The sequence below is a fragment of the Meiothermus cerbereus genome (genome assembly GCF_051297115.1).
In the GTDB taxonomy this organism is placed as follows: domain Bacteria; phylum Deinococcota; class Deinococci; order Deinococcales; family Thermaceae; genus Meiothermus; species Meiothermus cerbereus_A.
Genome location: NZ_JBEVAL010000017.1, coordinates 1 through 46,835 on the forward strand (window position 1 = coordinate 1; position 46,835 = coordinate 46,835).

Annotated in this window: 35 protein-coding genes; 20 read left to right on the forward strand and 15 right to left on the reverse strand. The window is 60.1% G+C overall.

What is annotated here, in order from left to right:
• Positions 1-210: 210 nt before the first annotated feature.
• From ABWU19_RS05285 to ABWU19_RS05295, 3 genes are all read right to left on the reverse strand, one after another.
• On the reverse strand, positions 211-786 hold the full coding sequence (locus ABWU19_RS05285) for a hypothetical protein (protein ID WP_435900720.1): 576 nt from the start codon (positions 784-786) through the stop codon (positions 211-213).
• On the reverse strand, positions 669-1,331 hold the full coding sequence (locus tag ABWU19_RS05290) for a transposase family protein (protein WP_435900721.1): 663 nt from the start codon (positions 1,329-1,331) through the stop codon (positions 669-671). Before ABWU19_RS05290 ends, ABWU19_RS05285 begins: the two co-directional genes overlap by 118 nt.
• Before the next feature lie 146 nt (positions 1,332-1,477).
• On the reverse strand, positions 1,478-5,974 hold the full coding sequence (locus tag ABWU19_RS05295) for a glutamate synthase-related protein (protein ID WP_435900722.1): 4,497 nt from the start codon (positions 5,972-5,974) through the stop codon (positions 1,478-1,480).
• Between the two features lie 391 nt (positions 5,975-6,365).
• Between ABWU19_RS05295 and ABWU19_RS05300 the strand changes: the two genes are divergently transcribed.
• Together ABWU19_RS05300 and ABWU19_RS05305 are read left to right on the forward strand one after the other, a co-directional pair.
• Positions 6,366-6,638, forward strand: a complete 273-nt coding sequence (locus tag ABWU19_RS05300; RefSeq protein ID WP_027876681.1) for a stage V sporulation protein S — start codon at positions 6,366-6,368, stop codon at positions 6,636-6,638.
• 133 nt (positions 6,639-6,771) lie between these two features.
• The gene (locus tag ABWU19_RS05305) at positions 6,772-7,449 is read left to right on the forward strand and encodes a zinc metallopeptidase (protein ID WP_435900723.1); all 678 of its coding nucleotides are present in this window, start codon (positions 6,772-6,774) and stop codon (positions 7,447-7,449) included.
• 68 nt (positions 7,450-7,517) lie between these two features.
• Here ABWU19_RS05305 and cysS read toward each other — a convergent pair whose 3' ends face one another.
• Positions 7,518-8,963 (reverse strand): cysteine--tRNA ligase, encoded by a 1,446-nt coding sequence (cysS, locus tag ABWU19_RS05310; protein WP_435900724.1) that lies wholly within the window; start codon positions 8,961-8,963, stop codon positions 7,518-7,520.
• Positions 8,964-9,203: 240 nt separating this feature from the next.
• A complete protein-coding gene (locus tag ABWU19_RS05315) occupies positions 9,204-9,641 on the reverse strand; it encodes a type II toxin-antitoxin system RatA family toxin (RefSeq protein WP_435900725.1) in 438 nt (145 codons plus the stop codon).
• A 72-nt stretch (positions 9,642-9,713) separates the two neighbouring features.
• Here ABWU19_RS05315 and ABWU19_RS05320 point away from each other — a divergent pair, with 72 nt between their 5' ends.
• The gene (locus tag ABWU19_RS05320; RefSeq protein WP_435900726.1) at positions 9,714-10,946 is read left to right on the forward strand and encodes an aminopeptidase; all 1,233 of its coding nucleotides are present in this window, start codon (positions 9,714-9,716) and stop codon (positions 10,944-10,946) included.
• 87 nt (positions 10,947-11,033) lie between these two features.
• Positions 11,034-14,855, forward strand: coding sequence for an alpha-amylase family glycosyl hydrolase (locus ABWU19_RS05325; RefSeq protein WP_435900727.1), 3,822 nt, complete (start codon positions 11,034-11,036; stop codon positions 14,853-14,855).
• An 8-nt stretch (positions 14,856-14,863) separates the two neighbouring features.
• Here ABWU19_RS05325 and ABWU19_RS05330 read toward each other — a convergent pair whose 3' ends face one another.
• From ABWU19_RS05330 to tkt, 3 genes are all read right to left on the reverse strand, one after another.
• Positions 14,864-15,778, reverse strand: coding sequence for a quinate 5-dehydrogenase (locus ABWU19_RS05330; RefSeq protein ID WP_435900728.1), 915 nt, complete (start codon positions 15,776-15,778; stop codon positions 14,864-14,866).
• A gap of 173 nt (positions 15,779-15,951) precedes the next feature.
• The gene (locus tag ABWU19_RS05335; protein ID WP_435900729.1) at positions 15,952-16,143 is read right to left on the reverse strand and encodes a hypothetical protein; all 192 of its coding nucleotides are present in this window, start codon (positions 16,141-16,143) and stop codon (positions 15,952-15,954) included.
• A complete protein-coding gene (gene tkt, locus ABWU19_RS05340) occupies positions 16,144-18,105 on the reverse strand; it encodes a transketolase (RefSeq protein ID WP_435900730.1) in 1,962 nt (653 codons plus the stop codon).
• A 250-nt stretch (positions 18,106-18,355) separates the two neighbouring features.
• Between tkt and ABWU19_RS05345 the strand changes: the two genes are divergently transcribed.
• The 7 genes from ABWU19_RS05345 (at position 18,356) to ABWU19_RS05375 (ending at position 26,654) form a co-directional block, all read left to right on the forward strand.
• Positions 18,356-18,469 (forward strand): cytochrome c oxidase subunit 2A, encoded by a 114-nt coding sequence (locus ABWU19_RS05345; RefSeq protein ID WP_435900731.1) that lies wholly within the window; start codon positions 18,356-18,358, stop codon positions 18,467-18,469.
• 3 nt (positions 18,470-18,472) lie between these two features.
• Positions 18,473-18,955: a cytochrome c oxidase subunit II gene (locus tag ABWU19_RS05350; RefSeq protein WP_435900732.1), complete on the forward strand. Its 483-nt coding sequence runs from the start codon at positions 18,473-18,475 to the stop codon at positions 18,953-18,955.
• Between the two features lie 12 nt (positions 18,956-18,967).
• On the forward strand, positions 18,968-20,650 hold the full coding sequence (locus ABWU19_RS05355; protein WP_435900733.1) for a cbb3-type cytochrome c oxidase subunit I: 1,683 nt from the start codon (positions 18,968-18,970) through the stop codon (positions 20,648-20,650).
• An 86-nt stretch (positions 20,651-20,736) separates the two neighbouring features.
• Positions 20,737-21,894 carry an MFS transporter gene (locus tag ABWU19_RS05360; RefSeq protein WP_435900734.1) on the forward strand — a complete coding sequence of 386 codons (1,158 nt, stop codon included), beginning with the start codon at positions 20,737-20,739 and terminating at the stop codon, positions 21,892-21,894.
• A gap of 70 nt (positions 21,895-21,964) precedes the next feature.
• Entirely contained in the window at positions 21,965-22,234 is a 270-nt protein-coding gene (rpsO, locus tag ABWU19_RS05365; protein WP_435900735.1) for a 30S ribosomal protein S15, read from the forward strand.
• Positions 22,235-22,666: 432 nt separating this feature from the next.
• Positions 22,667-24,811, forward strand: coding sequence for a polyribonucleotide nucleotidyltransferase (pnp, locus tag ABWU19_RS05370; protein ID WP_435900736.1), 2,145 nt, complete (start codon positions 22,667-22,669; stop codon positions 24,809-24,811).
• 112 nt (positions 24,812-24,923) lie between these two features.
• The gene (locus tag ABWU19_RS05375) at positions 24,924-26,654 is read left to right on the forward strand and encodes a ribonuclease J (RefSeq protein ID WP_333659024.1); all 1,731 of its coding nucleotides are present in this window, start codon (positions 24,924-24,926) and stop codon (positions 26,652-26,654) included.
• Positions 26,655-26,696: 42 nt separating this feature from the next.
• Here ABWU19_RS05375 and ABWU19_RS05380 read toward each other — a convergent pair whose 3' ends face one another.
• Positions 26,697-27,509, reverse strand: coding sequence for a shikimate dehydrogenase (locus ABWU19_RS05380; protein WP_435900737.1), 813 nt, complete (start codon positions 27,507-27,509; stop codon positions 26,697-26,699).
• 222 nt (positions 27,510-27,731) lie between these two features.
• On the opposite strand from ABWU19_RS05380, the gene ABWU19_RS05385 reads away from it, so the two are divergent.
• From ABWU19_RS05385 to cdd, 8 genes are all read left to right on the forward strand, one after another.
• Positions 27,732-29,006, forward strand: a complete 1,275-nt coding sequence (locus tag ABWU19_RS05385; protein ID WP_435900738.1) for an NfeD family protein — start codon at positions 27,732-27,734, stop codon at positions 29,004-29,006.
• A gap of 206 nt (positions 29,007-29,212) precedes the next feature.
• Entirely contained in the window at positions 29,213-30,211 is a 999-nt protein-coding gene (gene floA / locus ABWU19_RS05390) for a flotillin-like protein FloA (protein ID WP_435900739.1), read from the forward strand.
• A 297-nt stretch (positions 30,212-30,508) separates the two neighbouring features.
• The gene (locus tag ABWU19_RS05395) at positions 30,509-31,039 is read left to right on the forward strand and encodes a hypothetical protein (RefSeq protein WP_435900740.1); all 531 of its coding nucleotides are present in this window, start codon (positions 30,509-30,511) and stop codon (positions 31,037-31,039) included.
• Positions 31,009-31,986 carry a PhoH family protein gene (locus tag ABWU19_RS05400; protein ID WP_435900741.1) on the forward strand — a complete coding sequence of 326 codons (978 nt, stop codon included), beginning with the start codon at positions 31,009-31,011 and terminating at the stop codon, positions 31,984-31,986. The genes ABWU19_RS05395 and ABWU19_RS05400 overlap by 31 nt, the downstream gene beginning before the upstream one ends.
• 9 nt (positions 31,987-31,995) lie before the next feature.
• Positions 31,996-32,421, forward strand: a complete 426-nt coding sequence (gene ybeY, locus ABWU19_RS05405) for an rRNA maturation RNase YbeY (protein WP_435900742.1) — start codon at positions 31,996-31,998, stop codon at positions 32,419-32,421.
• Between the two features lie 4 nt (positions 32,422-32,425).
• Complete coding sequence (locus ABWU19_RS05410; protein WP_435900743.1) at positions 32,426-32,830, forward strand: diacylglycerol kinase; 405 nt, start codon at positions 32,426-32,428, stop codon at positions 32,828-32,830.
• 105 nt (positions 32,831-32,935) lie between these two features.
• Positions 32,936-34,312: a hemolysin family protein gene (locus ABWU19_RS05415; RefSeq protein WP_435900744.1), complete on the forward strand. Its 1,377-nt coding sequence runs from the start codon at positions 32,936-32,938 to the stop codon at positions 34,310-34,312.
• A 24-nt stretch (positions 34,313-34,336) separates the two neighbouring features.
• Positions 34,337-34,753 carry a cytidine deaminase gene (cdd, locus tag ABWU19_RS05420; RefSeq protein WP_435900745.1) on the forward strand — a complete coding sequence of 139 codons (417 nt, stop codon included), beginning with the start codon at positions 34,337-34,339 and terminating at the stop codon, positions 34,751-34,753.
• A 41-nt stretch (positions 34,754-34,794) separates the two neighbouring features.
• Here the strand turns inward: cdd and ABWU19_RS05425 are convergent, their stop codons facing one another.
• The 5 genes from ABWU19_RS05425 to ABWU19_RS05445 form a co-directional block, all read right to left on the reverse strand.
• Positions 34,795-35,499 carry an endo alpha-1,4 polygalactosaminidase gene (locus ABWU19_RS05425; RefSeq protein ID WP_435900746.1) on the reverse strand — a complete coding sequence of 235 codons (705 nt, stop codon included), beginning with the start codon at positions 35,497-35,499 and terminating at the stop codon, positions 34,795-34,797.
• Between the two features lies 1 nt (position 35,500).
• Complete coding sequence (locus ABWU19_RS05430; protein WP_435900747.1) at positions 35,501-36,931, reverse strand: hypothetical protein; 1,431 nt, start codon at positions 36,929-36,931, stop codon at positions 35,501-35,503.
• A gap of 334 nt (positions 36,932-37,265) precedes the next feature.
• Positions 37,266-38,756: a GT4 family glycosyltransferase PelF gene (gene pelF / locus ABWU19_RS05435; RefSeq protein WP_435900748.1), complete on the reverse strand. Its 1,491-nt coding sequence runs from the start codon at positions 38,754-38,756 to the stop codon at positions 37,266-37,268.
• Between the two features lie 32 nt (positions 38,757-38,788).
• Positions 38,789-41,083, reverse strand: a complete 2,295-nt coding sequence (locus ABWU19_RS05440; RefSeq protein ID WP_435900749.1) for a hypothetical protein — start codon at positions 41,081-41,083, stop codon at positions 38,789-38,791.
• Between the two features lie 341 nt (positions 41,084-41,424).
• A complete protein-coding gene (locus tag ABWU19_RS05445; protein WP_435900750.1) occupies positions 41,425-42,237 on the reverse strand; it encodes an endo alpha-1,4 polygalactosaminidase in 813 nt (270 codons plus the stop codon).
• A gap of 271 nt (positions 42,238-42,508) precedes the next feature.
• On the opposite strand from ABWU19_RS05445, the gene ABWU19_RS05450 reads away from it, so the two are divergent.
• Positions 42,509-44,803 carry a COG1470 family protein gene (locus ABWU19_RS05450; protein ID WP_435900751.1) on the forward strand — a complete coding sequence of 765 codons (2,295 nt, stop codon included), beginning with the start codon at positions 42,509-42,511 and terminating at the stop codon, positions 44,801-44,803.
• A gap of 155 nt (positions 44,804-44,958) precedes the next feature.
• Here ABWU19_RS05450 and ABWU19_RS05455 read toward each other — a convergent pair whose 3' ends face one another.
• Positions 44,959-46,737, reverse strand: coding sequence for a chromosome condensation regulator RCC1 (locus ABWU19_RS05455; RefSeq protein WP_435900752.1), 1,779 nt, complete (start codon positions 46,735-46,737; stop codon positions 44,959-44,961).
• Positions 46,738-46,835 lie beyond the last annotated feature (98 nt).

The following is a 46,835-nucleotide window of genomic DNA, read 5'->3' on the forward strand; positions in this document are numbered from 1 at the left end:
TGGTTTCCACCCCAAAATCCTAAAGTCAAGGTAGAGGGGTGCGGAATGTGGGATAAGTGTCTCCATAAGCGAAATGCAAGATGCCGTACCGAAAGTTCGCTTTAGGAATTGCGCCAAGTATGCATTGACTCATTCCGCTGGTTTTGCCAATCTGCCCTGGCGCAACTTAAATGCTCTTCATAGTCTTTGAGCCAGTCACCTAGGCTTTTATCACGATCCGGACAAAAAGCGATATAGGTCGTGCGTGTTTGCGGAGAAGTGTCGGGTGGAGCGGAGTGCGGGGCGGTGGTTGAGGTGAAGGAGGTTTAGGACAACATCCCTGAGATACATCATCCCGGCAGCCCCCTTGCGGGTTCGGCAGGCGTCCTCGCCGAACACGGTGTCGCGCTTGTGGTGGAGGCGGTTCTCGACCTCCCAGTGACCGCGCCAGAGGGCGTAGAAAGCGCTCCAGGAGATGGCGTAGTCGGTCTCCTCGCTGACCTCGCCGGTGGACTTGTGGGTGATGTGGCGGTGCATTCGGAGGGCGTGGGTAGAGGCCGCGAAGCCTGAGAGGCTCTGGGGCATGGGGGCCAGGCTCAGCGTCCAGATCCAAAGCTGGCCGCTCCTGACCTCGTGGTGCAGGTACTGGTCGGCGGGGCCGGGGGGGTATTCGGCGAAGGCCCACTCGATCAGGTGTTTGAGGTCTTTCTGGTTGTCCTTGACCGCGAAGAGGTAGCCCCCTTTTGCTCCACGGCCTTCTGGGCCAAGGCCTTGCTCGTCAGCCCGGCATCGCCGGTTATCAGCCAATCCACCCCCAACTCCTCCATCCGTGCCAGTCGCACCAGCAGCCCTTCTGCGGCCTGGGCCTCGGTGGTCGTGACCGTGGTGCCGCCCAGACTCAGCCCCAGCCCCTGCACCAGGGCCGACAGGAACACCAGGGCCTCCTCCCCCTTCCGCCCCCGCCTCGTCCCCCGCAGGTGCTTGCCGTCGGCAGCCACGGCCAGGGTCTCCTCCCGGCCCACCGCCCTCAGCACATCCCTCCCCCAAGCCAGCATCGCCGCGCTCATAGCCTCCAGCTCCGCCTCCAGGAACCAGAAGAAGCGGTACACCGTAGCCTGGGCGGGCAGTTTTCGCTCCCCGTAGCGATTGCGTATCTTCAAAGTGTTTAGCAAATACTTCTGCTCGTCCTCGATCCACTGCGCTATCGCCAGGATGTTCGTGCGCCCGCTCCCCAAGGCCATCAGGCTCATCAGCATCAAGTCCTCCCACTCGTGCTCCGTCTTCAGGTACTCCCTCGGGTCGGGTATCTCCGCCAGGTACGGCAGCGGGCTGGGTATCTGTACCGTGTTCATAGCCTCTTATGATAAAAGCCTACCAGTCACCAACATTACTACTGCGTCCTGTGCAGGGTGCGATAGTGTATGTGGCAGTCCTCTCTGCGCCGGCACAGCTCGAGGTGGAGCGGCTTTGGGGCCACCCCACCTCGCCATCGGATTGCCTACTCGGTACTAACTTCCTGCACCACTTGCTGGTTGATGGGCAGCACCATGCGGAAGTGGGACGCTGGGTCGGCCAGCAGCCGCAGCAGCCGCTCGGCCTTGTCCTCCCGCTCGGCAGCCCGCAGGGCATCAAGGTAGGCGCTCATCAGTTCGCGCACATCGGCAATGCCCCGCTCGTCCAGCTTTTGGATGGCCACTTTGGCCCCCTTGGCCAGCCGCCGGTGCATGGCTTCTTCGTTCAGGCCCATCTCGGGCCAGTAGCGCAGATAGACCCGCCCCCCGGTCATTCCAGAACAGATCCAGGGGCCCGGATCGCCCAGCACCACCGCACGCCCACGGGTCATGTACTCGAAGGCAAAGCCCTTGGCCTGGGCGCGGGCCGCGATGTTGCCGAGTTCGTCTTGTACAGGACGGTCGGGCTCCCCGGCCAGCACCACGTCGGCCCCCGAAAGGCGGATGCAGAAACGGCTGTCGGCCTGCCCTTCCACAATCAACAAGCCCCCAATGGCCCCATAAGCGAACGACTTTCCTACCGAACCGTCCACATACTGGCCAAAGGGGTTGCGGCCCTTGAGGATTGCCACCTTGCCGCCATAGGCGTTCTTGGCGATGCCATCCTGTGCACCACCCTCCACCACGATATCCAGCCCCTCAACATTGAAAGCAGCCACTCCGTTGCCGGCCACACTCCCCGCATCGAAGCGGATTTCTACCCTGGCATCCCAGCCCTTGCCGTACAGACGGCGGCGGGCAATTTCGCCGGCCAGGTGTGTTCCCAAAGCCCGGTCGGTCGAGCCTACCGGCCCCTCCTGGAACAACAGCTCCCGTCCGCCTTCGGCATAGGCCTGGGTAATCACCTCGGTAATCGAGCGGGTGAGCTGGTTCAGGGGTTTGCGCAGCACATGGGCCGAGCGTTCGCCCAGCCACTCCGGGGCCGAGACTGGTTCAAAGAAGTAGCCAAGATCCAGCTCGTCGGTGTGGCCTTCTTGCACCAGCAGATCGCTGCGGCCCACCAGCTCACGCAGGCTTCCAGCCCCCAGCGCGGCGACCAGGCGACGCAACTCCTGGCCCTTGGCCCCAAAAAAGGTGGTCAGCTGCTCCACCGCCCGCTCGAGCTCTTGGGGTACAAAGCGCTTGAGCCCGTGGGCCTGGGCTTGCTCGGTGGTCTCGATCTGGGTAGCGATGCCCACATGGCAGGTGTCCATCTGGCACTGGCGGCAGATGGTACAGCCAATCGCCACCATGGCCATGGTCGCCATGCCCACCCGGTCTGCGCCCAGGAGCACCATCCGCAGGGTGTCGTAGGCGGTTTTGAGACCCCCATCGGCCCATATTTCGACCTTGTCGCGCATGCCAGCCCGCACCAGGGCCCGGTGGGCTCGTCGCACGCCAATTTCCACCGGCAAACCGGCGTATTTGAGGGCATGCCAGCGGGCCGCCCCCGTACCCCCCTCGAAACCTGAGAGGGCAATCACGTCGGCACCGGCCTTGGCAATGCCCACCGCGATGGTGCCAATACCGGGGATCACCGGCACCTTGACCGAGACCTTGGCCTTGGGGTTGACGGTCTTGAGTTCCTCGATGAGCTGCGCCAGGTCTTCGATGGAGTAGAGGTCGTGGTTGTTGGAGGGGCTGATCAGGTCTACCCCCGGAACGGCGTTGCGGGCTGCCGCCACTTTGGCGGTAACTTTTTTGCCCGGCAGGTGGCCCCCTTCGCCCGGTTTGGCCCCCTGGCCGATTTTAATTTCGATGAAGCCCGCCGAGTTGAGCATGTAGGCATGCGCCCCAAAGCGGCCCGAGGCCACCTGCTGGCCGCGCCAGTGGGTATATTTACCCAGCATATCGGGGATTTCACCCCCCTCACCGTTAATGCAAACCATGTTGAGCTTCTTAGCCGCCTCGATGTAAGCCCGGAAGCTGGCCTCACCCTGGGAGCCAAAGCTCATGGCCGTAATCACAAAAGGCAGGGAGTGTCCCCCCACGCTCAGGTCTACTTCTTCGGGGTTGACCTCGGATTTGTTGGGGAACTTGACCCCCAGAAGCTGCCGGGCTGCCACCGGCGATTCGTGCTCGAGCCCCCTTACCTTCTCCTGGAAGTGTTCATAAGGGGACTGGCCCGAGGAAACATCCATAGCCGCCTTAAAAATGCGGGAGTTAAAGCGGAAGTCCTTGGCTGGAGGAACTTTCTCGGCGTTGAGCAGGTTGAGCCGCTCCAGAAGGGTTCGCTCGAGCTCCAGCAAGCCGTAGCCAGCCTTTTCGGAACCCAGGAAGTTGCGGATGCCAAAATGTTCAGCCAGCTCGGGTTTGAGGCCAATGGCACTGAAGATACGCCCATAGCCGCGCAGCTCGTGGATGCCCATGGTAGAGATAACCTTCTCCAGGCCCTTCTTGAGGCCCTCGAGCAGGTTCTGCAGGCCCAGGGTACCCTTGCTGGCCTGGGCCTTGTGTTGCATCAGCCAGGGGGCTATTGCATCGGCTCCCAGCCCCAGGCAGACCGCCAGGTCGTGCAGGTTGCGTACCCCGCCGGAGTGCACCAGCATCGAGGTGCGGCGGCGCAGGGAAATTCCTTCCTCGTCGCGGGCCTCTTCCAGGGCCTTGCCAATAGCCGCCAGGGCCAGGTAAACATCTAGCCAGACGCCCCCCTCGAATGCACCCCGATCCGAGAGCACCAGCAGTTCGGCGCCCCCCCGAACCGCCGCAACAGCCGCCTCTTGCAAGCGCCGCAGCCCCGCAGCAATACCCTCTTCAACCGAAAACTGCAATGGCAGCACAGCATGCTTGAAGCGGCGCAGGGCTTCCTCATAGGTCAGGGTGCCATGCCCCTGGACAATGGTCAGGGTGGCAGGCGAGGTTTCCTCGAGCAGAATCGGCACCACCAGCTCTTCCACGTGGCCTGCCCCTCGCCCATCCGGCAAAGGCCGTCGGCCCAGAATGCTGCGGGTGGAAAAATGCTCGATTTCACGTTCGCGGTCGATGGCCGGGTTGGTTACCACCGCCACGGTCTCTTTAAAAAACTCCGAGAGGTTGGGTTTTTCCGGGTTCAGGGCCGCAATCGGGCCATCGTAGCCCAGCGAGCCAATGGGCTCGTTGCCGCTTTCTGCAAGGGCCTCGAGGTAGCCCGCATCCCAGCGATCCCAACCGTAGGCCCGCTCGAGGTTCAAGGAAGGCGGCGCAGGCTTGTCTTCCACCTGGGCCTCGCTGCCTCCGGCCACCGGGGGAAGCCCGTGGTAGCGGGGCCCGGCCAGGTGAGCCGCATAGCCCTCGAGGTTGTGGGTCTTGGTCAGGATGCGCTCGAGCACCTGTCGCTGGTGGCGGTCGAAGGGGAAAAGGCGTGTCCCTTCGGGGGTCAGGCGAAGATACATCTTTTCGCCGGGCGCAAAGGGGCGCGGTTCAGAAACGAACTCCTCCACCGTAAAGACCCCACGCTCCGAGCTAAAAACGTATTCCGAGTCGGTCTCGACAAACCACAAAGGACGCAGCCCCATGGCATCGGTGCCGAATACAGCCTCTTCGCGGTGGCGCGTCACCAGGGCGGCAGGCCCCTGGGCCAGTGGACCGAAGCGCTGGCGCAGGTTCATGTAGAGGTCTTGCAGGGCCGGGGAATAATTTTTAATCTCGCCCAGAATAGGCGGAAAAGCCACGTCCATAGCCTCGGAGAGGGAAAGACCAAATCGGTACAGCAGTCCCTCCAAAATCCGGTTCAGGTCTTGCGAATCAGAGCCACCCGTGAGCGGTATGCCCAAAAAGCGGCCTTCACGCCGCAGGCGCTCAATAGTGTTGATTTCACCGTTATGTCCCAGCAAGCCAAAGGGCTGTACCGCCTCGAAGGTGGACATGGTGTTGGTGGAGTAGCGGTTGTGGCCCAGGGTAATGGTGGATTTGTACTCCGCCCGCGACAGCTCGGGAAAATAGCGCTTGAGAATTTCGGCGGAACCCCGCACCTTATAGACCACAGTGGCCGTCGAAAGCGAAACCACGTGTACCGGAAAGCGTTGCTCGAGCAGCAAGCCCAGCTCCCACAGGGGCCCATCACCATCGGTGGATAGGCCGGCCACCTGGTAGAACAGCGGCTCAGTGCGCTTTCCCACCGGCCCCAGCACGCGGCTGTTGGTCTCTCCTTTTCGCTCCAAAAGCAGCTTGATGCCCCGCCTGGAACCCTCTACCCTGAACAGGTCAAATAGCTCCTGAATGCGAGTGCCTTCGCTTTTAGGTATAAAAAGGTGCCCCACAAAGAAACGGGGGTTTTGTGCCAGGTTGCTATCGAGGCCAGCTTCGTACAGGTAGCCCGCCCAAAGCTCGCGCGGGAGGTCGGTCTGAATGCCTGTGCCATCGCCTTCCCCCCGAATCAAACCTGCCCGGTGCGCCATTCTGTAGAGGCTTTCGATGGTACGCTGCACATTGGCATGACTTGGGCGCGCACTCTTTTCGGCAATTGCGATAATTCCGCAAGCGTCGCGTCCATTTGGTATACCAGGGTATGCCTCACTAAATCTCATTTATCAGACCTCCGGGGTTGAACTTGATGTAGGGGGGAACCTTCGCATAAGTTTGCGAAGATTTGAAGCAGTATACGAACCACCCTGGCCCCAGTCAATACAACCTGCCCGTGCAAAACTCGCGCAATTCGCAGTACAGGACAAAAATACCCAAGGCCTCACCCGTGGGCATTGGGCGGTTTGCAGCCGGTCTAGAATAATCCTTCAACAACGCATTTTATTGACACTGCCTTGCCTTTACTCCTACAATGCAGAAAGGAGCGTTGCACCTGGTGGTACGCCCAAACCCCATGAGGGCAAAAGTGGGGCCGAGCATGGAGCACATCAAGCAGCCTTCGTATATTTAAGTGTCCTCTTCGCTAACCCTGTGGACGGTGTACTAGGAGGTTTTGTGGAAACGCTGCGTGTATCCAGCAAGTCACGTCCCAACTCTGTAGCAGGCGCTATCGCCGCGCTGCTGCGCTCCCAGAGCGAGGTCGAGGTGCAGGCCATCGGCCCCGAGGCAGTCAACCAGGCCGTCAAGGCCATCGCGATTGCCAGGGGTTACATCGCCCCAGACAACCTGGACCTGGTAGTAAAGCCCGCCTTTGTGAAGCTCGAGCTCGAGAGCGAAGAGCGCACCGCGCTTCGCTTCACCGTGCGCAGCCAACCCCTGCAACCATAGCCCTAAGCGGTTTACCCTGGCCTTCAAGCCAAAGATTGGGCCGCGGGGGGAGCTGTTGATGCTTCGCAGGCCCTGGTGACCCAAGACTCAGAGCGCTCATATACAGTTTGCTACCTTATACGTGTAGGAGGAGATGATGACGATAACGTTCATTCTGATGATTGCAGTTTTTGTGGCCACGCTGTTTATACAGTTCTGGCTGCAGCGGACCTATGCCCGCTACAGCCGGGTAGCCAACAGCCGGGGTGTCACGGGTGAGCAGGTGGCCCGGGCGATTCTGGATGCCTACGGCTTGCACAACGTGCGGGTAGAAATGACACCGGGCGCCCTGACCGACCACTACGACCCCATTGCCAAGGCTGTGCGCCTATCCGAGCCCAACTTCCACTCCCCCTCGGCAGCCGCCCTGGCGGTAGCGGCCCACGAGGTGGGTCATGCCCTTCAGGATGCCAAAGGCTATGCCTGGCTGCGGGTGCGGCACAGCATCCTGCCGGTAGCCAACCTGGGCAGCATGTGGGGACCCTGGATTTTCCTTATTGGGATGTTCATGGGCGCCGCTGGCCTGATGAACATTGGCATCTGGCTCTTCGCCGCCGCCGCACTGTTCCAGCTGGTAACCTTGCCGGTAGAGTTCGACGCTTCGAACCGTGCATTGAGCATCCTCAAGAAGATGAACTTTCTGGATAACCGCGAAATTGGCGGGGCTCGAGCGGTTCTGACTGCCGCCGCCATGACCTACGTGGCCGCACTGGCCAACTCCCTGGCTACCATCCTGCACTACGTAGCCATCATGAACTCGCAGCGCGAGTAAGCGCTGTGAAACCAGCTAAAGGCCCCGCTTAGCGGGGCCTTGTGTTTGGCATGAATATGAAGAACACCCTATACGCTCACCTTCCACTTGGGGCCTTCACGGGTGTCCTCGACCACGACCCCCAGCTCGATTAGGCGGTCGCGGATCCGATCCGACAGGGCAAAATTGCGGTTTTTGCGTGCCTCCTCGCGAATCTCCAGCAGCAGTGAAACCAGGCCCTCGAGCAAGGCCCCACCAAGCTGGTTTTCCAGCACCCGCGCCGGGAAAAGCCCTAGCACACCTTCTCCTAGCTCGGCAAAAACCCGTTCGGCCTCGAGCAAGCTCTCCCGACCGGGCCGTTCGGCCAGGGCTTTGTTGAGGTCGGTGACAAAGTTGAAGAACGCAGCAATGGCCTGGGCCGTGTTCAAGTCGTCGTCCAGGGCTTCGGCAAAGGTCTGTCGCAGCGTTGTGGCAGCCCGCTCCAGCCCGGTGTGCCGACCAGAGGGTGCATGGTGAAGCAGGCGGCGTATTTCACGGTAGGCGTTTAGCAGGCGAAGGTAGCCGTTTTTGGCCGCCTCGAGGCCCTCGTCGGTAAAGTCCAGCACACTACGGTAGTGACTGCCAAGCAAGTAAAAGCGGATGTACATGGGCTCATACCTGGCCCGTAGCTCGGCCAGGGTGATGAGGTTGCCGGTGCTTTTGGACATTTTCTGACCATTGAGCAGCACGTGGTAGTGGTGCATCCAGTAGCGGGCAAAGGTGTGTCCGGCGGCCTCGGCCTGGGCAATTTCGGCCTCGTGGTGGGGAAACTGCAGATCCACCCCGCCCGCATGGATGTCGAAGCCGTCGCCCAGGTATTTGAGGCTCATGGCCGAGCACTCAATGTGCCAGCCGGGGAATCCCACCCCCCAGGGCGAGTTCCAGCGCATGATGTGCTCCGGTTCGGCCCGCTTCCACAGGGCAAAGTCGCGGGGGTCTTCTTTCTCTTCGCGCACCTCGACCCTTGCCCCCGCTTCCTGGTCTTCAATATCGCGGTTGGAGAGCTTGCCAAACTCGGGCCAGCTTCTGACCCGAAAGTAAACCGAGCCATTCGCCACATAGGCATGCCCCCGCTTTAGCAAAGCTTCTGTCAGCTCGATTTGCTCGGGAATGTGCCCGGCAGCCCGGGGGGTAATATCGGGGCGCAGAACGTTCAGGGCCTGCAACTCATCGAAGTAGCTCCACATGTATTTTTCGGCTATTTCCATGGGCTCTAAGCGCTCGAGCCTGGCCCGCCGCAGAATCTTGTCTTCACCTTCATCGGCATCGTCGGTAAGGTGGCCCACATCGGTAATGTTGGACACAAAACGCACCCGGTAACCCTGGTGCCGCAACCAGCGTCGCAACACGTCATAGACGATGGGGCCGCGGGCATGCCCCAGGTGGGGGTCGGAGTAAACCGTAGGGCCGCAAACGTAGATTCCAACGTATCCGGGCGTGGCCGGAACGAAAGTCTGTTTGGCCCTGGCCATGGTGTTATAAATTTGCAGTGGCATACTAAGGCTCCGCTGAAGATGGGTGAGTGAGTTGGGAGGGAAAAACCCCAGCTCGGTTGGTTATTGCTTACCAGGCCAACCGCGTCTGGCTCTTTTGGCTCCACGGTCTAGGCATCGAGGTCTCCTGTTAAAGCAGTGCTATGAAAAAAGCCGGGATGGAGGCTCGAAGCACACCACAACCCCGGCGACAAGACACCCTTAACATCGTGGAGCAAAGCTCATAAGCTAGATTATATCACTTCAAGCCGCAGCGCAGCGTTCCTTTAGGCCGCGCAATAGGTCGTCGATGTTTTCCTGCATGAGCTTCTTGACCAGTTTTTGCAGCAAGCCGCCAAAGATGGGGATGTTGAGTTCGTACTCGAGCTTCAGCACGGCCCGGGTGCCTTCGCCTTCGGGCAGGAAGGTCCAGGAACCCCGGTAGACATCGAAATCGCCCTCTTTGCTGTCGAACTCGTTGCGCAGCTCGTCATCGAACCAGCGCTCGTCCTCGATCCAGTGCACTTTTTTGCCCATCGCAACCGCCACAAAGCGGGTACGCGAGGTGGTTCCGTGGTCTTCCAGGACCTCGAGGGTTTCCACATCCTTGAGGTAGGGTTTGAGGCCGGCCAGGTCTCGCGCAGCGGCGTAGACCTCTTTGGGGGGCTTGGGAATGTACAGTTCGGAGATCACTTCTGGCATAGCGCTAGTTTACAGCCTCGGCAGGCCAGATCACCCTGCTGAAATACCGCCCTGGTAGGATAGGCTTTGGGCATGTCGACTTTTGAAGAAAAGCTCCGGCGCTTCGCCGAGGTAGCCATCAAGGTTGGGGTGGGTTTACAACCAGGCCAGAAGCTGTTTGTGAATGCCAATGTCGAGGCCCTGCCGCTCACCCGTCTGGTGGTGGAGGAAGCCTATAAGGCGGGCTCGAGGCTGGTGGTCACCCAGCTATATGACGAACAGCTCAACCTGGCCCGCTACCGCCATGCCCCACGGGACTCCTTTGAGGAGTACGCCGCCTTTATGGTGGAGGCCCGGCTCAAGGCCCTGGACGAAGGCTACGCCTGGCTCAGTATTCTGGCCGACGATCCAGAGCTTTTGCAGGGGCAAGACCCCGAACTAATCCGTCAAGCCAGCCAAACAGCCGCGCGCTACAGCAAGCCGTTCTCACAGCGCATTAGCGGGTTTGCCACCAACTGGTGCATCATCGGAGCGGCCTCCCCGCGCTGGGCCCAGATGGTCTTTCCCCATCTTCCCCCGGAGCAGCAGATGGCGCATTTGTGGGAGGCCATTTTCCGGGTCAGCCGGGTAGACCACAAGGACCCTGTGGCAGCCTGGACAAACCATATCGAAAACCTCGAGCGCCGGGTACAACACCTCAACGCCAGGCGCTACGCCGCCCTGCACTTCCGGGGTCCCGGTACAGACCTTCGGGTGGGGCTGGCCGACGGGCACCTCTGGGCAGGCGGGGCGGGCCGGGCACAAAACGGAGCCCGCTGTGTGCCCAACCTGCCCACCGAAGAGGTATTTACCACCCCCCACCGCGAACGGGTAGAAGGCTGGGTACAAAGCAGCAAACCCCTGAGCCTGCATGGCAACCTGCTCGAGGGCATCCGGGTTCGCTTCGAGCAGGGCCAGGTGGTGGAGGTCTACGCCAGCAAAGGCCAGGAGATACTGGAGCACCTTCTCCAGACCGACGAAGGGGCAAGGCGTTTGGGGGAGGTGGCCCTGGTGCCCCATAGCTCGCCTATAGCGCAGTCGGGGCTGCTCTTTTACGAAACCCTCTACGACGAAAACGCCGCCAGCCACATCGCTTTTGGCGCCAGTTACGATGAGTGCCTGGAAGGAGGCCATACCCTCTCGCAGGAGCAAAAGCGGGCCGCTGGCGCCAACAATAGCCTGATCCACATCGACTGGATGATTGGCTCGGGTCAAATCGAGGTAGATGGAATCACCCAAAACGGCCAGGTTGAAGCGCTGATGCGAGGTGGGGAGTGGGTGGATTGAGCTCCGCTTTATTGATTAGCCAAAGGCGCAGCACTCCCGCCCCCTAAGCGAGTGGCTGATAAACTTTGGGTAGAGCGGAGGGATTTTGTGGGCTGCCATCAGACCAGACCGGGAACTTTTGAGTTTCACGTATCTAAAAGCGCACGTGATTTCTACCAGTTCGACCTCTCGCCATTCTCGCTCAGTGGGAATGTGATCTTTGCCGACTTTGAAGCAGCCCGGCGCTTTGCCGAGGCCATGAACGCCAGGCGCGACCTGCTTAACCACCCCGAGCAAGCCGTGGGTGCCAGCCAGCTCAACGCCATGGGCCTGATCGACGAGATGCTACACCTGATCGTGCGGCAGTATGTTGAGCAGCATCCGGCTGTTATGCGGCGAGCGCTGGCCGCGCTGGAGGAACGCCTGGGTTCTGTGGAACTCGAGAAAACCCTGCGCACCTTTGCCGAGGAGTTTCCGCCCATACGGGTTTACCGGGGCGAGATTGCGCTCGAGGCCTACCTGGCCGAGGCCACCGAAGGCCGCTCCAACCGCGAGGTTGTGCTGGAAGAAATGCTCATGCTCTGGATGGCCAACGCCAACCCGGCCTTCGGCCCCTTTGCCGAGCTGTTCGATGACGGCAACCTCGAGCGCTCCACAGCCTACCTGTCCATCATCCAGAACCTCGAGGCCTTCTTCGAGGGTCAGCCGGCCTTTACCGAGACGGGCCTTTCCCTGTTCAAAACCCTGCGGCTGCCCGCATTGCAGCACCCCGACTCGCTCGAGGCCCAGCTCGAGTTCTTGCTCAGGCGCTTTGGTGGCAGCCTGGGGCGCTTTTACTTCAAATTGCTGGTGGCGCTGGACATAATTCGCGAATCGGCCCGCTCTTTTGCGGCCCCCGTCCAGTTTGACCAACCGGGCGGCGGGGGCAGCCAAAGCGAGATGCTCAACCTCAAGCGGCTGTCCCAGGAGCCCGAACCCGAGGCCTTCAGCCCCGACCTGGACTGGATGCCCCGCCTGGTGCTTATCGCCAAAAACACCTACGTATGGCTCGATCAGCTCTGCAAAAAATATCGGCGCGAGATCAAGACCCTCGACCAGATTCCCGAGGAAGAACTCAACCTCCTGCAAAGCTGGGGCGTAACGGGCCTGTGGCTGATTGGATTGTGGGAACGCAGCAAGGCCTCCCAGCGCATCAAGCAGATGATGGGCAACCCCGACGCCGTGGCCTCGGCCTACTCGCTTTACGACTACGTAATTGCTCAGGACCTAGGCGGCCAGGCCGCCGTAGAGGTGCTGCGGCAAAAAGCTGCCCGTCACGGCATCTACTTGGCCTCAGACATGGTTCCCAACCACGTCGGGATTGACGGGCGCTGGGTGATGGAGCACCCCGACTGGTTCATCAGCCTGCCCTATCCGCCCTACCCCAACTACACCTTCAATGGGCCAGATTTATCGGAGGACGAGCGGGTGGGCATCTTTCTGGAAGACCATTACTACGACAAGTCCGATGCAGCCGTGGTGTTCAAGCGGCTCGACCGTCAAACCGGCGATGTGCGCTACATCTATCATGGCAACGACGGTACCGCCATGCCCTGGAACGACACCGCCCAGCTCAACTACCTCAACCCCGAGGTGCGCGAGGCGGTCATCCAGACCATCCTGCAGGTGGCCCGGCAGTTTCCCATCATCCGCTTCGACGCCGCCATGACCCTGGCCAAACGGCACATCCAGCGGCTGTGGTGGCCCGAGCCAGGGGGCTCGCCCTGGGGGGCCTCGGTTCCCAGCCGGGCCGCCTTCGCCATGAGCAAAGAGGAGTTCGACCGGGCCATGCCCAAGGAGTTCTGGCGCGAGGTGGTGGATCGGGTAGCAGTAGAGGCCCCGGATACGCTGCTGCTGGCCGAGGCCTTCTGGATGATGGAGGGCTACTTTGTGCGTACCCTGGGCATGCATCGGGTCTACAACTCAGCCTTTATGAACATGCTGCGCGACGAGAAAAACGCCGAGTACCGGCAGATCATGAAGAACACCCTCGAGTTCGAGCCGGAGATTCTCAAGCGCTTCGTCAACTTCCTCAACAACCCCGATGAAAAAACCGCTGTGGAGCAGTTTGGCAAGAGCGACAAATACTTCGGGGTGATGACCTTATGTGCGACCCTGCCGGGCCTGCCCATGCTGGGCCACGGGCAGGTGGAGGGCTTTGCCGAACGCTACGGCATGGAATACCGCCGGGCTTACTACGACGAAACCCCGGACGAGGGTCTGGTGGAGTACCACCGCCAGCAAATCTTCCCCCTGCTCAAGATGCGCCATCTGTTCGCCGAGGTTGAGAACTTCGTGCTGTATGACGCCCATGTTGGCGACCCCCAAAACAGCCCCGGTATCGCCAGTGCTACAGAGGAAACCGCACATTCGGTCAACGAAGATGTTTTTGCCTTTTCCAACCGCTTCGGGAACGAACGGGCTTTGGTGGTCTACCATAACAAAAGCGCCGTGGCTCGGGTCTGGGTGAGGCAGTCGGTTCCACAGCCTTTCAAAGCCGCTCAGGGGCGCGAAACCCAGCAACTGGGGCTGGGCCAAGGTTTGCAACTTGCCCACGACCCCCGCACCTTTAGCATTTTCCGCGACCTGGTAACGGGCCTCGAGTACCTGCACAACAATCAGGCCCTGCACGAGCACGGGCTCTACCTCGAGCTCGGCCCCTACCAGCGCAAGGTGCTCCTGGACTGGCGCGAGGTCTACGACCACGACGGCACCTATGCCCGCCTGGCCCAGGTGCTGGGCGGGCGCGGGGTACCCAGTATGGACGAAGCCCTGCAGGAGCTCTGGCTGGAACCCATCCTACAACCCTTCCGCACGCTCTGTAGCCCCGGCCTGTTCCAGCAGCTCTTAGCCAGCCAGGGCAAACTGGATACAGCCCTGCGTGAAGAGGTACAGGAGAAGCTACTGGCCCTCTACCAGGGAATAGATGCCCATGCCACCCGCAGGCTGGCCCTGTTGCCGGTGCAGCAGGTGCTGAAGCGTCTGGAGGGCGCACTCAGGGTGGCCGCACAGGACGAACTGGTAACCAGCGGCGCGCTTCTGGGCTGGGTGTTCACCCACGGCCTGGGCATGCCCGATAGCAACCGCGCCCACCTGGAGGAGTGGCGTTTGGGGCGGGTACTCGAGCAGACCCTGACCGAGCTAGGGCTGGATGGTAAAGCAGCCCGGCGCGCAGTGGACCTGACCCGGCTGCTCATCCGCCAGAGCGAGCTGGCCCAGAAGCCCACCCGCCTGGCCCAGCAACTGCCCAAGACACTGCAAGACCCCGATCTGCAAGGTTTTTTGCAGGTCAACCGCTTCGAGGGCCAGGTCTACTTCAACAAAGAAGCCCACCAGGCCTGGCTCGAGGGCCTGCGCCTGCTGGCCCAGGCTCTGGCCTTTGCCCAGCAGCAGACCCCCACCCAGGTCGAGAAGGTACGCAAGGCCTGGTCGGCCCTGAGCGAAAAGCTCAACCAGGCTGCCGAGGAATCGGGCTTTACAGTAGAACAATACCTGCAAAGCCTCGCCCAAAAACCCACCCGTGCCAAGTCCCAAGCAGCAAAAGGCAAGACCTCGAGGGCCAAAGCAAAGCCCCAAAAGCACAAAACAACAGCCGCAAAGAAGCCCAAAAGCAGGGCAAAGACCCAAAGCCCTGGCCCCGACGACCTAAAGCGCATCTGGGGCATTGGCCCCAAGGTATCGGCGGCCCTGCAAGCGGCTGGCCTCACCACCTTCGCCCAGCTCGCCGAGGCCCGAGAAGAAACCCTGCGGGCAGCCTTGAGCGCCGCCGGGCTGCGCCTGGCCCCCAGCCTTGGCAGCTGGGCCAGACAGGCCGCCTACCTGGCCAGAGGCGATGAGCGGGGCTTTGTGGCCTACAAGAAAAGACTCACCACCAGGCGCAGGCTGTCCTGAGCGTTTTTTTATCCTGCGGCGGGCTGTAGTTCGGTTACCTCAGGCTGCAGCTTGAGCCGGGCGATGTACTCGAGGTAATCCGCCTCGCTCAGGGGGTATTTTCCTGCCGCAGCCACAATAAAAGCCTCCATCACGTTGGTGCCAAAGCTGCGGCCCTCCAGGCGGGGGGTGGTGGTAATCAGTCTGGCAACCCCCCGCGCCCGCATAAACTCGAGGTCCTCCGGGGTGGTGGTGTTGGTCAGAATAACTTTGTCCCGCATATCCTGCGGCATAAACCGGCGTATAAAGTGCCAGTCCCCTGCCACTACATCGGCCCACTCAAAATAGCGCTGTCGCCAGTCCTGCACCTGCTTTTCCTGTTTTTCACCGGTGGGGTAGAGCCACTGGAAGGGCAGCTGGGTAATGATGGGCAGCAGGATATAGGCAATTTTTTGCAGCAGCGACAGGCGGTAAAGCGGAATTGGGAGCCCAAGCCCGAAAATTAGGTCACCATACAGCACCTGGGCCCCCGCCTCATCAAGCGCCTCGGCCAGCCCGAAGCGGTCCACCGCGCTGGGAATGAGCACCTTTTTGTCTTTCCAGCCGATGTGGGCCTCGAGCAGCCGGATAGCGTTGCGCTCGAGGGTGTGCTTCAGCCCCGAGCCGTCCAACATGGGGGTTTTTTGGGCAGCCCTGGCCATCCGTTCCGCATCACGAAAGGTGTAGCGGCGGTTGCCCGCATACACATACAGGTCGGCGCCCCCCAGCCCAAAAGCGTCCACTTTGCCATCCAGTTCCTTGACCAGCTCAATGGCCTTCTCCCAGCTCCCATCGGTTCCGATGCGCTCGAGCACAAAGGTCTCCCCCAGGCTCTGCACATAAACCTCGGCCCTGGAATTTCGCTTGGATGAACCTATCGAAACACTCACCACGTGTTTGGGCATGGCTCACAGTCTACTATCCCGGCCCAATTGCACGGGCAGGCCAAAGTGATTCCAATCGCAGTTGAATCCCCCCATCGTTCGATTTGGATCCGGTCACAGCCGACTGCATTCGAGCGCTCCCCCTGCCGGTATTCCGGGGGCCACGGTGCAGGTTGGCGCGACAACAAACACCTTCAGGGCGCAGCAATCAACCGCAGCAAGCCTAACAAGGCCAGACCCAGCGCTGCCCCCCACAAATACCGGGCCGTTCGCTTGCTGGCCGCTCCCTGGGCAGCCATGGCCCAGACCAGCAGACCCAGAAGGGTCGCCGCCAGGGCCAGGGTAAAGAGCAGGGCGGGCAGATTCGAGAAGATGGCCTGAAACATTCAAACCCCCAACAGGGACTTCACTTCGGCGGCCACCCGCTCCCGGGTAAAGCCCAGTTTGCTGTAGACGTCGGCAAAAGGTGCGCTGGCACCAAAGCGCTCGAGGCCCAGCGTGCGATGGGCGTAGCGCTCCCAGCCTAGGGGCGTACCGGCCTCGAGGGCCAGGGTGGGCAGGCTTTTGGGCAGAATCCCTTGGCGGTAGTCCTCGGGCTGGGCTTCAAAGGCCTCCCAGCACGGCAGCGAGACCACCCGCACCGGTATGCCTTCTTCGGCCAGCAGCTTCTGGGCCTCCAGCGCCAGCGAAACCTCCGAGCCAGTGGCCACAATGGCGGCCCTGGCCTGGGGCACATTGGAGAGGATATAGCCCCCGCGCGCCACCCCTTTAGGCCGCACATCGGTCAGCACGGGCAGGGCCTGGCGGGTCAGGATCAGGGCAGTGGGGCCGTCGGTACGCTCCAAAGCCATCTTCCAGGCCACCGCGGTCTCGTTGGCGTCGGCGGGCCGTATCACCCACAGGTTGGGGATGGCCCGCAGGCTCATCAGGTGCTCGATGGGCTGGTGGGTGGGGCCGTCCTCCCCTACCGCAATGGAGTCGTGGGTAAAGACAAAGATGGTGGGGGTTCCCATCAAGGCCGCCATCCGAATAGCCGGGCGCATGTAGTCCGAAAAGACCAGGAAGGTGCCCCCATACGGGCGCAAAGCACGGCTCAGGGCGATGCCGTTCATGGCAGCCCCCATGGCGTGCTCACGCACCCCATAGCGGATGTAGCGCCCGCCAGGGTTACTGGCGCTGAAATCGCTCATATCGGGGGTGCGGGTGTTGTTGGAGGGGGTCAGGTCGGCAGAACCGCCCACCAACTCCGGCAGCACTGGAACCAGCTTTTCCAGCACCTTGCCGGAGGCCGCCCGGGTAGCCAGCTTCTCGCCAGCAGCAAAGCTGGGCAGGTGGGTTTCCCAGCCCTGGGGCAGTCGGCGCTCGAGCCGACGGCGAAACTCGGCTGCTTTTTCCGGGTGGCTCTGGGTATAGGCCTCGAGCTTGGCCTGCCATTCGGCCTGGGCCTTTTCGCCCCGCTCAATAGCCTGACGGTAGTGGGCATACACCTCGTCGGGAATTACAAATGGCTCGTAGGGCCAGCCTAAAGCCTGTCGGGTGGCCGCCACTTTTTCAGGCCCCATGGCATCGGAGTGGGCTTTGTGATGCCCCGCCAGGGGCGAGCCAAACCCAATTATCGAGCGTACTGAGATCAGGCTGGGCCGGGGGTCGGCCTGGGCTTCGAGGAGCGCCGCACGAATGCCCTCGAGGTCTTCCCCATGCACGCCGGGCACCACATGCCAGCCATAGGCCTCGTAGCGCTTAAGGCGGTCTTCGGTGAAGGCCAGTTCGGTGCTGCCGTCAATGGAAATTTCGTTGTCGTCGTAAAGCACAATCAGCTTGCCCAGCCGCAAATGCCCGGCCAGCGAGGAGGCCTCCCCGCTTACCCCCTCCATCAAGTCGCCATCGGAAGCAATCACATAGGTGTAATGCTCGGCAATTTCGCCAAACTCGGCCACCAGCTTGCGCTCGGCGATGGCTATACCCACCGCGGTCGCAATCCCCTGCCCCAAGGGGCCGGTGGTCACCTCGACCCCAGGGGTGTGGCCATACTCGGGGTGTCCGGGCGTCCTGGAGTCCCATTGGCGAAAGCGCTTGAGTTCTTCCAGGGGCAGGTCGTAGCCGCTCAGGTGCAGCAGCGCATACAGCAGCATCGAGCCGTGGCCCGCCGAAAGCACGAAGCGGTCACGCGCGGGCCAGCCAGGGTCTTTGGGGTTGTGCTTTAGAAACTCCGTCCAGAGCACATAAGCCGCTGGGGCCATGCCCATCGGCATCCCCGGGTGGCCCGATTTGGCCTGCTCGACGGCATCCAGGGCCAGCATTCGAATGGCGTCAATCGAGACTTTTGCAATGGGGGGTATCTGGGTCATACCCAGCAATCATACCGCCTCCTCGCATATTGACATCCGGTTCAGGGTCAGGCTTTTGTCATGCGCCGATCGCTATGCCCAGCGCCTCACATGCCGCACCCAAAGCAAGCAAAGCCTCTGGACACAAAGCGTTGAAGCAGTTGGCCCACTAAGAAAAGTCCTTGATTCGCCCAAAACACCGGGACATTCTTCCTAGGGACACATGTCCTCTAACCAGATTCTTAGACTCCCCGAAAGGGGGAAGCAACCTATGGAAGAAAAAGAACAACGACCCGTTGGTGCCTTGCTTGTAGTCGGAGTGGTCACGGTTTTTATCCTGGCCTTTTGGTTTTTCCTCTTCTTCACGCATCTTGCAAGGGGTTAAAACATGGAACACAACGAGCACATCATAGAGCGCTATGAGCGGGCCTGGATTTTTTTTGGCCTGGGAATGATAACAGTTTTTATTATCCTGGTCGGCTACATGGTGCTGACCATGGGCAATACCATCCCGGTCAGCACGGGGCGCATTGACGCCACCAAGGTTCGAACCGAGGGTGACTTTGCCAACCCCAGGGTTGAGCAGGTGGGCAACGAATACGTGGCCTATGTGCAGGCTTTCGCCTTTGGCTACCTGCCCACAGAGATGAAGTTCAAGGCAGGGAAGAAAGTGACCTTTTACATCACTTCACCCGATGTTCAGCACAGCTTCCAGATCGCAAACACCAACATCAATGTGCAGGTCATCCCCGGCGAAATTGCCAAAGTTAGCTACACCTTCAAGCAACCTGGTGAATATCGGATAATCTGCAACGAATACTGCGGCATAGGCCACGCCAATATGATCAGCAAGCTGATCGTGGAACCCTAAAAGGAGTGCCGAATGGCTGTTAAATCAATTTCCAACTACGACGCTTACGCTGCCGCCCCAGAAAAAAAGTACGCCCTGTACATGATCATGCTGGGCTTTGCGGCGCTGGCTTTGGGTACTTTATTTGGCCCCTTGCAAGCTTTCAACTACGGCGGCCTCGACCTTTACCCGCTGCTTAAGCCGGTCTTCCAGAACTACTACCAGGGCCTCAGTTTACACGGTGTACTGAACGCCATTGTCTTCACCCAGCTCGTTGCCCAGGCCATCATGATTTACTTACCAGCACGCGAATTGGGCCTTCGTCCCAACATGAAGCTGGCCTGGGTCTCCTTCTGGATGGCCTTTGGTGGCCTGTTTATCGCCGCCATACCCCTCTTGCTCAACGAAGCCTCGGTATTGTACACCTTCTACGCACCCCTCAAGGCCCACTGGGCTTTCTATGTGGGAGCCGCCATTTTTGTGTTGTCGAGCTACGTAAGCATCTACCTGGCGCTCGAGCTCTGGTTGCGCTGGCGCAAGGCCAACCCGGGGAAAATCACCCCTATCGCCACCTACATGGCCGTAACCTTCTGGCTGATGTGGCTTCTGGCAAGCTTGGGGCTGGTGGTGGAGGCCTTGTTCCTGATCGCCTGGTCTTTCGGGCTGGTAGCTGGTGTAGACCCGCTTCTGATGCGCACTTTGTTCTGGTACACGGGCCACCCCATCGTGTATTTCTGGCTGCTGCCCGCTTACACTTTGGCTTACGTAACCCTCCCCAAACTGGCAGGTGGAAAACTGGTCTCCGACCCCCTCTCGCGGTTGGTTTTCCTTCTGTTCCTGCTGTTCTCTGTACCGGTAGGGTTCCACCACCAGTTCGCCGACCCCGGAATCGCCCCCTACTGGAAAATGATCCACACCGTCCTGACCATGTTCGTGGCGGTTCCCAGTCTCATCACCGCATTTACCATTGCAGCTTCGCTGGAAGTCGCAGGGCGGGCCAACGGTGGCAAGGGTCTACTGGGTTGGATTGGCGCACTGCCATGGAACAACCCCACAGTTCTGGCCTTCCTGCTCGGCTTTCTGGCCTTCATTCCAGGGGGCGCAGGGGGCATGGTTAATGCCAGCTTCAACCTCAACCAGAACGTCCATAACACGGTCTGGATTCCTGGTCACTTCCACCTGCAAGTGGGCACCCTGGTAACCATGGCGGCCATGGGCACGGCCTTCTGGTTGATTCCGCACCTGACCGGCAAACCTTTGGTAGCCAGAGGAATGGCCGTGGCCTCACAGTGGCTGTGGTTCCTGGGCATGTTCATCATGACCTTTGCTTTGCACTGGATGGGCGTCCTCTACCAGGTACCCCGCCGCACCCATATCGCCGGCAGCCCCGTCGCTATGGAAGCCTATAAGGAAAGCTCGGCCTGGATGGTCTTGAACATCGTTTCTGGGGTCATTCTGCTCATTGCAGCCATCCTGTTCTTCTACGTGATATTCGCCACCGCTCTGCAAAACCGCCGAGAGCCCAGCCAGGTAATGGCCGAAGTACCCTTTACCGAGGTGATATCGAAGCCTGAGGGCAGTGGGCTTGCCCAGCTTACCGAACGGGTCTGGTTCTGGTTTGGCATCGCGGTGCTGCTGGTGGTGCTGGCGTATGGCCCGGTGCTCTTCCAGTTGTTCACCAACATGAACCCAGTTCCAGGCCAACGGCTCTGGTAGTCTCTCCCTCGAGGTATACCCCTGGCGGTAGTCAGGGGTATTTCTTGCTTTTTGTCCAGCAAAGCGCAGGGAGTAGATTGTAGGCGATGAAGAAGCTGCCCCGCGAAGTGTATGTGCTTGGAGCGGTCAGCCTATTTACAGATATAGCTTCCGAGATGGTCTATCCCCTTCTACCCCTATTTCTAACCGGGGTATTAGGTGCCTCCACTACGGTAGTAGGTCTGGTAGAGGGCATCGCCGAAGCCACCGCCAGCCTGTTCAAGGTGGCAGGGGGGCGCATTTCCGACCGAATGGCAGCCCGAAAGCCGCTCATTTTGCTGGGCTATGGCTTCCCGGCCCTGCTGCGGCCTGTGCTGGCCGTGGCAATGGCCCCCTGGCAGGTGCTGGCCTATCGCTTTTTAGATCGTGTGGGCAAGGGTCTTCGCACGGCTCCGAGGGACGCCTTAATAGCAGAGGTGACCAGCCAGGATAGCTACGGGCGAGCCTATGGGTTCCACCGCGCCATGGACAGCCTGGGTGCTACCATTGGGCCCCTGCTGGCTTTTTTGCTATTGCCGCTACTGGACTTTCGAGGGGTTTTTTGGGTTTCAGTCATTCCTGCTGTTTTAGCCACCCTGGTCATCCTGTTCTTTTTGCGCGAAAAGCGCGGCCTGGCCAGACCACTACCCCCCCTTCGGCTTTCAGCTTTCTCACCCCGGTACCGCTGGTTCCTGCTGGTAACGGGGGTGGCCACACTGGGGCTTTCCTCCAATGCTTTCCTAATTTTGCGCTTGAATGATTTAGGGCTAAGTGCGGCCCAGGCCACCCTGGTTTACACCGCATACAACCTGCTGTATGCCCTTATGGCCTATCCGCTGGGAACACTGGCCGACCGGGTAGGGGCTAAAGCTCTGGTAATGCTAGGTTTCTTGACCTACGCACTGGTCTACCTGGGGTTCGGGCTAAGTAGCACTGGCTGGCAGGGAATTCTTCTATTTTTGCTGTATGCCCTGTACAGTGCAGCCTTCGAAGGTAGCAGCCGGGCCTACCTGGCCCAGGTTATTCCTGCAACCGAGAAGGCCAGCGCCATTGGGCTATACCATACCTTAGTGGGCGTGCTGCTGTTTCCGGCCAGCGCTATTTTTGGCTTCCTGTGGCAACATTTTGGTTCCAGCATAGCTTTTTTTACCGGAGCTGCCCTGGCCCTCTCAGCGCTCATCTTATTTTGGCTTGACCCCACATCGAAGCGCAGCTATACTTCTTAGCTGGCCCCCAATATGGGCCAGGAGGAAGCCCCGGTCAGCAGACTGCGGCTCACCCGACAAGGAGATACCGATGCCATTCGCAAGAGAAGAAAAAGCCAGCGTTATCGAAAAGCACGCCCACAAGCCCGGCGATACCGGTTCCACCGAGGTGCAGGTAGCCTTGCTCACCGAGCGGATCAACCGTCTTTCGGCCCACCTGACGGCCAACAAGAATGACGTTGCAGCCAAGCGGGGGCTGTTGACCATGGTGGGCCAGCGCAAGCGGCTCCTGGGCTACCTGGAGAGCAAAGACAAGGCCCGCTACAAGGCGCTAATCGAAAAGCTTGGGCTGCGTAAATAACTAGAATCTCCGGGGGCAGCCCCGGATGTTCTCTTTCGTGTACAATATGTTGGACTCGGTAAGCGGGGCCGGGGGTTTGGCTCCGCTGAAACCTTAAAACATGCTTTCTTTGTTTTGGGCTCAATTGCAAGCCATCGTCTGGAATATGTCCCACCCCGCATCTGGCCTGTTTCACCCCCCAAACGAGTGGTGTGCGCAACTCTTCGCTCTAGAGCAGTTTTCTCGTAGGGCCGGTGGCGCATCTGGTGCTGTGCCAGCGGCAACACCATATGCGGTGTGCGCCGTCCCGGTAAAAAAGGGCGAGCTTTGGCAGGCAGGTGCAGGAAGAGCCATGGCGTCGGCTATTGGTGTTTTGAAACCGACCCGTGCGTAGAGCGCCATAACAGTCTTCACAGCGTACCCAGCGCTATAACTGGGCATTTAGGAGCAGCTATGAACGAGGAAAATCCAATACCCCAAGCACGCCGCTACAGCGTAGACGTCGGGGGCCGCACACTAACCATCGAGACCGGTAAATACGCCAAGCACGTGTCTGGCTCGGTTTGGGTTACTTACGGCGAGACCGTGGTGATGGCCACCGCCCAGGCTTCCGATGCACCCATTCAGGCCGATTTCTTGCCCCTAACGGTGGAGTTTGAAGAGCGGCATTATGCCGTAGGACGCATTCCGGGCAGCTTCATGCGCCGCGAAGGGCGACCAGGGGAAAAAGCCATTTTATCGGCCCGCCTGACCGACCGTCCCATTCGTCCGCTGTTTCCCAAAGGTTTTCGCCATGAGGTACAGGTTCTTCTTACCGTACTCTCGGCAGATCAGGAAAACACCCCGGACATCCTGGGGCCCATTGCGGCCAGTGCGGCCCTGATGCTCTCCGATATTCCCTGGGATGGCCCTATAGCCGCGGTGCGGGTAGGTTTACAGGACGGGCGTCTGGTTTTGAACCCTGTGGCCCAGGAGAATAGCCAGCTCGACCTGGTGGTGGCTGGTTCTAAGGAGGCCATCATCATGGTGGAAGCAGGGGCACAGGAGGTCTCGGAAGACCGCTTGGTAGAGGCCCTCGAGTTCGCCCACCGGGCCATGCAGCCCATCCTCGAGCTACAAGAGCAGATGCGCGCAGAACTGGGCAAGCCCAAGTTTGCCTATGAGCCCCCGGCCAGACTGGACCCCGATACCCAGGCCGCCCTTTACCAGCGGGCTATGGAAAAAGGGCTCTCGAGCGTCCTGCAAACTGCTTCCAAAGGTGAGCGCTCGGCTGCCCTGGAAGCCTTCGCCCAGGCCCTGCTGGAAGAGTTTGTCCCCCCTGCAGAGGATGGCTCGGTTGACCTGGAGCGGCGCAGGCTGCTGGCAGACGGCTTTGATGAGGTGGTCAAGCAAGAACTGCGCCGGCTCATTTTGCAGGAAAACAAGCGGGCCGACGGTCGCACCCCAGAACAGGTACGGCCCATCTGGATCGAGCACAACGTGCTGCCCAAACCCCACGGCTCGGCCATTTTTAGCCGGGGCGAAACCCAGGTGCTGGGTGTCGTCACGCTGGGCACCGGACGCGATGCCCAGCTGGTAGACGACCTCGGCATCGAGACCGAAGACCCCTTCTTGGTGCACTACAACTTCCCCCCCTATTCCACCGGCGAGGTCAAGCGCCTGCGCGGGGTGAGCCGCCGCGAGGTAGGCCACGGCAACCTGGCCAAGCGGGGTCTGCGGGCTGTTCTGCCTTCGAGGGAGGAGTTCCCTTACACCATCCGGGTGGTGGGCGACGTGCTGGAGTCGAACGGTTCTTCCAGTATGGCCACGGTGTGCGCAGGCTGCCTGGCCCTACTCGATGCCGGGGTTCCACTCAAAAAGCATGTCGCTGGTGTGGCCATGGGCCTGGTTAAAGAAGGTGAGCAGGCGGTGGTGCTGACCGACATTCTGGGCCTGGAAGACGCCCTGGGCGACATGGACTTCAAGGTCACGGGCACCCGCGACGGCGTTACTGCGCTGCAGATGGACATCAAAATTAAGGGCCTGACGCCCGAAATCATGCGCTCGGCGCTGTACCAGGCCCGCGAGGCCCGCCTGCACATCCTGCGCCTGATGGAAAAGGCCGTGCCCACCCACCGGGCCGAGATGAAACCCCAGGTGCCCCGCATCCTGACCCTCAAGGTTAACCCCGAAAAAATCGGGGGCATTATTGGGCCTGGGGGCAAGAACATCCGCCAGCTCGAGGAGCTGGGTGTACAGATCGACATCGAGCAGGACGGCACCATCCGGCTCTACAGCGCCAACGCAGCCGCCGCCGAGGAGGCCAAAGCCCGCATCCTGGGCCAGACCGCCGAGGCCAAGGTGGGTGAAATCTACGAGGGTACAGTTACCCGAATTACCAACTTTGGCGCTTTTATTGAGATTTTACCTGGCAAAGATGGCCTGCTGCACATCAGTCAGCTTGCCCAGGGGCGGGTAGAAAAAGTCGAAGACGTGCTTTCGCTGGGGCAGAAGATTAAAGTTAAGGTCAACAAGATTGACGAACAAGGTCGGGTTGACCTGATTCGCCCGGAGCTCGAGGGCCTGGTCGCCCCGCGCAAGCCGTCCACTCGACGATAACACCCAACTGGGTTGGCATTGAGTTTGGTTGGGGTTTGGCCCAAGCCACCCATAACCCGCACCTGAGCCAGTAAAGAGCCAACCCATACTTGCGTACCGCTTTGGAGTAAACATGACCAACAATCCACCTTTTAGTCGTCCCCGGGGCCCCCGGCGACGGCAAGAAAGACCCAAACCCAAGGGGCCTATCATCTTAGGCAAACCCGATGGCGCCGTGGAAATAGTTTTCCTGGGAGGAACCGGCGAAATTGGCAAAAACATCACCGCCATCCGCTACGAAGACGAGATGTTCATCATCGATGGCGGCCTGGCCTTCCCAGACGCGCAGATGCTCGGTGTAGACATCGTAATTCCGCGCATAGACTATCTAGTTCAAAACAAAGACCTCATCCGGGGCTGGGTACTGACCCACGGCCACGAGGATCACATCGGGGCCTTGCCCTACTTATTTCCGCAACTGCCGCGGGTTCCGGTGTATGGCGCCAAGCTTACCCTGGGCCTGGTGAAGGGCAAGCTCGAGGAGTTCGGCCTCGCAGTGGGCGACTACAACTTTAAAGAGGTCTCCCCCGATGACCGCATCTCCATTGGGCGTTACTTCCAGCTCGACCTATTCCGCATGACCCACTCCATTCCGGATAACTTCGGCATGATCATTCACACCCCCATTGGCAAAATCGTGCACACCGGCGACTTTAAGCTCGATGAGCGCCCCATCGATGGACAGACCTCCCACCTGGAGAAAATCGCCGAGGCCGGAGCCGAGGGGGTCTTGTGCCTGATTGCCGATTCCACCAACGGTGAGCGCCCCGGGGTTACCCCCAGCGAAACCGAGGTGGCAGAAGAGCTCGATAAGGTGATTGGCGCTGCCAAAGGGCGCATTTTTGTAACCACCTTTGCCTCGCACATTCACCGCATCCAGTCGGTGGTCACGGCGGGCGAAAAGTATGGGCGCAAAATTGCAGTGGAAGGGCGCTCGATGCTCAAGTACGCCCGCATTGCCCTCGAGCTTGGCTATTTCCGGCAAAAAGACCGCTTCTATACCCTCGACGAAATTAAAGACCTGCCCGATGAACAGGTACTGGTTATTACCACTGGCTCGCAGGGGCAGCCCGAGGCCGTTCTAGCCCGTTTAGCGGCTGGAGCACATAGCAAGATGGCCATCAAGGAGGGCGACACCGTCATCCTGAGCAGCAGCCCGATTCCCGGCAACGAGGAGGCGGTCAATACCGTCATCAATCGGCTTTATGCCCTGGGGGCCTACGTGTTCTACCCACCACGCTACCGCGTGCATGCCTCCGGCCACGCCAGCCACGAAGAGATCAAGACCGTGCTCAACCTGACCCGCCCGAGGTTCCTGCTGCCCTGGCACGGCGAGATTCGCCAGCAGATTAACTTCAAGTGGCTGGCCCAGAGCATTCCCCATCCGCCCGAGAAAATTCTGATTCCCGAAAACGGGCGCCTGATTAGGCTCACCGCCAACAACATCGAATTCAACGGAACCGTGCCCCACGGCCAGCTCTACGTGGATGGGCTGGGGGTGGGCGACATTACCGACGAAATTCTGGAAGACCGCAAACACATGGCCGCCGAGGGGGTGGTCATCATCACCGCCCTGGTCAGCCGGGATCCGCTGGTGGAGGTCATTTCCAAGGGCTTTGTGAAGGCTGGGGAACGCCTGCTGGGCGAGGTGCGCAAGATGGCCTCGGAGGCACTTTACAAAGGGGTGCGTGAAAAGAAACGCCTCGAGGAAATCCGCGATGACATCTATTACCCGGTCAAGAAGTTTATCGCCAAAAACACCGGACGCAATCCGGTCATCCTGCCCATTGTGATTGAAGGCTGAGCGCCAAAGGGGCCATACCAAGGGGAATAAAGCGGGTTTGGTCTATAAGAAGGCCGCATTTTGCAGCCTGGCCTGGGCTGCTTTGTACATGACCTGGACATCTGGCTTAATCCCAGTCCAGAGCTCGAAAGCAAGCGCCCCCTGCCATACCAGCATGGGCAGCCCACCCAGCGTGGGGAGACCTGCTTGCTGGGCCTCGAGCAGCAGCCGGGTGGTCGGTGGGTTGTAAACAATATCCACCACCACCCCACGGGGCAACAAACCGGGCGGCAAGGGGGAGCTGGAGGGGTCTTTGAGCCCTGCACTGGTGGTATTAATCAGCAAATCGCAGCCATGCACCGCCGCTGCCAGTAAAGGCTCGGTGACCAGACGCAGCCCCATGGCATTGCACAAGGCCTCTGCCCGGCTTTGGGTGCGGTTATACACCGCTACCAGTGCGCCCCCTTCCTTCAGGGCATAGGCAACCGCCCGCGCAGCCCCTCCTGCCCCCAGCACCAGGGCTTTTTTGTTGCGGTAGGAGATGCCGGCTTCGTCCAAACCAGCGATAAACCCCAAGGCATCGGTATTGTGGCCGATTAGGCGGCCTTGCGCGCAGACAATGGTGTTAACCGCCCCGATGGCCCTGGCCTCGGGGCTTATTTCGTCCAGGTAGTCCAGTACGCTTTCTTTGTGCGGAACCGTAACGTTGACCCCAGCAAACTCCCGCCGAACCTCCTGCAAACGGGCTCGCAGAAATGCAGGGGGGGTCTCGAGGGCCAGGTAAGTACCTTCCAATCCCGCCGCCCTTAAGGCAGCCTCGTGCATGGCTGGAGAAAGCGAATGCTCAACCGGAAATCCAATCAAACCAAGTTTCACAGCTGGATTTTAAGCCCCCTTAAGCAGTTTTCCCAGCTCCTTCTTTGAGCACAGGCTTCTGTGCTACCCTCGCCCAGGACTGGTTCCAGCCCCAATTAAGCCCTTGGATCCGAGGGCCGCGGGAGAGAGAAGCGGCGAAAAAGCTGCCGACCTCGAGCCCTGCTGTACGGTAAGCCCCCGCACATTACACTCCCCCAGGCCTGACTTGCTAAGATAACCTTGGTGAGAAACCTACTTTTCGTTTTCCTGTTGGTTGCCTCGATAGCGCAGGCCAAAACCTACATCATCCCCATCGAGGGGACGATTGACGGGCCGTTGGCTGTTTTCATCGAGCGATCCCTCGATCAGGCCGAGCGCGAGGGTGCAAGCGGGGTGGTCTTTCGGGTCAACACGCCCGGCGGGCGGGTAGATGCCGCGATCCGTATCACCGACCGCATCCTGGCCTCTACCGTGCCCACCCTGGCCGTAGTCGAGAACGCCTTCTCGGCAGGGGCGCTTATCTCGCTGGCCGCCCAGCAGATCATGATGCTGCCCGGCTCCAACATCGGGGCTGCCCTGCCCATCACCATCACGCCGGTGGTGGGCAACGCCACCGCAGCCGACCGCAAGGTCATATCGGCCCTTAAGGGCAAATTCCGGGCAGTGGCCGAGGCCCGCAACCGCCCTGCCAACATCGCCGAAGCCATGGTAGACCCCGAAGCCGAAATCCGGGGCATCACCACCAAGGGCGAGCCCCTGACCCTCTCGGCCAAAAAGGCGGTGGAGCTCAAGATCGCCGATGCCGAGGTGCCCAGCCTTCGGGCGGCCCTCGAGAAAGCCGGCTTCAGCAGCGATACCCAGGAGCTCCAGCCTGGCCCCCAGGTGCGTGTGGCCCGCTTTTTGACCGACCCCACCATCGCGGCCATCCTGCTGGCGGTGGGGGTTCTGGGGCTCATTCTGGAATTTTTCACGCCCGGCACGTTCATCCCCGCCATTATCGGCCTGACCTCGCTGGGTCTGTTCTTTCTTGGGGGCTATCTGGCGGGCCTTTCCAGCGCGCTGACCATCATCCTGCTGTTTGCCGGCCTGCTCTTGGTTGTGTTCGAGTTGTTTGTTACCCCCGGCTTCGGCATACCTGGCCTGTTGGGGCTCGGGCTAATAGGCGCTTCGATCTACTTTACCTTCGGCGATGAGGCTTTGCAGGTTGGTTCTTTTGCCATCATCGGACTGGCTTTGGGCCTGTTCCTAATCCTGCGCTACCTGCCCAGAGGACGGGTGGCCCGGCCCTTTGTGCTGAGCAGCGCGGTGGAAGAGGTGGCTCCTCCCAAAAACGAACTCGAGTCGCTCTTAGGGGCCATCGGCAGCGCCATCACAGACCTGCGCCCGGCCGGTACAGCCCAGTTTGGCGACCGCCGCGTGGATGTGGTCACCATGGGGGAGTTCATTGAGCGGGGCCAGGCCATTCGGGTAATCCAGGTAGAAGGCCCCCGGGTGGTGGTGCGGAAAGTAGAGGGCTAGGTTGTTTATAAAGAGGCCACCACCAGCGACTCCAAGAATCTCTATTTCATGGGCCACACCTTATTCGTTTTCCCGTCCATGATGTACGCTTATAGCGCTGCTGTGTCTGACATCGGCTCGAGCAGTTCCCATGAATATCCGACACAGCCAGAAGAGATGGCAGATTTTTGGGGAAGCTGCGTTAGCATAACTACGAGGAGGATCTCATGGAGTTTGGAGCTTTAATCATCGCTGGCATCGCTTTACTAGCCGTTTTCCTGTTTTTTTACCTGGTACCCGTTCCACTGTGGATCACGGCGCTGTTTTCAGGCGTCAATGTAGCGCTTACCTCGCTGATTGGTATGCGCTTCCGGCGCATCCCTCCGGCCAAGATTGTCAATCCCATGATTAAAGCCTTCAAGGCCGGCATTCCGGTCGAAACCGCCAAGCTCGAGGCCCAGTACCTTGCTGGGGGCAATGTAGACCGGGTGGTTGATGCCCTGATTGCAGCCGATAAGGCCGGTATCAAGCTCAACTTCGACCGCGCCGCCGCCATTGACCTGGCTGGGCGCGACGTGCTCGAGGCTGTGCGGCTTTCCGTCAACCCCAAGGTAATTACCAGCCCGATGGTCGCCGGTATGGCCAAAGACGGTATCCAGCTGCTGGCTACCGCACGCATTACCGTCCGCGCCAACATTGACCGCCTGGTAGGTGGGGCCGGCGAAGAAACCATCGTGGCCCGGGTTGGCGAGGGCATCGTGGCTTCCATCGGTCAGTCGGAAGACCACAAGCAGGTGCTCGAGCAGCCCGACCGCATCTCCAAAACCGTGCTGGCCAAAGGTCTGGATGCTGGCACGGCCTTTGAAATCCTCTCGGTGGACATCGCCGAAGTGGACGTAGGGAAAAACATCGGAGCCCAGCTCCGCACCGACCAGGCCGAGGCCGATAAGAAAATTGCCCAGGCCAAAGCCGAAGAACGCCGGGCCATGGCCGTGGCTGTGGAGCAGGAAAACGCCGCCCTGGTCGAGGCCATGCGGGCCAAGCTGGTCGAGGCCCAGGCGGCCGTACCGATGGCCCTGGCCGAGGCGCTCCGCAGCGGTCGCATGGGTGTAATGGACTACTACCAGCTCAAAAACATCGAGGCCGACACCGATATGCGCGAGTCTATCAGCAAAGCCAGCGGTGGTGGAACCTCCGACGGCGGTGCTGGTGGCTCGCAACGGTGAGGCACGCAAAGGGGTTTTAGCCTTGAGGGGAGCGCCCAGCACCACACCGGGCCAGCGCGAGCCCAGCGGCAGGAGAGGTCTGAACAAAAAAACCTCGTCTGTGCTCCTGCCATCTCTGCTTGTGGGTGAGGCCAAACGCACCCCTCTGGCAGTTGTCACGGTTGCGCTCGCCACTTTGACCAGCACAACAACTGGATGGGGTATTGGCGGACAGAAGGCTCGCCGCACGCCCCAGCGGGCGCAACCAGGGGCTTTCTACGGCTCATCTGGGGCTTCAGCCGCTACCCGGAGGGTTTCATGGGTCTAGACGATCTTTTAGGTCTGCTGTTTCTATTTTTCTTTATTGTGCTGCCTGCCTTGCAAGGCTTGCTCAGGCGGGGCCAGCAAATGCCCCCCGATTTTGAGCCCGACGAGATTCCCTTACCGGGTGAGGAGCGCCGTCCGCCCCCGCGGCCCTCGAGCACCCAGCCGCCGGGCGCACCCGCACGCCCAGCCGCCCCCCCACCCCCACCGGCCAGCACCCCGCCCGCCCGCCCGCTGGTTAGTCAGTCTGCTCAACCCCCAAAACCCAGGACACCCCCTGCAAAGCGACCAAGAAGCCTCGAGGAAGTCGAGCGCGAACGCCTGGCCCGTTCCAGCGCGCGCCTGCCCAAAGAATCTCCTCAGCCAACACCCGGCAAAGCCCAGCCGGAAAGCAGAGGCAGAACCGCCGAGCACTGGGCCTTTTCCACTTCAACACGTGATATTCTTAACGGTGTGGTTTGGCATCAAGTGCTGGCCGAACCCAGGAGCCAATATTGGAGAAGAGCACGCAAATCAAGGCGGTAGTTCCCCTTCGCTCAGCCCAAGAAGCCCTGTCCTTGCTGGGCCATGGCGATAAGCACCTGAAAACCCTGCGCAAGCTGCTGCCCGCGCAACTTGTGGTGCGCGGGCAGGAAGTGCAAATTTCGGGCGACCCAGACGAGGTGCGCCTGGCCGAACGGGTTATACGTGACCTGGTTACCCTGGTGCGCCAGGGCGCCGAAATTGATGCGGGTACCCTCGAGCAGGTCATCCTGGTTGCAGAAAACGGACAGTCGCTCCCGGTCGAAACCGCCGTGCCGACCCTGGGTGGCGAGATAACCCTGCCCGGCAGGCTCAAGCCCAAAACCCCCGGCCAGCGGCAGTACGTGGAGGCCATCAGCAGCCACGATATTACCTTCGGCGTGGGGCCTGCTGGCACCGGGAAAACCTACCTGGCCGTGGCCATGGCCGTAGCCTTCCTCAAGGCCAAAAAAATTAAGCGCATCATCCTGACCCGCCCCGCCGTAGAGGCGGGCGAGCGCCTGGGTTTTCTGCCGGGCGACCTCCAGGCCAAAATTGACCCCTACCTGCGCCCGCTCTACGACGCCCTTTTCGACATGATTGACGCCGAGCGCTTTGACCAGTACATCCAGTCGGGTGTGATCGAGGTGGCGCCCCTGGCCTTTATGCGGGGTCGTACCCTGAACGATGCCTTCATCATTCTTGATGAAGCCCAGAACACCACCCCCGAGCAGATGAAAATGTTCCTGACCCGTATGGGTTTCAACAGTCGGGTGGTGATTACCGGCGACATTACCCAGATTGACCTTCCCAAAGCGCAAAAAAGCGGCCTGGTAGAGGCCATGCGCATCCTGAAGGGCATCCAGGGTATTGCCCAGCAGCGTTTTTTGGAGTCCGACGTGGTGCGCCACCCGCTGGTAGCCCGTATCATCAAAGCCTACGAGTCCCATGAGCACGAAAGCGAGCGCTAAACCAGGGCGATGGGACAGGTAGATCTGGTTGCACACAGCAAACTTCCCCCAGGCCTGGGCTCCGCAGTAGGCAAAGCCCTCGAGCTGCTGCTGGAGGAGCTGGGCCATGGCGACAAATCCCTCACGCTCATTTTGACCGATGACGCCGAGATCCGAGCCCTTAAGCAGGAGCACTGGGGCGAGGATGCCCCAACCGATGTCCTGTCGTTTCCTACCTACGAACCGGGCGACCCCTTCATTCCGCCACATTTGGGCGATATTGTGATCAGCCTCGATACCGCCCGCCGCCAGGCCAACGAGCTTGGGCACAGCCTGCAAAACGAAGTTAAGGTGCTGGCGGCCCACTCGCTATGGCACTTGCTGGGGCACGACCACCAGAGCGAGGATGAGTGGGAGGGGTTCCGTCGGGTGCAGACCCGCATTCTCGAGCTCTAGTCCTATGCCCCCTCGAACCCCGCCCCCCAGGCCCGGCAGCGACCCCCTACCCTTACGGGGCCTGCGGGCTTCTTTTGCCTATGCCTGGGCCGGTGTTCGTTTCGCCTGGAAAAGCCAGCGCAACTTTCGCCTCGAGGTGTATATCGGCGCCCTGGCCCTGGCCCTGGCCCTGTGGCTACAGGTCAACCCGGTTCCAGTGCTGCTGCTGGTGGCCTTGGTGCTGGGGCTTGAGCTCATCAACACCGCCCTCGAGGCTGTGGTAGACCTGGTCTCACCCAACTATCACCCCCTGGCCAAAGCAGCCAAGGACGTTGCCGCAGCGGGCGTGCTGGTAGCCAGTGCAATTGCCGCCCTAATCGGTGTTTTGCTATTTTTACCGCCGCTTGTGGGCCGCCTGGGGCTGTGGTAAACTTCCGGCTAGTAGCGTATGGACTCCCCTTCCAAACGTAGCCCTGGCGTTGCCCTGGAAAGCTCCGGGGCGAGTTAGTTTTGGGTTGGGCCTGACGCGAACCCTATGGAAAGCATCCCTGGCAGTCTTGGAATCATCGTTCTTCTCATCCTGATTAATGCCTTTTTTGTCGCCGCAGAATTTGCCCTGGTCGCAATTCGGCGCAGTCGGGTCGAGCAGATGGCCGATACTGGCTCCTGGCAGGGCAGGCTGCTTAAAGAGGCCATGGCCAAGCTCGACATCTACATCGCCACCACACAGCTTGGCATCACCGCCACCAACCTGATTCTGGGTGCGTTCGGGGAACCCTACGTTACCCGGCTGATTGTGGCTGGCATCACAGCAGTGTTTGGTCAAACACAGGCTGCCGCTGCAGCAGAAAGCAGCCTGCTTTTATCCATCAGCTTTGTTTTCTCGGTTATTCTCATTACCTTTGTTACGGTGCTCTTTGGCGAACTGATTCCCAAAGGTATCGCCCTTCAGCGCACCGAGCAGGTCGCTGTCATTACCATTCTGCCACTCAATCTGTTCCAGCGGCTCACTTCTCCGCTGGTCTGGCTTTTTAGCCGTAGCGGCAACTTCTTCCTGCGCTTGATGGGCCTGCGGGAGGCCCCCTCGCACTCCATGGTGGGCAGCGCAGAAGAGCTGAAGCTAATTGTGGAAGCCTCCTCGAAAGAAGGGGTTCTGGACGAAAGCGAAGGCGAAATCATCAGCCAGATTCTCGATCTGGAAGAAACCCCGGTGCGCTCGATAATGGTGCCCAGGGTAGACATGGTGGCCATATCGGCCGAGGCCACCCTGCGCGACTTTTGGGAAATGGCCCGCGAGCATCGTTATTCCAGAGTCCCGGTCTACCAGGAAACCATCGACAACATTGTTGGGGTGGCCTACACCAAAGACTTACTCGAGTACGAAGGCCCGGAGCTAGACAGCATCAAGATTGGCAGCATAAGCCACCCCGCCTACTTTGTGCCCGAAACCATGGGGGCCAGGGAGCTTTTGCGCGAGATGCGCCGCCGCAAAACCCATATGGCCATTGTGGTGGACGAATTCAAGGGTACGGCAGGGCTGGTTACCCTCGAGGACATTATCGAAGAGATTATTGGGGAAATCTACGATGAGTCCGACGAGGAAGAGGTGGCCCCGGTGCAGCAGATAGCTCAGGGGGTCTATCTGCTGGCAGCCTCTGTCCCGCTGGAAGATGCCTCGGAAAAGCTGGGCATCGAGTTGCCCGAAGGTGAGTACGACACCCTCTCCGGCTTCCTGATGAGCGAGTTTGGACGTATACCCGAGGTGGGGGAACAGCTCGAGTACGCTGGCTTTGTTTTTACCGTTGAAACCGCCGATCCACGGGGCATCGAGCGGGTGCGGGCCCAGAAGAAAACCCCAGAACCCCGCGACGACGAAACCCTTAGCGAGTCGGTAACTTCAGAAGAAGCATAACCGCCGGTGCAGTATGCTAAAGCCGTGCCCAAGACGCCTAAAAAGATAGTAGAAAAACTCCAGCAGCTCCTGGCCCACTCCTACTCGCCTTACTCCGGTTTTGCCGTTGCGGCAGTGGTTAAGTCCCGGTCGGGTCGGCTGTATGGCGGGGTTAACGTGGAGAACGCCGCCTATCCCCTCTCGCGCTGCGCTGAGCAGTCGGCCACCTTGCAGATGGTCTCGGCAGGAGAGCGCGAGATTGCCGAGGTCTGGGTGATGAGCCGGGGCAACCAGCCGGCAACCCCCTGTGGCGGCTGCCGACAGGTACTGAGCGAGTTTGCCCAGCCCAACGTACCGGTACACTGCCTGAGTGCAGATGGCCCCGAGCTACACACCACGCTGGGCGAGCTTCTGCCCCATGCCTTTAACAGGCAATACCTGGACAGGCCGGGCAAAAAGTAAGCCTCTGGCACCCTATTCCTGATTTTCTACTGAAGACCGCTTTATATACGGGTTAGGTCGCGGTTGCTGACAAAGGTTGGCAGGCCATAGTACATCGCCCGCAGCCTTGCATAGCCCTCGAGCCAGAACTGGTCGGCATAGTCCAGCGCGTAAATCTCGAGGGCGTACCCTTGAAGCCTGAACAGGTGGCTGAGGTTGTACTCGAGTTCATGTGCAGGCAACACCCGATAACCCCAGGGTGTCCAGGTAGTAGAAAACGACTCCAGCACCACACCGTTTACCAGGCCAGATAGCTCGGGCAGCAGATGAAACCCACGGTTGGCATACAGAAGCCTCGAACCCAAAAGCTGCCGCAGCTGGGTGATAAGTTCCAGCAAAGCCCCCCGATCCTGGGGATACAGGGTCACGGTGTCCAGCGTATCCAAAAATAAACCCTCAAACCCCATCTCTACCGCCCTTCGAGCCTCATCCAGGCGACTTCTAACCCAGTCGGGGTGGGACGGATCCACATAAACCGTATTCCAATCCAGGTTTCGTGCGTTGCGATGCCAGGGTGAAGGAACAAGCTGATCTTCCCCCAGGCTCAGATAGGCCAGGGGCAGGGTTTGCCGACTACGCAAAATCTGGAGTTCTTGAGGGGTATAGGCCCAGGTTTGCAGTACCACTTTCGCATACCTGTAAAGCCGCGACAGTCGCCCTCTGCCGTAGTAGAAGGCCAGGGCTTTGGATTTGCAGATGCCGAACATATTACTGGTAGTTGCGCAATTCGCGCAGAACTGGCAGTGCCGCCAACAGCAAATAAATGGTAAAAAACCCACATCCAATCAGGTAGCTCAGCGATCCATCTAAAGGCAACACCCCCTGCAACGAAAGGGCAAAGACGGCAGCATACACCATGAGCGCCAGCAGCATCCCCAGCAGTACCCTTACGGTGCGGTTCATTGTGGTGAGCGTAAAAGCCACAAAAAACCCGAGCCCAAGCAAGAAATTTGCAATCAGGAAGATCTGGGTCTCCATGCTGTTAAGGTTGAAAAATACCTTCGCCAGAAGGCTCAATACCAGCAGCAGCATTGCGTAGGAGGCCAGCACAGACAAAAAAATACGGTTGACATTTCGGGCAAACACCCTCAGGTCGCTGGTGCTGGCCAGCAGCAAACTCATACGATGCAGGAAAACTCGAAGCTGCCACTCAAGCCCGCCCATGCTCAGCACCAGCGGAACCACCGTCAGACCTGCTGCAATGGACGTACCGGTAATCCAGTGCCAGAATGGGTTAAGGAATACGAATACCGCACTTAGAAAGCCGTATAGCATGAGCGGAATGGCGTCCAGCCAGTCGGTTTTCTGCAATATCTTCCAGGGTGAGTGGTTGGCTTTGGTTCTGAGGGTGATGAGCGCAGCCGTAAAGCTTAGCAGTACCGCCACCATCATCACCAGAACCGTGGGGGCTGCGCCGAGCAGCTCTGGAAACAGCAAGAACCCCGCCCCAGAAATCACCCCTGGCAAGGCAGTTAGCAGCAGCCACATCTCTTGCTTGTACAAAAGTAAAATGCTCGAGGCCATGTGGTAGGCCATTTGCAAAACCAAAAGGGCAGCTAAAGCCGGGCTTGCCTGTAGAAGTACGGCAATCAGGGTTGCCAACCCCAGACCCATAAACAGCATGCTGCGAAGCAACACCCGTGCTTCCGGAGCAAAACCCCGGCCCATCAGGACATAGGCCAGCCGAATCATGCCCTGGCTCCAGGACCAGCCCAGAACTGCCGATAAAATCAGGCCGAGGGTGGCTTCCTGGGAGCCGGCCCAGGCAAAAACCGCCGGAAAAAATAGCCCCGGCATACCATAAAAAAGCCCGTGCGAAAGCTCTCGCAAGGTTTCGGAAAGGGGATTGATTTTGCGCTTGGTGGCTGCGGGCTTGCGCGGCACCGCCCGATAAAGGGCTTCGGCCAGCTCAAACACATTGGGGTAACCATAGCGTTCCAACACCATCCGGTCGTTATAACCATGGGCCTCGAGCACGGCCGCTATTTGCTGTGCGTCCACAGCGGTCTCGATCACCGGCCCCAGATGCTGAATCAGTGGCGCCAGACGATTAGAAAGGCCTGGCTGGCGCCCAGTTCGAGTATAGCTGGGCAGCACCGCCACCCCACGGTCGTCATAAAACTCCGTTCGCTGGCTCATGCCAACAATCCACCCTTTGTGCTCTGGCAACCAGGTAAATAAAGGCCGCTCGAAGCTTCAGCGGCTGTTTGCGTTATACCCGGTAATCTGACCGGGTTCAAGCCACCCAGGTGTGCGCACACCCCCCCTGGCCGCATCTCCCAACAACCCCAGGCGGCTCGAGGTTCGGCAATCTGGCTCAATAGCACAATAAATTGTTTTTTGGCAGGTCTCACTTAGTGCTCCGGTAACTTAATTCCTGGGATGGATTTGGCTCCTCTAATACCTGGGGGTTGCTTTTAGCGCTTCATTCCGGGAACTTCACTGCATATCCATCTTTAACTTACCAAACCACTCAGCTCCCCGAAGCCGGTAAAGGTTCGGTCGGGTATGGCATTCCCGACAACGCCGAAGACTTGGCCGCTCGAGAAAGAGATACCACATCATGGTACATTTTGCGGTAGTCGTTTAGAAAACGCTCGAGGGTAAAGTGCTTGAGTACCCGCGCCCGCGCTGCCTTGCCCATAGCAATCCGGCGCTCATCGTCCAGCAACAACTCGGCGCAGGCCCTGCCCATCGCCGCAGGATCACGGGCAGGCACCAGAATACCTGCATCGCCTACTGCCTCCGCCACCCCCCCCACATCGGTTGAAACCGTGGCCCGTTCACACGACATGGCCTCAATCACGGCATACGGAAAACTTTCCGAGATGCTGCTCAGCACGGCCACATGCCCAGCCTGATAACCCCGTGCAGCCGGTGAGATTCGGCCCTCGAAGGTCGCCGCTCCCTCGAGGCCCAGCTTTGCGATTAGATCTTCGCAGCTTTCCCGGTAACGCTCATTGCCTGCAGGCGTCGGACCAAACATTCGAAGGCGGGCATTGGGCACACGTTCCTTGGTATAGGCAAACGACTCAATCAAGGTATGGAGGTCTTTGAGGGGATCAATGCGTCCCACAAAGGCGAGCGTGGGAACCTCGGGCTCCACCTCGGGAGGCGGAAACAAGGCCGGATCAATGCCGTTGTGGATGGGGCGAATGGAGGTAGGAAAGGCCCCGTTGCGCTCCTCCCAGCGGCGGTTGTACTCCGAAACCGGCACGATTAGGTCGGCCATGCGGTAAGCGGCGCTCGAGAGCAGGCGAAAAAAGTTTAAGATCAGGGTTTGCACCGAAAGGCTAAAAGGAGCCTGGAGATAGCTCAGGTAGCGCTCTCGAAGATAAACACCATGCTCGGTTAGAACAAATGGGACATGGTGGTACCACTTGCCCATCATTCCCACCAAAGCCGCAGGCCCGTTAGAAACGGCATGATAAACCTCGGCTTTAGCAGGAATAAGCTGCAGGGGACGCAGCAAATGCTCAATCAATTCCGAGGCCAGTAGAGCGTCCTGGAGGGTCAGATTGGGCAGTGGAGCAATCGAAGGGTCTTGCGGCTGATGCTCCTTCCAAACTTTGAGTAAGCGGCCAAGGGAAGCTTCGCTCAACAAGGCCTCTCCCAGGTCGGCTTGCTGTGCATAGCCAGCCATAGCCCGTAAGGCCCACAAAAAATAGGTTGTGCCCCAATTAGGCCTGACCAGGGCACTTACAAAGCTGTGGTGCACCTGGTCGAACCAGCGGGAAGCACGCTGCCTCGAGCGACTCCGGCGAACACTATTCCACAAGGGAAAATTGACCACGCCTTTAAGGTTTGCAGGTGGAGGATAGGCTGCTTTTTCCAGGCCATTGCTGGTAAGGGCAATTACCTCAAACTCAAAGTCGTGCAGACCACGAATGAGCTGATCGCACCACACGCTCACCCCGCCCAGCACGAATGGGTAGGTTCCTTCAGTGATAAGTGCGATTCTCATGGTCATGCCCTATAGAAAATGGTCCGTGTACCCTACTCCGCAGGGTAGGTAAAACGCAAGACCTGCCCTGCAGAAAGGTTCACCTTGGAAACAACATCGCCCCCATATACCCAGCTAACCCCCTGCGCCGCCCCCGTAAAAAACAGTACACCAGAACTTTGCTCCGGCGCAGCGATCTCAACCTGATTTGTGCTGCGGTTCCAGGTAGCAGTAATACCCGCTTCGAGAAGGGCGCTGTGCCGGGTGCGTTCGGCCACATACTCCCCGATCTCGTCCCATGAGGGGTTGAGCACCGGGATGCTGTAGTAGCTGGTGTATTTCTGCATCAAGCGGTTTAGGTAATCGAAAACCAGGCTGCGGCCCGGCTCGAACTCGCGCAGGTTGGCCTGGTGGAAGTAGTGCGAGCTGGCACTGGTCTGGAGGTGGTAGAGGGCCAGGTTGGTTTCCTGCTCGAGGATCTCCTGGTAGGTAAGCGGCCTGGGCCAGTAGGGGTGCTGCCCACCCGGGGCGTAGATGTAGTTGTAGAACGAGGTGGCCTCAGCCGGGGTAGTCACGGTGTAGGCAATGTTGGTGGGCCACACTGGAATCATCAGCAAATCCGGGCGCAAGGCAATCCCACAAATGGGGCATTTGGGTTTGTGGCTACCTACCGAGTAGTTGCCATGGATATAGCGAATCCCCAGCTCTACCGCGCGGTCGAGCAGGGCCTGGTTGGCACACGCCAGGCCGAAATCTTTGCGTGGTTCATCTGAACCGGGGCCCGAGGCGCCGGCCACCGGCGGACACTCGGAAGGCAGCCTGGGCAAAGGGTTAGGTTCTTCTGTGGCTGGACTACGGTACCAACCCAGGCCCGAGAGTTCACCTGTTTTTAGGGTCTTGCTGCTGTACCACAGGCCCATCTGTCCCGCCAGGCGGGTGTTCTCGGCAATCTGGAAGCGCAGCGCGACGGGGTCGGTGATGTTGTCCATGGAGGGGTGGTCGCGGGTGTGGTTGAGCCAGCGCATCCGGCTGGCCAGACACTTGGTCAGGCTGGACAGGGGGTCGCCGCTGGAGACCCCTGGGTTACAGCTTGCCGCCACGCCGGTGTTCACCCCCCGCCCGTTGAAGGCCAGGTTGAGCATGAAGCCGTTGCTAAGGGGATAGGTGGCGTTGAGCTGGCGCTGCTGCAGGTACAGCGACCAGGCATCCTGGGCCGAAAGCCTAAAGGGCTGGGGCCGGTAGCGCAGGGGATCGCCGGGCTGAAGGGTGTCGTCCCACCAGTCGGACTCGAGGCCCCAGTCATCCACATCAACGGCCAGAATGTGCCGCCGTTCGCCGATAAAAAGCCCCCGCGTAGCCCAGCGAATTAGCCCATAACCTAAAAGCTGGGTGTGTAACAGATAGGGGTTGCTGGCAAAAGTCAGGGCAATTCGCTCGCGTCCATCGGCGCTGCGGCTAAACACCCCCAGCACATTTTCGCTCAAGTCCTGCAACAGCGGCTGCACCACACAGCCGGGCGACTCCTGGGCCGTAGCCAGGCGGGCTGGATAGACAAAGGCATTTTGAATGGGAATCTCTGCGTTGGGGTTCAAATAGCTAAACAGGCCGCGGCCCTCGGGCGTGAGGGTCATCCGAACGGGGGGATAAGGCGGCGGGCTGGCCGGCGGATTGGTGGCGGGGTTATCGGTGCGCACCCCTTCATCTCCGGCTGGCCGCACCGAGCGGATGCAGTAGTCTTCCGGTTCGCCAAAGCGCTCGTTGGGAGTTCCCGGCCCAGGAAAGGTGTACAGCGAGACTGAGCGCACCGCGTAGCGGCGCTGGTAGTCCCACAAGCGGCTCCACTCTGCCCCGCTCAATGCGCTGGCAAAATCCCCCGACGGGACCTTGTAGGTCAGGTTGTTGCTGGCCAGCAAGATGGCCTGGAAGCGCCCGCCCGTGCTGTCCTCCAGCATGCTGCTGGTCAGCTCCTGGGTATCGGCCAGCAATACCTGGTAGTTGGCCCCTAGTTGGTCAAGCAAGGCCCGCCAGGCTTGCAGGCCCGGATCTTCTTCGGTAGGGCCAATCACCAAAATGCGCAGCGCTACCCGGTTTTGCGGCAGGGCCTGGAACTGCACCCCCCCGCGCTGGGGGCGCAGCAAACCAGGAATCTGCACATCGGGCAAGGGGCGGTTGGCATCGGCCTTGTGCAGCGGCAAGGCAACCGGGGCGCCCTCGAAACGGGGCATAGAGGGGGCCTGGGATGGCCCTTCCGGTACCTGAGCCGCCTCGCTGCCCCTTTGCAGATTGCACCCCGCCAGCAAAAACAAGGCGGCCAGGATAAGGGTGGTGGTTTTTGTGTTGAATTTCATTTCTCTTGGCCCCCTTCTGAATATGGCTAAAACGCAGATGTTCTCTAGACCCCAGGGTAGAAGAAGAACCCTAAACACGACAGGGCAGCCAGCCTGTTACCTTTCGTTACATTAAATTGTGCATCTGGCGCAGACGGGTCTAGAGTGAGGGTATTGGCGGTGACAGAACCCGCTAATCTATAGCTTCACAAAAAACCGTCAGGCTGTCCAGGGAGGCATTTTACGGTCATTACACCAGGCTGCCTATTCACCTGCGGGAAGATGTGCAAATCCCGCTCGAGCCCTTTTAGCCCGGTGGGATTTTTGCGTCTGTTATGCTGTAGTTGGACTTAACGGGGGTGTTACCTGCACTCCTCTACCCAACCATCGAGTTCCCGCCGTTTGAGGATGGAGAAAATACCCAGGCTGGTGGTGCTGCTGCAAAACTGCGAGGCGCTTTTGATGCGGGTGTCGGTGTATTCGATGTTGAGCACCGGCTTGCCCGCTTGCAACATGGGACGGGTCTGGTTGCACCAGCCCTGAGCAAAGCACTCTTCGGTCACGAGGAAATCGAAGTCGTTGATGAGCTGCGGGAGCAGATCGGTGGTGTTCTTGAGGCCAATGGCCAGGCCGCGCTGGTGGGCTTCTGCCGCCAACCAGCGGTTAAAGCGAATCTGATCCTGGGCCGTAAGAGGGAAGCCGGTGTTGTTCTGGTAGCCATTCACGTTGTCGGGGTCTACCCCCACAAAGCCTTTTTGCTTGCAGAGGTCGAGCCGGGCCCGCAGGATGGGGGCCAGCTTGTCAATCTGACGGATGTCCAGCCAGCGCTCCCCTGCCCAGCCCTCGTAGTTGCGGCCCAGCACCTCGGGGGGAAACTGGTTTTTGTCGGGCCGCCAGTTCTCCCAGGAGCCTGCACTCAGGTAGCAGACCGCCTTAACACCGCGCGCCGCCAGCTCCTGCACCACACTGGCCGGGGTATCGAACAGGTCGACATTATAAACCGTTACCCGTCGGGTTTTGTCGAGGGTTCCGGTGTACTGGACATGCCAGGTGGTATCAAGCCCAGGTTTCCACCAACTGCCAGCGGTAGGGGGAGACGGGGTTGGGTTGCTCACATCGAGGGTACTTCCACAGGCTGTGATGGCGATGGCCAGAATCCATAGGTGGCGCAGCATAGACAGCCCTATTAGAATACCGCCCAATCGGGGTCTTATGGGCGTGGCATGTAGACCCCTTGAGCAAATTCTCATAATATTGTGCCCCCTCGAGCCTTTCGCACGTAACGCCTGCCAACTTGACAGCATCTGGACGGATGCTATCGTCAAAACGTGAGGATGGGCCATGAGGAAAGTGCAGGGTTTAATTACAGGCCTCAAATTTTGGTTTTATTTAGCAGCAGCCTGGGTCTTGCTAAGCGGGTGCAGCAAACCCGCACCGGAGCCCCAATTGCACATTGACCTTTCCCCCAGCAGCCTCACCCTCCAGCAGGGCCAGAGCAAAAGCGTCAATATAAGGCTTGTGCGCAGCAACCTGCCGGGCCTGGTGGTGCTGGACCTGGAAAGCCCTCCACCCACTGGGGTTGGTGTCACCTTTGAACCCAGCAGCACCCTGGAAGATACCTCGACCCTGCAGGTTAAGGCCTTGGGCAATGCAGAGGTAGGCCGATTTATCTTGCGTGTGCGGGCCTCGAAGGGGCCTTTTTCCCGAACTGCAGATCTGCCCTTGCAGATAGAACCGGCCCACCAGCCCGATTTGCAGCTTAGTCTGAGCAACCCCAACCCCTCCATCCGCCAGGGGCAGTACGAAGACCTCCTGGTAGACGTGGTTCGCGTCAACATTGGGGGTACGGTGGTGCTGGCCCTCGAGCAGCAAGACGGCAGCCCCCTGCCCGCTGGCCTGAGCGCCACCTTCAGCCCCAGTCAGCTGGGCAGCAGCACCTCGATTCTACGGCTTTCGGTGGCCCCTACGGCCACCATCACCACCTATCCCCTACGCATCAAGGCCACCCTAGGAAGCCTCGAGCGCACCCTACCCTTTACCCTCACGGTCTTGCCTGCATCGCCCGATTCCGATTTCCAGCTGAGCCTTACGCAATACCTTACCGTACAGCGGGGCAGTAGCCTGAACGAAACCATCACCATCGTGCGTAATAACCTGGTCGACCCCATTACCCTGAGCCTCGAGCGCTCCGATGGCTCCCCTCTACCAACCGGTATCAGCGCCATCTTTGCGCCCCAGGAGGTAGATGGCTCTACTTCCACCCTTACCATCGCCACCACCCCCGACCTCCCGCTGGGAGACTATGTGCTGCGCGTGAGGGGCGCTCAGGGCAGCCTGATTCGTACCGCTCTGGTGCTCCTGAATGTGTTCGACCAGGCCGAGCTAAGCGCCAGCGGGGCGGCCTGGGTTGCCGGCCAGGACAACAGCGGCGCCTGGCAGGTGGTTGCCCCCAGTGCCGGAAAGTACCTGCTGCGCGTGGGCAACGCCGCGGGGCGCTATGGCTGGGCGGTGGTATGCAGCAAAACCGAGGCCAGGCTTACCACCCATCAGGTGGGTGTTTACCAGCTCACCCTGGACGAGGTGCGCGACCTGAGCCTGCCCTGCCCTTCGCCAACGAGCGGCGGTTCGTTCTCGAACGTAAGTGGGCAGCTGAACGGCTTGAACGGCAGTTACGGCCAGGTGGCCTATGGAACCGCCAGCGACCTGGTAGACCCCGCCCGCACCGGTGAATTCCCTCCCACCCCGGCCTACCCTGGCTACCTGCTGCAAGGGGTGCACCACGGCAGCGCCGACCTGATGGCCGTGCGGTATCTGCCGCCCAGCCCTCCCGGCACCGTATTCGAGGCGGATCGGGCCGTCTTCCAGCGCAGCTATGCCGTAGGGGGCAACCAGACCCTCGACCTCGATGCCAGCGGCCCCGACTCGTTCGCCCTCGAGGGTTCCTACACCGCCACCCTGACCAACCCTAACCCCTCGGCCCAGGGCCTGAGCTACCTGGCCTACCTAACCCCCACCACCCCAACCCTATACCTGGCCGACAGCCAGCAACGGGCGGCCAACCTGACCTACCGGGCCATCCCTGCGGCCCAGCGGCAGCCCAACGAGTTCTACCTCTTCAATGCCCGCGAGACCACCTTCAGCAACCTGAACCTGCGTTCTCGACAGGTAGTGCGCGGCCAGGCCAACCCCCAGAACCTGAGCGCCAGCTTCCTGAACCCGCCGGGGGCCACCCTGGCCCTGCTGGGCAACCAGTTTCAGACGTCCTGGAACTCCGGCTACACCTGGCTGAGCAGCGGCACCCGGCTCTTTAGCCTGCAACTGGCCCAGCTTGCGGTTGCCCCCAGCACCAACCTGGAATGGCACCTGCACCTCTCGCAAGGCTGGCTGGGCAGCACCACCCGCTACGCCGTCCCCAACCTGGCCCAGTCCTGTGCGGCCTCCCAGACCCCCTGCGCCCCTGCGCCTTCCAACGCCCCCGCCAACGGCTGGCAGACCGCCTGGGGTCTAAGGAGCAACCTCGAGCTCGACTGGTCGCTCAGCGCCATGCAGGTAAGCCTGCCCTTGCGCGACTGGCTGCCCCTGGCCCAGAGCAGCACCCCTCCCACGGGCCTTAACCTGGATGGCTTTAGCTTTGCTGCCGCCAGCGACGGGGGCATTTACAACCCCAACGCCCTCTCGGCCCAGCGTCTGCAAACGCTGGAAGCACCCCGGCTCCTGCCCAAGTGGCTCTCACCGCGCTAGGCCGTGTTGGGCGGGCCTGGCGCATTGCACTCCAAAGGCTACCGCGCTGGCTCAAGCTCCGAAAAAACCTAATCAAATCCCTGTAGCCCCAGCCTACCTATAGGCCCACAAAAAACCTGCCTGGAACGCCCAGGCAGGTCTGTTTGCTACAGGAGCTATGGCAAGGGTGCGGGGGGCACCTGCACACCGGTAATGGAGGCAGGCTTGGCTTCGTCGGAGGAGTTGTTGGTTCCATCGCCCAACTGACCCTGAATGTTGCTGCCCCAGGCCACCACCGAGCCATCGTCCAGCAGGGCCAGGGCATGGAAGATACCCGCCGCCAGAGCCCGCACACTCCGGCCTGAGGGAATGCCCAGTACATCCACCGGGGTCGTCTGGTCGCCCGCAGTAGCCCCATTGCCGAGTTGGAAGCTATCGTCGTGCCCCCAAGCCTTGACCGAACCATCACTCAGAACGGCCAGGGTGAACTCATAACCGGCAGCAATGCCCACTACGCCCGTCAGACCCGTAACCTGCACGGGTACGTTGCTGTTTGTAGTGTTACCGTTGCCCAGTTGACCGTGGTTGTTGAAACCCCAGGTACGCACCGTTCCGTCGGCCAGCAAGGCAACCGAGTGGTTACCCCCGGCGGCGATGGCTATCGCGGTGATGCCAGTCAGCTGTGTGGGGTTAGTGTATCGGTCGGTGTTGCCCGTACCCAGTTCGCCGTTGGGGTTGTCGCCCCAGGCCCAGATACTGCCATCGGCTTTGAGGGCCAGGGTGTGGTCGTCGCCGGCAGCCAGGGCAATTACGTCGCTTAAGCCAGGTATCAGCACCGGCGAATGCTGGGGAGAATCGGTATTTCCAAGACCGAGCTGGCCCACATCGTTGCGCCCCCAGGCGTATACGGTGCCTTCGGAGGTCAGAGCCAGTGAGTAGTAGCGACCTGCCTCTACCGCCACTGCCTTGACGCCTGCAGGCAGGATGTTTTCGCGTAGGTTGGGTACGGCGTTGGTACCGCTCGAGTTGTCTGGCCCATCGCCCAGTTGCCCATAATCGTCGCGCCCCACCGTCACCACCCGGCCATCGTTGGTGAGGGCAATGGCATGATACTCGCCCAGGGATAGCGAGACCACATCGTCGCTTGGTGAGACCCAGGCTGGGGTGCTATCGCTGGTCCCAGTGGTCACTCGACCCAACTGTCCGTAGGTGTTATCGCCCCACGACCAGACCTCGCCGTTGGGCTTTATGGCCGCGCTAAAGTAGCCCCCGGCTGCCAGGGTGTTGGCCCGCAGTACCCGCAGGGTAAGGGAGGCGGTGCGGGTCAGGTTCCCACTGCTGGCCTGCACGGTGAGGTCGTAGACCCCCTCCGGCACGGTGCGGGCCACCGTTAGCGTCACGGGGCCGGAGGCGCTCAGGCTGGCGGGGCCGATGCTGATGCCGCTGGGCGGCGATTGCAGGCTCAGGTTCACCGTACCGCTAAAGCCTGCTTGGGGGGTGAGGGTAAGGTCGAAGTCCGAGAAGCTCTGACCCTGGGCCCGCATAGTGCTGGAGCGGGTCAGGGCAATGTTGAACGAGGTAACAGTTAGTTCAAAGCTGGCGGTTTTGCTGAGGCCGCCCTGGGTGGCGACCAGGGTTAGGGTGTGGGTGCCAGTAGGGGTGGCGCCGGTGGTCTGGATTTGCAGGGTGAAGTCTTGGGCTCCGCTTCCCGTGACAGTCACGCTGCTTAGCGAGAGCGAAACCCCCTCGGGCGGGCTTTGCAGGCTGAGGTTCACCGTGCCGCTAAAGCCGTTTTGGGGGGTGATGGTGAGGGTAGTGGAGGCCGGCTGGCCGGGGTTTACGGTTGCGTTGGCGGGACTGAGCGAGAGCGTGAAGCTGGGTTGGGATTGCGGCTGCGTGCCGCAGCCTGCCAGCACCAGTGCAGCAATTGCGAGGAACAAAAAAAGTTTTTTCACGATACCTCCTTTCTTGGTCATTAACATCATAGGGTTAACCCAAGTTGCTACCTACAAAACGCTGGCCAGCTGCCTGAAGTTGTGGGCAAAGATGAAGC

Excerpts from the sequence above, each read along its gene's own strand:
- ABWU19_RS05290 (WP_435900721.1), bottom strand. The coding sequence starts at position 1,331 with ATGAACACGGTACAGATACCCAGCCCGCTGCCGTACCTGGCGGAGATA.
- ABWU19_RS05295 (WP_435900722.1), bottom strand. The coding sequence starts at position 5,974 with ATGAGATTTAGTGAGGCATACCCTGGTATACCAAATGGACGCGACGCT.
- ABWU19_RS05305 (WP_435900723.1), top strand. The coding sequence starts at position 6,772 with ATGATGACGATAACGTTCATTCTGATGATTGCAGTTTTTGTGGCCACG.
- cysS (WP_435900724.1), bottom strand. The coding sequence starts at position 8,963 with ATGCCACTGCAAATTTATAACACCATGGCCAGGGCCAAACAGACTTTC.
- ABWU19_RS05315 (WP_435900725.1), bottom strand. The coding sequence starts at position 9,641 with ATGCCAGAAGTGATCTCCGAACTGTACATTCCCAAGCCCCCCAAAGAG.
- ABWU19_RS05320 (WP_435900726.1), top strand. The coding sequence starts at position 9,714 with ATGTCGACTTTTGAAGAAAAGCTCCGGCGCTTCGCCGAGGTAGCCATC.
- ABWU19_RS05330 (WP_435900728.1), bottom strand. The coding sequence starts at position 15,778 with ATGCCCAAACACGTGGTGAGTGTTTCGATAGGTTCATCCAAGCGAAAT.
- ABWU19_RS05335 (WP_435900729.1), bottom strand. The coding sequence starts at position 16,143 with ATGTTTCAGGCCATCTTCTCGAATCTGCCCGCCCTGCTCTTTACCCTG.
- tkt (WP_435900730.1), bottom strand. The coding sequence starts at position 18,105 with ATGACCCAGATACCCCCCATTGCAAAAGTCTCGATTGACGCCATTCGA.
- ABWU19_RS05345 (WP_435900731.1), top strand. The coding sequence starts at position 18,356 with ATGGAAGAAAAAGAACAACGACCCGTTGGTGCCTTGCTTGTAGTCGGA.
- ABWU19_RS05350 (WP_435900732.1), top strand. The coding sequence starts at position 18,473 with ATGGAACACAACGAGCACATCATAGAGCGCTATGAGCGGGCCTGGATT.
- ABWU19_RS05355 (WP_435900733.1), top strand. The coding sequence starts at position 18,968 with ATGGCTGTTAAATCAATTTCCAACTACGACGCTTACGCTGCCGCCCCA.
- ABWU19_RS05360 (WP_435900734.1), top strand. The coding sequence starts at position 20,737 with ATGAAGAAGCTGCCCCGCGAAGTGTATGTGCTTGGAGCGGTCAGCCTA.
- rpsO (WP_435900735.1), top strand. The coding sequence starts at position 21,965 with ATGCCATTCGCAAGAGAAGAAAAAGCCAGCGTTATCGAAAAGCACGCC.
- pnp (WP_435900736.1), top strand. The coding sequence starts at position 22,667 with ATGAACGAGGAAAATCCAATACCCCAAGCACGCCGCTACAGCGTAGAC.
- ABWU19_RS05375 (WP_333659024.1), top strand. The coding sequence starts at position 24,924 with ATGACCAACAATCCACCTTTTAGTCGTCCCCGGGGCCCCCGGCGACGG.
- floA (WP_435900739.1), top strand. The coding sequence starts at position 29,213 with ATGGAGTTTGGAGCTTTAATCATCGCTGGCATCGCTTTACTAGCCGTT.
- ABWU19_RS05395 (WP_435900740.1), top strand. The coding sequence starts at position 30,509 with ATGGGTCTAGACGATCTTTTAGGTCTGCTGTTTCTATTTTTCTTTATT.
- ybeY (WP_435900742.1), top strand. The coding sequence starts at position 31,996 with ATGGGACAGGTAGATCTGGTTGCACACAGCAAACTTCCCCCAGGCCTG.
- ABWU19_RS05410 (WP_435900743.1), top strand. The coding sequence starts at position 32,426 with ATGCCCCCTCGAACCCCGCCCCCCAGGCCCGGCAGCGACCCCCTACCC.
- ABWU19_RS05415 (WP_435900744.1), top strand. The coding sequence starts at position 32,936 with ATGGAAAGCATCCCTGGCAGTCTTGGAATCATCGTTCTTCTCATCCTG.
- ABWU19_RS05425 (WP_435900746.1), bottom strand. The coding sequence starts at position 35,499 with ATGTTCGGCATCTGCAAATCCAAAGCCCTGGCCTTCTACTACGGCAGA.
- ABWU19_RS05430 (WP_435900747.1), bottom strand. The coding sequence starts at position 36,931 with ATGAGCCAGCGAACGGAGTTTTATGACGACCGTGGGGTGGCGGTGCTG.
- pelF (WP_435900748.1), bottom strand. The coding sequence starts at position 38,756 with ATGAGAATCGCACTTATCACTGAAGGAACCTACCCATTCGTGCTGGGC.
- ABWU19_RS05440 (WP_435900749.1), bottom strand. The coding sequence starts at position 41,083 with ATGAAATTCAACACAAAAACCACCACCCTTATCCTGGCCGCCTTGTTT.
- ABWU19_RS05445 (WP_435900750.1), bottom strand. The coding sequence starts at position 42,237 with ATGCTGCGCCACCTATGGATTCTGGCCATCGCCATCACAGCCTGTGGA.